The organism is Nocardia transvalensis NBRC 15921 (assembly GCF_000308875.1).
GTDB classification, from domain to species: Bacteria; Actinomycetota; Actinomycetes; order Mycobacteriales; family Mycobacteriaceae; genus Nocardia; species Nocardia transvalensis.
This window is the reverse complement of sequence record NZ_BAGL01000007.1, coordinates 1-55,831: the sequence shown is the minus strand read 5'-3', so window position 1 is coordinate 55,831 and position 55,831 is coordinate 1. Positions and strand designations below refer to the sequence as shown.

At 68.0% G+C, this 55,831-nt stretch carries 57 protein-coding genes and 1 tRNA gene (1 of these 58 cut by a window edge); 20 read left to right on the top strand and 38 right to left on the bottom strand.

Translation table 11 applies throughout. The features are described 5' to 3' along the window. On the top strand, positions 1-137 hold the 3' portion of the coding sequence (locus ON41_RS41330) for a hypothetical protein (RefSeq protein ID WP_157185348.1). The gene continues 34 nt to the left of window position 1, outside the view; the window shows 137 of its 171 coding nt (coding positions 35-171); its start codon lies beyond the left edge, outside the window; its stop codon occupies positions 135-137. Between the two features lie 36 nt (positions 138-173). Here ON41_RS41330 and ON41_RS04245 read toward each other — a convergent pair whose 3' ends face one another. Next, positions 174-653, bottom strand: coding sequence for a hypothetical protein (locus tag ON41_RS04245; RefSeq protein ID WP_218003349.1), 480 nt, complete (start codon positions 651-653; stop codon positions 174-176). A gap of 45 nt (positions 654-698) precedes the next feature. Next, the gene (locus ON41_RS04240; protein WP_040745290.1) at positions 699-2,036 is read right to left on the bottom strand and encodes an NsdA family TPR-like regulatory protein; all 1,338 of its coding nucleotides are present in this window, start codon (positions 2,034-2,036) and stop codon (positions 699-701) included. A gap of 168 nt (positions 2,037-2,204) precedes the next feature. On the opposite strand from ON41_RS04240, the gene ON41_RS04235 reads away from it, so the two are divergent. The 3 genes from ON41_RS04235 (at position 2,205) to ON41_RS04225 (ending at position 3,875) form a co-directional block, all read left to right on the top strand. Beyond that, positions 2,205-2,516, top strand: coding sequence for a hypothetical protein (locus tag ON41_RS04235; RefSeq protein WP_040745289.1), 312 nt, complete (start codon positions 2,205-2,207; stop codon positions 2,514-2,516). After that, the gene (locus tag ON41_RS04230) at positions 2,513-2,812 is read left to right on the top strand and encodes a hypothetical protein (protein WP_040745287.1); all 300 of its coding nucleotides are present in this window, start codon (positions 2,513-2,515) and stop codon (positions 2,810-2,812) included. The genes ON41_RS04235 and ON41_RS04230 overlap by 4 nt, the downstream gene beginning before the upstream one ends. Before the next feature lie 136 nt (positions 2,813-2,948). Then, the gene (locus tag ON41_RS04225) at positions 2,949-3,875 is read left to right on the top strand and encodes an alpha/beta fold hydrolase (RefSeq protein ID WP_051160953.1); all 927 of its coding nucleotides are present in this window, start codon (positions 2,949-2,951) and stop codon (positions 3,873-3,875) included. A gap of 11 nt (positions 3,876-3,886) precedes the next feature. Here the strand turns inward: ON41_RS04225 and ON41_RS04220 are convergent, their stop codons facing one another. Then, complete coding sequence (locus tag ON41_RS04220) at positions 3,887-4,603, bottom strand: hypothetical protein (protein ID WP_040745285.1); 717 nt, start codon at positions 4,601-4,603, stop codon at positions 3,887-3,889. Positions 4,604-4,695: 92 nt separating this feature from the next. Next, a complete protein-coding gene (locus ON41_RS04215; RefSeq protein WP_040745283.1) occupies positions 4,696-5,592 on the bottom strand; it encodes a LysR family transcriptional regulator ArgP in 897 nt (298 codons plus the stop codon). 73 nt (positions 5,593-5,665) lie between these two features. Here ON41_RS04215 and ON41_RS04210 point away from each other — a divergent pair, with 73 nt between their 5' ends. Then, positions 5,666-6,457 carry a LysE/ArgO family amino acid transporter gene (locus ON41_RS04210; RefSeq protein ID WP_051160952.1) on the top strand — a complete coding sequence of 264 codons (792 nt, stop codon included), beginning with the start codon at positions 5,666-5,668 and terminating at the stop codon, positions 6,455-6,457. 60 nt (positions 6,458-6,517) lie between these two features. Here the strand turns inward: ON41_RS04210 and ON41_RS04205 are convergent, their stop codons facing one another. From ON41_RS04205 to ON41_RS04195, 3 genes are all read right to left on the bottom strand, one after another. Further along, positions 6,518-7,219 carry a DUF2334 domain-containing protein gene (locus ON41_RS04205; RefSeq protein WP_040745280.1) on the bottom strand — a complete coding sequence of 234 codons (702 nt, stop codon included), beginning with the start codon at positions 7,217-7,219 and terminating at the stop codon, positions 6,518-6,520. 107 nt (positions 7,220-7,326) lie between these two features. After that, on the bottom strand, positions 7,327-9,465 hold the full coding sequence (locus tag ON41_RS04200) for a S9 family peptidase (RefSeq protein WP_040745279.1): 2,139 nt from the start codon (positions 9,463-9,465) through the stop codon (positions 7,327-7,329). 56 nt (positions 9,466-9,521) lie between these two features. After that, positions 9,522-9,734, bottom strand: coding sequence for a hypothetical protein (locus tag ON41_RS04195; RefSeq protein WP_157185347.1), 213 nt, complete (start codon positions 9,732-9,734; stop codon positions 9,522-9,524). A 462-nt stretch (positions 9,735-10,196) separates the two neighbouring features. Here ON41_RS04195 and ON41_RS04190 point away from each other — a divergent pair, with 462 nt between their 5' ends. Further along, positions 10,197-10,418, top strand: coding sequence for a DUF397 domain-containing protein (locus ON41_RS04190; protein ID WP_051160951.1), 222 nt, complete (start codon positions 10,197-10,199; stop codon positions 10,416-10,418). 9 nt (positions 10,419-10,427) lie between these two features. Here ON41_RS04190 and ON41_RS04185 read toward each other — a convergent pair whose 3' ends face one another. From ON41_RS04185 to ON41_RS04165, 5 genes are all read right to left on the bottom strand, one after another. Continuing rightward, positions 10,428-11,351: an alpha/beta hydrolase gene (locus tag ON41_RS04185; RefSeq protein ID WP_246460929.1), complete on the bottom strand. Its 924-nt coding sequence runs from the start codon at positions 11,349-11,351 to the stop codon at positions 10,428-10,430. A gap of 172 nt (positions 11,352-11,523) precedes the next feature. After that, on the bottom strand, positions 11,524-11,958 hold the full coding sequence (locus ON41_RS04180) for an HIT family protein (RefSeq protein WP_040745274.1): 435 nt from the start codon (positions 11,956-11,958) through the stop codon (positions 11,524-11,526). Between the two features lie 56 nt (positions 11,959-12,014). After that, complete coding sequence (purB, locus tag ON41_RS04175; protein WP_040745273.1) at positions 12,015-13,436, bottom strand: adenylosuccinate lyase; 1,422 nt, start codon at positions 13,434-13,436, stop codon at positions 12,015-12,017. Positions 13,437-13,665: 229 nt separating this feature from the next. Then, the gene (locus tag ON41_RS04170; protein ID WP_051160950.1) at positions 13,666-14,337 is read right to left on the bottom strand and encodes a TetR/AcrR family transcriptional regulator; all 672 of its coding nucleotides are present in this window, start codon (positions 14,335-14,337) and stop codon (positions 13,666-13,668) included. 193 nt (positions 14,338-14,530) lie between these two features. After that, on the bottom strand, positions 14,531-15,691 hold the full coding sequence (locus ON41_RS04165) for a pyridoxal phosphate-dependent aminotransferase (protein ID WP_040745340.1): 1,161 nt from the start codon (positions 15,689-15,691) through the stop codon (positions 14,531-14,533). A 127-nt stretch (positions 15,692-15,818) separates the two neighbouring features. On the opposite strand from ON41_RS04165, the gene ON41_RS04160 reads away from it, so the two are divergent. After that, entirely contained in the window at positions 15,819-16,817 is a 999-nt protein-coding gene (locus ON41_RS04160) for a M23 family metallopeptidase (RefSeq protein ID WP_040745271.1), read from the top strand. An 81-nt stretch (positions 16,818-16,898) separates the two neighbouring features. On the opposite strand, the gene purD is transcribed toward ON41_RS04160, so the two are convergent. After that, complete coding sequence (gene purD, locus ON41_RS04155) at positions 16,899-18,176, bottom strand: phosphoribosylamine--glycine ligase (protein WP_040745268.1); 1,278 nt, start codon at positions 18,174-18,176, stop codon at positions 16,899-16,901. A 107-nt stretch (positions 18,177-18,283) separates the two neighbouring features. Here purD and ON41_RS04150 point away from each other — a divergent pair, with 107 nt between their 5' ends. Next, entirely contained in the window at positions 18,284-18,709 is a 426-nt protein-coding gene (locus ON41_RS04150; protein ID WP_040745267.1) for an HIT family protein, read from the top strand. Here the strand turns inward: ON41_RS04150 and ON41_RS04145 are convergent. From ON41_RS04145 to ON41_RS04125, 5 genes are all read right to left on the bottom strand, one after another. Continuing rightward, positions 18,685-20,160, bottom strand: a complete 1,476-nt coding sequence (locus ON41_RS04145; RefSeq protein WP_051160949.1) for a sensor histidine kinase — start codon at positions 20,158-20,160, stop codon at positions 18,685-18,687. The two genes, ON41_RS04150 and ON41_RS04145, sit on opposite strands and share 25 nt — an antisense overlap. Further along, positions 20,157-20,894 carry a response regulator transcription factor gene (locus tag ON41_RS04140; protein ID WP_083905116.1) on the bottom strand — a complete coding sequence of 246 codons (738 nt, stop codon included), beginning with the start codon at positions 20,892-20,894 and terminating at the stop codon, positions 20,157-20,159. Before ON41_RS04140 ends, ON41_RS04145 begins: the two co-directional genes overlap by 4 nt. A gap of 132 nt (positions 20,895-21,026) precedes the next feature. After that, positions 21,027-21,098 (bottom strand) — tRNA-Thr (locus ON41_RS04135). 160 nt (positions 21,099-21,258) lie between these two features. Continuing rightward, a complete protein-coding gene (locus tag ON41_RS04130) occupies positions 21,259-21,501 on the bottom strand; it encodes an MbtH family protein (RefSeq protein WP_019931522.1) in 243 nt (80 codons plus the stop codon). Between the two features lie 106 nt (positions 21,502-21,607). Continuing rightward, a complete protein-coding gene (locus ON41_RS04125) occupies positions 21,608-22,447 on the bottom strand; it encodes an alpha/beta fold hydrolase (protein WP_040745265.1) in 840 nt (279 codons plus the stop codon). Between the two features lie 165 nt (positions 22,448-22,612). Here ON41_RS04125 and ON41_RS42220 point away from each other — a divergent pair, with 165 nt between their 5' ends. After that, on the top strand, positions 22,613-22,780 hold the full coding sequence (locus ON41_RS42220) for a hypothetical protein (RefSeq protein ID WP_169336467.1): 168 nt from the start codon (positions 22,613-22,615) through the stop codon (positions 22,778-22,780). Positions 22,781-22,914: 134 nt separating this feature from the next. Further along, positions 22,915-24,387 carry an alpha,alpha-trehalose-phosphate synthase (UDP-forming) gene (locus tag ON41_RS04120; RefSeq protein ID WP_040745336.1) on the top strand — a complete coding sequence of 491 codons (1,473 nt, stop codon included), beginning with the start codon at positions 22,915-22,917 and terminating at the stop codon, positions 24,385-24,387. Positions 24,388-24,443: 56 nt separating this feature from the next. Here the strand turns inward: ON41_RS04120 and ON41_RS04115 are convergent, their stop codons facing one another. From ON41_RS04115 to ON41_RS04060, 12 genes are all read right to left on the bottom strand, one after another. Continuing rightward, positions 24,444-24,932: an Rv1363c family protein gene (locus tag ON41_RS04115; RefSeq protein WP_040745264.1), complete on the bottom strand. Its 489-nt coding sequence runs from the start codon at positions 24,930-24,932 to the stop codon at positions 24,444-24,446. Next, on the bottom strand, positions 24,929-25,987 hold the full coding sequence (locus tag ON41_RS39990; RefSeq protein ID WP_051160948.1) for an Rv1363c family protein: 1,059 nt from the start codon (positions 25,985-25,987) through the stop codon (positions 24,929-24,931). Before ON41_RS39990 ends, ON41_RS04115 begins: the two co-directional genes overlap by 4 nt. Then, positions 25,984-27,405, bottom strand: a complete 1,422-nt coding sequence (locus tag ON41_RS04105; RefSeq protein ID WP_040745263.1) for an MCE family protein — start codon at positions 27,403-27,405, stop codon at positions 25,984-25,986. Before ON41_RS04105 ends, ON41_RS39990 begins: the two co-directional genes overlap by 4 nt. Then, on the bottom strand, positions 27,402-28,589 hold the full coding sequence (locus ON41_RS04100) for an MCE family protein (protein WP_051160958.1): 1,188 nt from the start codon (positions 28,587-28,589) through the stop codon (positions 27,402-27,404). The genes ON41_RS04105 and ON41_RS04100 overlap by 4 nt, the downstream gene beginning before the upstream one ends. A gap of 182 nt (positions 28,590-28,771) precedes the next feature. Beyond that, positions 28,772-30,025, bottom strand: coding sequence for an MCE family protein (locus ON41_RS04095; protein WP_040745262.1), 1,254 nt, complete (start codon positions 30,023-30,025; stop codon positions 28,772-28,774). Beyond that, complete coding sequence (locus tag ON41_RS04090) at positions 30,022-31,077, bottom strand: MCE family protein (protein ID WP_040745261.1); 1,056 nt, start codon at positions 31,075-31,077, stop codon at positions 30,022-30,024. The genes ON41_RS04095 and ON41_RS04090 overlap by 4 nt, the downstream gene beginning before the upstream one ends. Beyond that, on the bottom strand, positions 31,074-32,051 hold the full coding sequence (locus tag ON41_RS04085; RefSeq protein ID WP_051160957.1) for an MCE family protein: 978 nt from the start codon (positions 32,049-32,051) through the stop codon (positions 31,074-31,076). The genes ON41_RS04090 and ON41_RS04085 overlap by 4 nt, the downstream gene beginning before the upstream one ends. Positions 32,052-32,101: 50 nt before the next feature. Continuing rightward, entirely contained in the window at positions 32,102-33,319 is a 1,218-nt protein-coding gene (locus ON41_RS04080; RefSeq protein ID WP_051160947.1) for an MCE family protein, read from the bottom strand. Positions 33,320-33,324: 5 nt separating this feature from the next. Beyond that, a complete protein-coding gene (locus tag ON41_RS04075; RefSeq protein ID WP_040745259.1) occupies positions 33,325-34,176 on the bottom strand; it encodes an MlaE family ABC transporter permease in 852 nt (283 codons plus the stop codon). 4 nt (positions 34,177-34,180) lie between these two features. After that, entirely contained in the window at positions 34,181-34,945 is a 765-nt protein-coding gene (locus tag ON41_RS04070; protein ID WP_040745257.1) for an MlaE family ABC transporter permease, read from the bottom strand. Positions 34,946-35,225: 280 nt separating this feature from the next. Then, positions 35,226-36,131, bottom strand: coding sequence for a 3-oxoacyl-ACP reductase (locus tag ON41_RS04065; protein ID WP_040745255.1), 906 nt, complete (start codon positions 36,129-36,131; stop codon positions 35,226-35,228). 44 nt (positions 36,132-36,175) lie between these two features. Next, entirely contained in the window at positions 36,176-36,364 is a 189-nt protein-coding gene (locus ON41_RS04060) for a ferredoxin (protein WP_040745253.1), read from the bottom strand. A 176-nt stretch (positions 36,365-36,540) separates the two neighbouring features. Here ON41_RS04060 and ON41_RS04055 point away from each other — a divergent pair, with 176 nt between their 5' ends. Further along, positions 36,541-37,734, top strand: a complete 1,194-nt coding sequence (locus tag ON41_RS04055) for an acyl-CoA dehydrogenase family protein (protein ID WP_040745252.1) — start codon at positions 36,541-36,543, stop codon at positions 37,732-37,734. Between the two features lie 22 nt (positions 37,735-37,756). Further along, positions 37,757-38,863, top strand: coding sequence for an acyl-CoA dehydrogenase family protein (locus ON41_RS04050; protein WP_040745250.1), 1,107 nt, complete (start codon positions 37,757-37,759; stop codon positions 38,861-38,863). Positions 38,864-39,183: 320 nt separating this feature from the next. Here the strand turns inward: ON41_RS04050 and ON41_RS04045 are convergent, their stop codons facing one another. Further along, complete coding sequence (locus ON41_RS04045; protein WP_051160946.1) at positions 39,184-39,735, bottom strand: AAA family ATPase; 552 nt, start codon at positions 39,733-39,735, stop codon at positions 39,184-39,186. 153 nt (positions 39,736-39,888) lie between these two features. Here ON41_RS04045 and ON41_RS04040 point away from each other — a divergent pair, with 153 nt between their 5' ends. Beyond that, entirely contained in the window at positions 39,889-40,302 is a 414-nt protein-coding gene (locus ON41_RS04040; RefSeq protein ID WP_040745248.1) for a VOC family protein, read from the top strand. Positions 40,303-40,355: 53 nt separating this feature from the next. On the opposite strand, the gene ON41_RS04035 is transcribed toward ON41_RS04040, so the two are convergent. The 4 genes from ON41_RS04035 to ON41_RS04020 all read right to left on the bottom strand — a co-directional run bounded on the left by ON41_RS04035 (position 40,356) and on the right by ON41_RS04020 (position 45,893). Then, positions 40,356-41,360 (bottom strand): sigma-70 family RNA polymerase sigma factor, encoded by a 1,005-nt coding sequence (locus ON41_RS04035; protein WP_051160945.1) that lies wholly within the window; start codon positions 41,358-41,360, stop codon positions 40,356-40,358. Between the two features lie 96 nt (positions 41,361-41,456). Further along, a complete protein-coding gene (locus tag ON41_RS04030) occupies positions 41,457-43,103 on the bottom strand; it encodes an acyl-CoA synthetase (protein ID WP_040745247.1) in 1,647 nt (548 codons plus the stop codon). Positions 43,104-43,283: 180 nt separating this feature from the next. Beyond that, positions 43,284-44,825 (bottom strand): acyl-CoA synthetase, encoded by a 1,542-nt coding sequence (locus ON41_RS04025; RefSeq protein WP_040745245.1) that lies wholly within the window; start codon positions 44,823-44,825, stop codon positions 43,284-43,286. A gap of 30 nt (positions 44,826-44,855) precedes the next feature. Then, positions 44,856-45,893, bottom strand: coding sequence for an LLM class F420-dependent oxidoreductase (locus ON41_RS04020; RefSeq protein ID WP_040745242.1), 1,038 nt, complete (start codon positions 45,891-45,893; stop codon positions 44,856-44,858). Between the two features lie 98 nt (positions 45,894-45,991). Here ON41_RS04020 and ON41_RS04015 point away from each other — a divergent pair, with 98 nt between their 5' ends. The 5 genes from ON41_RS04015 (at position 45,992) to ON41_RS03995 (ending at position 50,568) form a co-directional block, all read left to right on the top strand. After that, positions 45,992-46,987, top strand: coding sequence for a Zn-ribbon domain-containing OB-fold protein (locus ON41_RS04015; protein ID WP_051160944.1), 996 nt, complete (start codon positions 45,992-45,994; stop codon positions 46,985-46,987). Between the two features lie 89 nt (positions 46,988-47,076). Further along, entirely contained in the window at positions 47,077-48,108 is a 1,032-nt protein-coding gene (locus tag ON41_RS04010) for a thiolase family protein (RefSeq protein ID WP_040745240.1), read from the top strand. Beyond that, positions 48,105-49,271 carry a thiolase family protein gene (locus tag ON41_RS04005; RefSeq protein ID WP_040745238.1) on the top strand — a complete coding sequence of 389 codons (1,167 nt, stop codon included), beginning with the start codon at positions 48,105-48,107 and terminating at the stop codon, positions 49,269-49,271. Before ON41_RS04010 ends, ON41_RS04005 begins: the two co-directional genes overlap by 4 nt. Then, positions 49,268-50,152 carry a TIGR03619 family F420-dependent LLM class oxidoreductase gene (locus tag ON41_RS04000; protein ID WP_040745236.1) on the top strand — a complete coding sequence of 295 codons (885 nt, stop codon included), beginning with the start codon at positions 49,268-49,270 and terminating at the stop codon, positions 50,150-50,152. Before ON41_RS04005 ends, ON41_RS04000 begins: the two co-directional genes overlap by 4 nt. Continuing rightward, positions 50,149-50,568 carry a nuclear transport factor 2 family protein gene (locus ON41_RS03995; RefSeq protein WP_040745234.1) on the top strand — a complete coding sequence of 140 codons (420 nt, stop codon included), beginning with the start codon at positions 50,149-50,151 and terminating at the stop codon, positions 50,566-50,568. Before ON41_RS04000 ends, ON41_RS03995 begins: the two co-directional genes overlap by 4 nt. A gap of 106 nt (positions 50,569-50,674) precedes the next feature. Here ON41_RS03995 and ON41_RS03990 read toward each other — a convergent pair whose 3' ends face one another. Further along, entirely contained in the window at positions 50,675-51,976 is a 1,302-nt protein-coding gene (locus ON41_RS03990; RefSeq protein ID WP_083905115.1) for a cytochrome P450, read from the bottom strand. A 92-nt stretch (positions 51,977-52,068) separates the two neighbouring features. Between ON41_RS03990 and ON41_RS03985 the strand changes: the two genes are divergently transcribed. Continuing rightward, entirely contained in the window at positions 52,069-53,232 is a 1,164-nt protein-coding gene (locus ON41_RS03985) for a steroid 3-ketoacyl-CoA thiolase (protein WP_040745230.1), read from the top strand. 360 nt (positions 53,233-53,592) lie between these two features. After that, the gene (locus ON41_RS03980) at positions 53,593-54,009 is read left to right on the top strand and encodes a helix-turn-helix domain-containing protein (RefSeq protein ID WP_011207048.1); all 417 of its coding nucleotides are present in this window, start codon (positions 53,593-53,595) and stop codon (positions 54,007-54,009) included. A 245-nt stretch (positions 54,010-54,254) separates the two neighbouring features. On the opposite strand, the gene ON41_RS03975 is transcribed toward ON41_RS03980, so the two are convergent. Together ON41_RS03975 and ON41_RS03970 are read right to left on the bottom strand one after the other, a co-directional pair. Next, the gene (locus ON41_RS03975) at positions 54,255-55,280 is read right to left on the bottom strand and encodes a hypothetical protein (RefSeq protein ID WP_040745228.1); all 1,026 of its coding nucleotides are present in this window, start codon (positions 55,278-55,280) and stop codon (positions 54,255-54,257) included. 13 nt (positions 55,281-55,293) lie between these two features. Continuing rightward, on the bottom strand, positions 55,294-55,806 hold the full coding sequence (locus ON41_RS03970; RefSeq protein ID WP_040745226.1) for an ImmA/IrrE family metallo-endopeptidase: 513 nt from the start codon (positions 55,804-55,806) through the stop codon (positions 55,294-55,296). Positions 55,807-55,831: the final 25 nt, after the last annotated feature.

Below are 55,831 nucleotides of genomic sequence, written 5' to 3'. Positions count from 1 at the left end.
ATCCACGCGCCCAATGGCGCCACCTGCCCGCCGAACCCACCCACTACGTCGAGGAAACCCCCATCGAGGGCACCTCATCAACCCACACAGTGCCCGCCGTCGACCCAACCCAGGACTTCATCCGCCTCTACGGCTAGTGCGCGGGTGGACCGACCCTGTCGTCCCGTGGGAATTCACCCGCGGGCTGCGCCGTCCGGCCACACGATGTCGACCGGCAGCCCCTTCGAGTAAGCCAGGGCGACAACGCTTCCCGTACCGCCGCGCTCACCGCCCTGCCCGTCCCACACCGCGATCAGCCGATCGACCGAACCGACGACAGCCTCGTTCGCCGCCTCATAGGCCTCAGCACCGGCGTCGTCGAAGTCCATGACGCGGACAGTATCGGCACGCTTCACAAAGTCATCGAATAGATCGATATGGTCCGGCTTCACTTTGCGCTCACGATAGTTCCGCGACGGCAACACGACTTCGAGCCGTCCTCCGCCGTCGAGCACCGCTTGCGCGAAGACTGAATCAGCACCCCGGGCAATACAACTCACGCCCACTAGATCTGTGATCTCACCCGCCTCGGCAAGGTGGTGGGCAATCTCCTCGTAGACGAGCGGGACCGTGTCTGCGTTGATGTTCATATGACCGGTGATGCCGATCCGCACTATCCGAACTCCTCTACGCCGTTGCAATGGCGAATGGAACCGAGATCAGATCTGTTGAAGCTCTTGCATTCTCGCATCGAGAGTTCGCGCGACCTCGGAGCCCGGGGCTCGGACGTGGATAAGAGTTCGGGCATTCTGCAACTGGCCGGATACTCGCGCCGAGTTCGCCGCCTCAGCGCCGAGAAGGATCTCATCGAGGGCGGCGTCGAGGTTCCCCGCATCGACGTAGATCGTTCCGAGCAGGATATGGGAGGCCGCGCGATCCCGGACGGCTTGCAGCCTGAGCGATTCCTCGGCCGCCTCGATGGCCGCACCGAGATCACCGATCTGGTGTAGAGACTTGGCACGCATGCGGGCGATGTGCCCCGGCGTGCAGAAGTAGGCCAGCGACTGTTCCGGGGTCCGCGATTCGGTGATGTCGAAACTGTCGGCTCGTCCCAGCGCCGCGCGCGTGTCCATGGCGTGCCCCGCCTTGGCCTGCGCCAGCGCGCTGATGCCGGCGGTATGCGCGCGAAGCAGCGGATCTCCTGATCGGGTAGCCCGAATCTCGGCAGCGGCGGCTTGGTCGGCAGCCACCGAGGGTTTGCCGATCTCCTCCGTCATGGCGGACCACTCCGCCATTGCCATCGCACCGGCGGCGTCGTCTCCGATTTCGTCCGCGATATCGCGCGCCTTCTCGAAATGCTCAGCGGCGGTGTCAGTACGGCCGAGATCGAAGAGTTGCCACCCCGCAGACGTTGCGATCTTGCTACGCAACGACTTCAACCGATACCCCAGTGCGCCGGTCGAACCAGCGAGCAGTGCCTCCGCGACATTGGACTGCGTCAACGTCGTCCCGATCGCCGCCTGCGGGCCGAGCAGATCGTCTTGAATCCGAGCCTGGTTGAGCATTGCCTCGATGTTGTCGAGCACGCCGCCGTCGACCCGACGAGGAGCAGCGATCGCGCGGATGGTGCGCTCGACTTCGTCAGCACTCAGCACGGCCGTGATCGCCGGCACCGCGGCCGTAAGGACGGCGATTGCTCTCATCAGCTCCCGACGCTGCATCTCGTCAACCTCCTCGCCGCCCCAATTCCAGCGTAGGGCAGCATCAACACCTGTACCAGTTTGCGAGGGCTTCACTCGCGCCGCGCGAGGGTTGTACAGCCCGAGTTCCGCCGTGGTGGCCCCGAAGGTCTGTTCCAGAGCGCGCCGATACGCCTCTGTCGGCCACCTCGTGACACCGCTGACCAGCCGCCGGATGGACTCCTCGCTGTACGCGCCGGGTTTGCCGGTGATCTGCTCATAGGCGGCATTGACCCGATCGACGACTTCCCACCGTTTCCAGTGACGTTGTTCGATCAGGCGCGCGATCTGACGATTCTTCCGGTCTGGCGAATTCATCGAATGCCCTCCCCCCACATCTATCCAGACCGTAGCGCGATCTGGTACCCCGCAACTTCGTTCCGGGAAGTTGCGGGGCGAAATTGCCCTGCCCAGAACACCTTTCGCCGATCAGGCTCGACCGTGCGCCCGAGTTCCATCACCTACCGTCACAGGAGACGACAGGCCATGAGGACACATCCGACTGCGTTCGTGTGGGTCGACCCTGCTGTCAGTCGATGCCCGGAGCTGGAGAACGCCAGAGTGCGCAGGCTCGCGCACCGGCTCGGCTACCGCCTGTACTGGCCGAGGCCGTCAGTCATCCCGATAGTCGACCAGGTGCGCACGGCGGACGTCGACGTCGTGATCACTCCGTCAGTGAGCCATCTCGATATTCTTCAACTACACGCCTTGATATGCATCATCGATGTCGAAACCGCCTTCCCGAGAATGAGTTTCGCTCGTCATACGATCCACAGCCGCGAAGTCACGCAGACATGAGCGCCGGAAGCTGGGCGGTTCTCTTCGCGGTCGTCCTTACCTTCTGCGCCGTCGTCGGGATGCTGGTGCGCACCGAGTTGGACGATCGCAGCGACGACGACGGAGAACCCTGCGCCGGTGAGTTCGTGGCGTGGACACACGCCGCTCCACCTCGCCCGTTCACCGTGGCCGGTGCGCACAAAGTGATGCAGCAGCACAAGGATTGCCGACGCGAGGAGTGCCCGCGCAAGGCGGCAGCGTGGCGAACTCTGACCGATGCCAGAAGGATCAGGCCCGACTCCGGGCGCAGCTACTGAATCACGATGTCGAGGAACTTGACGGAGGGTCGGCTTCCTTGGCGCGGCGACTGCTGCGACGTAGTCTCGTATGTGGGCGTGCTGGGCGCCGCGTTCCATACTCCTGTGCGGCCTCGTCCACCGCGACGGAGGCACTATGTTCGACGGCTTCGACGAGTTCACGATTACCACCAGTGGTGGCACGGTTTTCGGGCGGCGGGGTGGTTCGGGCCCGGCGGTTCTGCTCCTGCACGGGATTCCGCAAACTCATCTGATGTGGCGACTGGTCGCACCGATTCTGGCGCGCGAGTTCACTGTCGTGGCTACGGATCTTCGGGGATACGGCGCATCCGGTGTGGGCGCCGGCGGTCCGGACCATGTCGAGTATGCGATGCGGGATCTGGCGCGCGATCAGGTCGAGGTGATGGACCGGCTCGGATATCAGCAGTTTTCCGTGGTCGGGCACGACCGTGGCGCACGGTGCGGCTACCGCGCCGCGCTGGACCACCCGGACCGAGTCGACAGGTTGGCGGTGCTGGATATCGTCCCGACCACCGACGCCTTCGCGCGCGCGAACCGGGACTTCGCTCTCGGGTACTGGGTGTGGTCGTTCCTCGCCGCGCCGGCACCGATCCCCGAGCGCCTCATCGCCGGCGCCCCGGACACCGTCGTGGACCATATGCTCGACGAGTGGGCCGATCGGCCGGAGGTCTTCACCGACGAGGTCAGAGCGGCGTATCGACAACAGTTCCACGACCCTGATCGGGTGCACGCCATCTGCGAGCAGTACCGGGCCGCCGCCACGCACGACATCACCCACGACGATGCGGACCGTGCGCGCGGCTTCGCCTGCCCCGTATTGGTTCTCTGGAGCGACAGCGGGGCGATCGCGCGCTGGTACGACCCTCTCGAGGTCTGGCGCGGCTGGGCATCGGAGGTGATCGGCGCCCCGGTTCGGAGCGGCCACTTTCTCGCGGAGGAAGCTCCCGAGGAGACCACCCGTCTCCTCGCCGATTTCCTCAGGTCGATTCCCCGTGATTCCAACGCCCCGAGCGCCGAAGCAGCACAAGGACTGCGGACGTGAGGACTGCCCCGTTACAGCCCGTGCCAGGTCGCGGTGCGGAAACACTCTGCCAGGCAGGCGATCTCACCGCGTAGGAAGGCGACGATCTGGGGCATCGACGCTCCGGAGGTGGAGTACTGCCAGGCGTTGGTCATGGCGAATGCCCCGCCGGAGCGCTGGTCCTGCTGACCGGTCCAGGTCTTCAGGATCTCGTCGATTCGGGTGACCACGGAGCGGTAGTGATCGAGTGGGTCGGTGGGCGCGATCGACTGCACGAGGCCGACCAGGGCGGTCAGGTAACCGCGGTAGAACTCCGACGGGCAGGTCGGGTCGTAGCGGTCGCGCATCAAGGCGCCGTCGAAATGTGCGTAATTCCGCATGGCAGCGATCTCGGCGTCGGTACACCAGTGATCGGCCGTCACCCCGAGAACGGGATCAACGACAGGTGGGGGTGGGGCTGTCCCACCGGCGTCCGGGACGGCCGGTTCCTGCACGTACGGCGTATGGGACCGCGAGCCGCGGTGGTCCTCGACGGTCCAGTCCGTGCCGGACTGACGACGGACCTCACGGGTGATCTCGGTATCGATGCCGGGAGCGTTCGCATGCCCCACGCCCAGATATCCGGACGCGGCATCGACGATGTCCTGTTCGGACATATACGAGCCGAGCGCCGAATCACGCGCCCGCCGCACCGCTGCCTGAATATCCTCCTGCACACGCGGATCGCGCGGGTCCGGATATGTTGACATGCCCACCCTCCTCGCTTGGACGGGCCATCGGATTCGCGTTCTCAGCGTATCGCCGAACGACAGCGCCCACCGCGTGTCGCGGTACGTGTACGTCAGCGGAGGGTGACGGTGGCGGCTTCGGATATCAGCGCGGCTACGGCACTCAGGGCCGGGGAGTCGAGGCGCCACTGCTGCCAGTAGAGGGGTACGTCTATGTGCAGGTTTCGGCCGAGTTCCGTTAGGGCACCGCTATTTTCGGCCGTCGCGGATTGGAGGTCGGGGAGCATGCCCCAGCCGAGGCCCAGGCGGACGGCTTCGGCGAAACCGGTGGAGGAGGGGATGTAGTGGCGGGGCGGGTCGAGGGGACGTCGGGCTCGGCGGCGGAGTAGGCGGTCCTGGAGGTCGTCCTTGCGGTCGAAGAGGACGACCGGGGCGGTGGCGAGGGCCTGGACGGTGGGGCCTTCGGGGAACCAGGTGCGGGCGAAATGGGGTGTGGCCATGGGGCGGTAGCGCATGGCGCCGAGGCGTTCGACCTTGCAGCCCTGGACGGGCTGGGCGGTGGCGGTGATGGCGGCCATGACGGTGCCGTCGCGGAGCAGGCGAGTGGTGTGTTCCTCGTCCTCGCGGTGGATCTCGAAGCAGACGCCGGCGGGGGCACGGACCAGCGCGGGTATCACCCAGGTCTCCAGCGAGTCGGCGTTGACCGCGACGGGGATCCGGACCTGGCCGGCGCTCGGATCGGATTCGCTTGCGGTAGTGCCCAATTCGCGCGCGGTATCAACGGAGAGCAGTTCGATCTGGCGGGCCAGCCGGAGGACCGCGAGCCCGGATTCGGTGGGGCGCACCGGTTTCGTGCGCTTCAGCAGGATGCGGCCGACGGTGCCCTCCAGGGCCTTGATGCGCTGGCTCACCGCCGAGGGCGTCACGCTCAGCCGGTGTGCGGCCGCCTCGAGGGTGCCCTCGGCGACTGCCGCGTCCAGGGCACGGAGCTGGTCCAACTGGAGGTCCATATCAAGAAATTCTAATGATGCCGCAGAATCTTTAGCTTGCCTGTTCACTGACGGATTCTTAACGTCGAATGACGTGAACGTCTCCTCGGCACTTCCCACCCTGCTCACCGGCCTGGGCTTCGGTCTGTCGCTGATCGTGGCGATCGGCGCGCAGAACGCGTTCGTCCTGCGACAGGGCATTCGCGGCGAGCACATCCTCGCGGTCGTCGCGGTGTGCACGGTGTCGGATGTGGTGCTGATCGCGGCGGGTGTCGGTGGTGTGGGGAGGTTCCTCGCCTCGACACCGGTGCTGATGGACGTGGTGCGCTATGCGGGCGCGGCGTTCCTGATCGGGTACGCGGTGCTGGCGGCGCGCCGCGCGCTCTCCCCCGGCGCGCTCACCGCGGCAGAGGATGGCGGGCCCGTCCCGCAGGCAATAAAGGACGCCGAGGGCACGGCGGCGACGGGTGGCCGGGCCGCAACAGATGACGGGGACGCCACAGGCCGTGCGCATATGACGGATGAGGCGAGCCCGGCGAATGGGGGCCGCAGCGCCCTCACTCTCGCGCCCGCCCGATCATCGACCTCCGGAACGTCGCTCGCGCTGAAGACCACGGTTCTGACCTGCGTCGCCCTGACCTGGCTCAACCCACACGTCTACCTGGACACCGTCGCCCTGATGGGCACCTTCGCCAACACCTTCGGCCCCGGCCGCTGGTACTTCGCGGCGGGCGCGATGATCGCGAGCCTGCTGTGGTTCGTCGCCCTCGGTTACGGCGGCCGCCTGCTCGCCCCAGTCTTCGCGCGACCCACGGCGTGGCGAATCTTGGACTCCGCCATCGCCGTGATCATGCTGGCCCTGGGCGTGAGTTTGGCGGTGGGGTAAGTTTCCGGCCAAAAGCGTGCCGGAAAACGGGGAGGGGTTGGCGGAGAGGGGGTTTCGGGCTCAGGCGGCGCGGGCGGGAGCGTAGGGCTCCCAGTGGTAGACCTCGGGGACGGCCTCGTGGAACAGGGCCAGATCGATGGCGTCGAGCATGGCCCGGCGGGGGGCGGAGCGGTTCAGCTGGGCGGCGGAAACGGCGAGGCGGAGGATGCCGCCGCGGCGGGCGGTGCGGGCGGCGCTCATCACCAGCGCGTGGCACCACCACGGTTCGGCGCGGAAGCCCTCGCCGATGCCGTGCACCCAAGCCCGGTGCGTCACATCGCGTTCCAGGTCGTGGATGCCGGTAAGGCTGAGCGCCAACCGGAATCCGACGGCGGGCAGCGCCGCCAGGGCGCCCTCCGAGGCGTTCCAGCGCGGCGCCGCGAATAGCCGGGTCCGCAGGCCGACGCCCTCCAGCACGCGGTCGGCGGCCATCAGCCGCAGGCGCGCCTCGTGCTGGGGCAGCGCGGCGAATTCGGCGCGCCGGCTCTTGGTCGCCGCCTGGTCGTACCCGTGCAGCACGATCGCGTCGCCGGATTCGCGGCGCGAGCGCAGCCACTCCTGCGTCGCGGGATCGTCCGCGAGCCGGTACTTCCCCTTCAACCGCGGCGCCACCAGCAGCGACAGCCGCACATCCCGCCGGTCCATCTCCTCGGCGAAGGCCATGGCGGTCTCGCGAGTGGTGTCACGAATACCCGACACCGAGACCATCAACTGTGCACGCATGATTGCGCGTACCCCCTTTCGGTGCTGCCCATCACACCCACTGTGAGTGCGGCAGATGTCTGCACCGTGCTGCGCGGGTGACGCGCCGACGAATTCGCGCTACCGAATCAGGCGTCGCCCAGGCCGACCGTGTCCAGCACCCAGGCGTACTCGAACGCCACTTCCTTCCACTTCTCGTAGCGACCGCTGACCCCGCCGTGCCCGGCGCTCATCTCGGTCTTGAGCAGCAGCGGCGCGTCGCCGGTCTTGGTGGCGCGCAGTTTGGCGACCCACTTGGCCGGTTCGACGTAGAGCACCCGGGTGTCGTTGAGACTGGTGATCGCCAGAATCGCCGGATAGTCCTTGGCCTCGACGTTCTCGTACGGCGAGTAGGACTTCATGTAGTCGTAGACTTCCTTGTCCGCCAGCGGATTTCCCCACTCGTCCCATTCGATGACGGTCAGCGGCAGCGACGGGTCGAGGATCGAGGTCAGCGGATCCACGAACGGCACGTTGGCGAGAATGCCGGTGAACAGCTCGGGGGCGAGGTTGGCGACCGCACCCACCAGCAGCCCGCCCGCACTACCCCCGTCGGCGATCATCCGGTCGGCCGCGGTGACCCCGGAATCCACGAGATGCCTTGCGCAGGAGACGAAGTCGGTGAAGGTGTTCTTCTTGGTGAGCGTCTTGCCGTGCTCGTACCAGAGCCGCCCCATCTCGCCGCCGCCGCGCACGTGCGCCACCGCGAACACCATGCCGCGGTCCAGCAGCGACAGTCGCGACAGGGAGAACCCCGGATCGATACTCGCCTCGTAGGAGCCGTACCCGTAGAGCAGCAACGGCTTCGGGCCCGCGGGTGCGTCCTTCCGCTGCACCAGCGAGATCGGGATCCGGGTGCCGTCCTCGGCGACCGCCCAATCCCGGTGCTGCTCATAGTCGTTCGCGTCGTAGCCGCCCAGAACGGTCTGCTCCTTGCGCAGCAGCAGCTCGCCGGTGGCCGGCACGTAGTCGAAGACCTGGACCGGGGTGATGAAGGAGGTCAGGCCGAGCCGCAGCGTCGGCTGATCCCATTCCGGATTGGATCCGACGCCCGCGGCGAACAGTTCCAGCCCGAAGTCCACTTCGCTCAGCTCGCCGAATCCGCCGGAGGTCAACGGCCACACCGCGACCCGGGGCAGCGCCTCGCGCCGGTAGGACAGCACCAGATGGTCGGCGAAGCAGTCGATATCCTCGAGCCGCACATCGTCGCGGTGCGGGAGCAGGATCGTCATATCGGCCGGATCGTCCGCCGGGGCGTCGGCGAGGACGAAGTTCTCCGCCTTGACCCCGTCCACAATATCGTTGTGCAGGATCAGGAACCGGTCCCGCCCGGCGACCACCGCGTGCTCGGCGGAGTACTCGACGCCCTCGCGCCGGGGCAGCAGGACGCGGAATTCGCCCTCGGGATCGTCGGATTCGAGAATCCAGCCCTCGCTGGTGATCTTCGACCCCACCCAGATCATCAGGAACTTCTCCGAGCGGGTGGCGCCGATACTCACCCAGTAGCGCTCGTCCGGTTCGTGAAAGACCTTGACGTCCTGGTCTTTCGGCGTGCCGAGGCGGTGCCGCCACACGGTGTCGGGCCGCCAGGACTCGTCGACGGTCTGATAGAAGACATGCGTCCCGTCCAGCGACCAGGTCGCGCCGGGCGCGGTGCCGGGAACCTCGTCACCGAGCAGATCGCCGGTGCGCAAGTCCTTGAACCGCAGCACGTACCGCTCGTCGCCGACGGTGTCCATCGAGTAGGCGAGCAGCGTGCCGTCGTGGCTGACCGAGAACGCGCCCAGCGCGAAGAAGTCGTGCCCCTCGGCAAGGGCATTGCTGTCCAGCAGGATCTGCTCGCCGGGGATGGCGGCGTCGACCTCGAGGCGCGGCGGCGTCCAGTCGTCGGGATCGGCGATCGGACAGCGGCAGTGGACGCCGTACTGCTTGCCCTCGAAGCTGCGTGAGTAGTACCAGTACTCGCCCATCCGGGCCGGGACCGACAGATCGGTCTCCTGGGTGCGCGCCTTGATCTCGTCGAAGATCTTGTCGCGCAGCGGCCGCAGCCCGGCGGTCTGCGCGTCGGTGTAGGCGTTCTCCGCCTCGAGGTGGGCGATGACCTCCGGATTGTCCTTGTCGCGCAACCACTCGTACTCGTCGACGAAGGTATCGCCGTGATGCACCCGCTCGGTCGGGACCCGCTTCGCGGACGGCGGGGTAATACCGGTGCCACTGTCGAGAGCCATGCGCTCCACCGTAGTGCGCGCCGCGCGTCACCGGCCGTCACCCCCGGTCCGGCGGGTTACCCCAGCCCTGGTGACCGCGGCGCCGGTCGGCGCAGGTCACCCCGGTTGTCGCGGGCGGTACGGCGAGAGTCCATCAGGAAGTACAGTGCGGCCTTGCGGCGCTGGCATTGATCGGTGGGGCAGCTGCGGTGGGTGTGCAAGATGCTGTGTGCCTGCTCGACGGTGAGGTGCCGGGGCACCACCGCGCAACTGTCGAAGACGGGTGCCATGCGGTGCTCCATCCTTGTCGTGCGTGGGGTGTGGCGCGGCGCTCACTCGACTTCACGGGGCCGATCGACGCCGTAAATCTGCCACAGTGAGCTGGGTTTCCGATTCCTTGCCGAGGTAAACCACGAGAATGCCGCCACCGGCCGACAAATGCCGCCCGTGCCCGGGTCCGGAAGATCCTTTGCCCGACGCTGATGACCGTTGTGTTTCCGGTTCACCGGCGGCCGCTCGGGCAGCCTCCCGACCGGCCGTGACCGTGACAACCGCCACGTCCGCCTCGGCTCCGGCATCAGTCGCCGCCGCCGTGGCAGATAGTCGATCGGTAAATCATTTTTCCGACCGAGCGGTGCGTCTTTCGGGGGCGGAGAACCGATCTAATTCCCGGAGACATCCGCGCTGACCGGAAAATTGACGAATCAGGATTCCCGCATCGGCGACTGCGGGGCCCGGCTACTGTCTACCCCGTGGAAGCGAAGAATCGCGAGATCGAGCCGGATGCCGTGTGGCACCGCAGCAGCGCGTCCGGCGGTGTCGAGGTGGCCTTCCTGGCCAGCGGCAACATCGGCTTGAGGGACGCGAAGAATCCGGACGGTCCCACGTTGATCTTCACGCCCGGCGAGTGGTCGGCGTTCGTCGCCGGAGCCAAGGACGGCGAGTTCAACCGCCCCGGGGCCACCGGGTCCTGAGCGCGGCCGTCACGCCCCGATAGCCGTGCCGACGGTCGGCCAGGACGCGTGCAGGGTGTCCTGCCAGTAGGACCACGAGTGCGTGCCGACGGGGCTGCGGTCGATGCGGGCCGGGATGTTCAGCGCCTGCAACCGCCGCTCGAAGGCCGTCACGCACACGTCGACCCCGGCCTCGATCGGGCCGCCGAAGAAGAGGTTCTCCGGCAGCTGCGGTTTGATCTCGGTCTCGTGCGGGCCGGGGATTCCGGTGCCGGTGGACAGGTAGATCGTGGCGCCGCGCAGGCGGTCCGCCAGCAGCGCCGGATCGTGCTCGGCCCAGGCGGGACTGCCGGGCGCGCCCCACATGTTCCCCGGATTGCCGCCGCGGTTGGCGATGGAGAACAGCATCGCGCCCTGGGCGAGCCCGAGGTCCGGGCACGCGCTGTAGCCCGCGATCGCGCGGTACATACCCGGATTGCGGACGGCCAGGACGAAGGCCGCGATACCGCCCATCGACAGCCCGCCGATCGCGTTCACGCCGTTGCCCGCGAAGGTGGCGTCGATGATCGGCGGGAGTTCCTGGGTCAGGAAGGTCTCCCACCGGTAGCGGCCGAAGCGCGGATCGTCGCTCTGCCAGTCGGTGTAGTAGCTGGCCTGGCCGCCCATCGGCAGCACGACGTTGACGTTCTTGCCCGCGAAAAAGGGTTCGGCGTCGGTGGCGTTGGTCCAGGTGCTCTGCAACGCGCCCGGATCCAGGCCGTCGAGCAGGTAGTAGGTGGGACGCTCGCCGCCGCCGGCGGGATGCAGTACCTGGACCTGGATGGTCCGGCCCATCGCGGCGGAATCGACGAAGACCGCGGACCTGGTCGGGCTCAGCTCGTCGATGCCGACGACCCGGGCCGCGGACGCGCGCGGAGGTGGTCCGGCCCAGGGCGCGAACGCACCCAGAACCATAGCGAGCACAACACCGGCAACGACTTTTCGCCGCATTCCCCTACCTCCATCAGCCCACCACAGGTGCCAATAAAAGTGACGCACGACCTAGATAAAGCCCGACGAATCGGATAGCCAGCATTACATCAGCTAACCAATGCTACGCGTATGTCGAAACGACTGCGCCACACCACTACTGCGGCACGGCACGCGCCAGCGCGCCGCGCACGGACGACGCCAGATAGTCCAGGTCGGCCCGCGGCGGGGTGGTCGGCCGCCCGCGTAGCCCGAATCCGTCGCCGGGGGTGCGCGGGATGACGTGCAGGTGCACGTGGAAGACCTCCTGGCCCGCCGTGACACCGTCGGCGAGGAAGAAGTTCACGCCGTCGCACTGCACCTCCGACGCGCGCAGTGCCGCCGCCAGCCGCTGCCCGACCCGGAACAGCTTGCCTCCGATCTCCGGGTCCAGTTCGGCCAGGCTCCGCGCCGGGATCTTCGGGATCACCAGCAGGTGCCCGGGCGTCATGGGCCGAATGTCCATGAACGCCAGCACATCCTCGTCCTCGTACACCGTGGACGCGGGAGCACGGCCGGCGACGATATCGGCGAAGATGGTGTACGGGTTCATGGTCGATCAGAGTACGTCGTCCCACGCGCCGACACGTCGGCTACGAGTACCGACGGTTACAGAATGGGCGACGGTGTGTAGGCGGCCGCGTCGGGATTCGCGTCGGCCAGCTTCTGGACCTGGGCGAGGACGTCGGTGACCTGGGCCTCGGCGGCGCCGACGAAGGCCGACCTGTCGGCCAGGGCGGCGTCGAGGGCGGCGCGGTCGAGCGGCATGCGGTCGTCGGCGGCCAGGCGGTCCAGCAGGTCGGGCTCGCGGCCCTGTTCCCGCATGGCCAGCGCGACCGCGACCGCGTGCTCCTTGATGACCTCGTGCGCGGTCTCTCGCCCGACGCCGGCGCGGACGGCTGCCATCAGGATGCGCGTGGTCGCCAGGAACGGCAGGTAGCGGTTGAGTTCGCGCTCGACCACCGCCGGGTAGGCGCCGAATTCTGCGAGGACGGTCAGGAAGGTCTCGATCATGCCGTCGACGGCGAAGAAGGCGTCCGGCAGCGCGACGCGGCGCACCACCGAGCAGAACACATCGCCCTCGTTCCATTGCGCCCCAGCGAGTTCCGCGGCCATCGACGCGTATCCGCGCAGCACGACCTGCAATCCGTTGACGCGCTCGCAGGAGCGGGTGTTCATCTTGTGCGGCATGGCCGAGGAGCCCACCTGGCCGGGCTGGAAGCCCTCGGTGACCAGCTCGTGCCCGGCCATCAGGCGCACGGTGTGCGCGAAAGACGAAGGGCCCGCGCCCAATTGGACCAGCGCGGAGAGTACGTCGTGATCCAGCGAGCGCGGGTACACCTGGCCGACGCTGGTGAGCACGGTGGCGAATCCCAAGTGCCGCGCCACCTTCTGCTCGAGCTGGGCCAGTTTGGCCGCATCGCCGCCGAGCAGGTCGAGCATGTCCTGCGCGGTGCCCATCGGACCCTTGATGCCGCGCAAGGGATATCGATCGATCAGCTCGCGCAGCCGGGTCAGGGCGATCAGGACTTCGTCCGCGGCACTGGCGAATCGCTTGCCGAGCGTGGTCGCCTGCGCGGCCACGTTGTGCGAGCGGCCCGCCATCACCAGCGACCGGTACTCGGCGGCGCGCTCGGCCAGCCGGGCCGCGACCGCCACCCCGTGCGCGTACACGTGCTCGAGGGACAGCCGCACCTGCAGCTGCTCCACGTTCTCGGTGAGGTCGCGGCTGGTCATCCCCTTGTGGATGTGCTCGTGGCCCGCGAGCGCGTTGAACTCCTCGATGCGCGCCTTCACGTCGTGCCGGGTGACCCGCTCCCGTTCGGCGATGGAGGCGAGGTCGACGTGGTCGATCACCCGCTCGTAGTCCTCGACGACCCCGGCGGGCACATCGATACCCAGTTCCGCCTGGGCCCGCAGCACCTCCAGCCACAGCCGCCGCTCGAGCACGATCTTGTTCTCGGGCGACCACAACTGAACCAGTTGCGGGCTGGCGTACCGGGTGGCGAGGACGTTCGGGACAAGACTCACGGCGCCAGTCTAATGTTCGGTCGCCCCCGGGTTGCTGCCGCTGGGTCCCGGCCAAGAGCATGCCGGGACAACAAGAGCAAGAGCATGCCGGGACGACAAGGGAGAGCATGCCGGGACGACGGGGAGGCCACGCCGCGACGACAGGCAGAGCACGCCGCGACGGCGGGGAGGGCACTTCACCCTCCGGCGCGGTGTGCCATTCCGTTTTCCGGCATGCTTTTGGCCGGAATCAGGCCGTCGTGGTGTGGTGCGGGAGGGGGTGTTGCGTGGGTGGGTGGGCCGGGTGGGGGTGTTGTGGGGTCGGCGGGGCGATCACGTCGATCAGCTCGAGGAGAGCGCCGCGGGCCACGCGGCGGGGTTGGGGGTCCTGTTCGGCCAGCGCCGCGACCACCGCACCGTCGACCACCGCGACCAGCCGCCGCAGCTGTTCGAGCCGCACCACCCGGTCGGACCGGCGCAGCACGTCGGCCAATAGCTCCTCCAGTTGGTTCCGTAGGCGCAGCTGGACGTCGCGCAGTTCCGGGTGCCGCGCGGAGGCCACCGACCGCTCGTAGCGCGCGATCAGTTGGCCGCGCTCGAACTCGTCGTGACCGTCCACGCCGACCAGGAGGTCGAGTATCAGGTCGACGGTCGCGTCGGCGCCGCGGCGGCGGTGGGTCACCTCGCCGACGCGGCGGCGCATCGCCTCGAGTTCCGCGTTGCCGCTGAACTCGACCGCGCGCGCGATCAGGTCCTCGAGCGACTCGAAGTAGTAGGTCGTCGACGCCAGCGGGAGGTCCGCGCGCGTGGCCACCGAACGGTGGCGCACGGCATCGAATCCACCCTCGAGCAGCAACTCGGCGGCAGCCGCGACCAACGCTTGGCGACGCCGTTCGCCTTTCGGTGTCGTCGCGGTGATCACCGTGTCATCGTGCCAGTCATCATCAGCTCATCCGTGCCAAATCGGTGCGATCTATGACAATTCAGGTTCGCGTGGGCAAACCACCACGCGGTGTTGAAAAAACAACCACCGCTTTTCTACCCCATTCGAGCGCACCAGGGGGCCGGGACCGAAAAGTCTTAGCACATCGATGCTGCTCAGACGGCGTAGCTGTTCACTTGTCCAGGTACTTCGCCAGCCGGACCAGCGCCTCTTCGATGTCGGCGGTGGCCCCGGCGAATGAGAAACGGACCGTGCGGTTTCCGTTGACGGTGTCGAAATCGATGCCCGGGGCGATCGCCACGCCCGTGTGCGCCAGCAAGTCCGCGCACCACCGATTCGCGTCGTCGGTGAGATGGCCGATATCCGCGTAGGCGTAGAAGGCCCCGTCGGCCGGAGCCAATTTCGTGATCCCCAGCGCGGGCAGGCCCTCCAGCAGTAGCCGGCGGTTGTCCGCGTACCGGCGGACGTGACCGTCCAGTTCGGCCTTGGCCTCGGGCCCGAACGCGTGCACCGCCGCGTACTGGGACACGGCCGGCGGGCAGACCGTCATATTCGAGGCCAGCCGCTGCAGCGCCGGGCGCAGGCCCGCCGGCGCAAGCATCCAGCCCAGCCGCCAGCCCGTCATCGAGAAGTACTTCGACACCGAGCCGATGACGACGGACTCGCGCGAGGTCTCCCAGGCCGAGGCGGTCGGTTCGGTATCGGCGTAGACGATGCCGTGGTAGATCTCGTCGGAGATCAGCAGGGTCCCGTGGTCGTCGCACCAGCGCGCCAGCGCGGCGAGTTCGTCGGGGGCGATCATGGTGCCGGTCGGGTTGGCCGGGCTGGCCACGATCAGGCCGGCGGGCGGCTTCGGCAGCGCCTCGAGCATGTCGACCGTCGGCTGGAAGCGGGTCTGCGGGCCGCAGTCCAGCTCGATCACCTCGCAGCCCAGGGCGGCCAGCGTGTTCCGGTAGGCCGGATAGCCGGGGCGGGCGACCACGACGGTGTCGCCGATATCGAAGGCGGCCAGGAAGATCAGCGTGAACGCGCCCGACGAGCCGGTCGTGACGACCACGTCGTCGGGATCGACGTCGACGCCGTAGGTGCGGGCGTGGTGGCCGGCGATCGCCTCGCGCAGCGGGAGGACGCCGAATGTCTCGGTGTAGCCGAGCAGTTCGTGGTCCAGCGCCGCCTTCGTGGCCCGCAGCACCGGCGCGGGCGCGGGCGTCGACGGCTGCCCGGCGGCGAGCACCAGCACGTCGCCGTGGGTGCGGGCGCGCTCGGCGGCCGCCTTCCACACGTCCATGACGAAGAAGGTCGGGACATTCGACCGGCGGGATTCACTGCGCACCCGACGACCGTAGAACACCGCGCGCACCCGCAACGCGGGTATGCCCACCGGATTCGTACCTGAGACCTGGCTGTGCACAGCGCCGCCCGGCTGCCACGGGCCCGATCGTCCTGTTATCGTCGGCAGAATGCCTGACCAGGCCCGCCGCGCGAAGGTTTTGCCAGGGAGTGGGACGGTGCTCCACCCCGGCTGGCGTTCGGCGCTGCGACGGGAACGGCCCTCCCGGGCGAGTCAGGTCCGGGATCTGATCGCCCGCGGCCGGGATCTGATGGCGTGGGCGCGGGATCTGGTCGCGCGGATGTGGGCGTATGTGCGCTGGGCCGTCCGGACGATCCGGGATACCGATTGGCGGGCGGAGTTCCGGCAGCGGTGGCCCCGCCTGCGCGGCTGGCTGATCACGCATCGCGTGCTCGTGGCCGGGGTGGTCGTGGTGGCGCTGTTCGCGGCCGCCGACGCCACCGCGCCGCGTCCCACCGATGTGGCTCTGGCACAGGGCAGTACGCAGCGCGTTCCGGTCGCGTACCCGCTCCAGGTGCAGTCGGCGCCGGAGTCGAGCAAGCGCTATCTGAACGCCATCAACAACGGCGAGCACATCCGCGAATCGCAGGTGGTGGCCGCGGCGGCGCGCGCGACCCTGGAACGGGCCAAGGCCGAGGCGGCGGCCGCCGTCTCCGGGCAGCCCGCGCCCTGGCTGGGCGGGACGGTCACCTCGCTGCCGGGCGGCATCCTGCCGGGCCTCGGTGGTTTCGTCCTCCCCGCGCGCGGGATGTTCACCTCCGGATTCGGCCAGCGCTGGGGCACTTTCCACGCCGGGATCGATATCGCCGCGCCGATCGGCTCACCGATCTACGCGGTCACCGACGGCACCGTCATCGACGCCGGGCCGGCCCAGGGCTTCGGGTTGTGGGTGCGCATCCGCCACGACGACGGCACGATCTCCGTCTACGGCCACATGTACGACTTCTTCGTCTCGGTGGGCGAACGCGTACGCACCGGCCAGCAGATCGCCCGGGTCGGTAACCGCGGCGACTCCACCGGCCCCCACCTGCACTTCGAGATCCTGATCAACGGCCAGCACGTCGACCCCCAGCCCTGGTTGGCGTTCCACGGGATTCAGCTGGGGTAGTGGATTCCGGCCGAAAGCGTGCCGGAAAAATGTTGGGCGGCGCGCGTGGAAGTCTTGGGCTGGCCCGGGCGGATGGTGGGCCTACACGCGGGTGGGCAGGGAGATTCGGTCCTCCACCGCTGCCAGGGCTATGTCGGTGCGGTAGTGGCTGCCGGGGAGTTTGATGCCGGTGATGCGGTGGTAGGCGCGTTCGCGGGCCTCGGTGAGGTCGGCGCCGGTGGCTACGACATTGAGGACTCGGCCGCCCGCGGAGAGCAGGGCGCCGTCGTCGCGCTGGGACGTACCGGCATGCAGCACTTCGGTATTCGGCTCGGAGGCGTCGGTGCCGGTGATGACGTCGCCGGTGCGCGGGCGGCCGGGATAGTTCTCCGCCGCCAGCACCACGGTCACCGCGGAGCCGTCGATCCAGCGCGGCGCCTCGGATTGCGCGAGGGCGCCGGTGGCCGTGGCGTACAGCAGCGCGCCCAGCGGGCTGTCCAGCAGCGCCAGCACCGCCTGCGTCTCGGGATCGCCGAAGCGGCAGTTGAATTCGACGACAGCGGGCCCGGCCTGGCCGATCGCCAGCCCGGCGTAGAGCAGGCCGGAGAACGGCACGCCGCGCCGGACCATCTCCGCCGCAACGGGTTTCACGACATCGTCGACGATCTCGGTGACCCGCTCGGCGGGCAGCCACGGCAGCGGGGTGTACGCGCCCATGCCGCCGGTGTTGGGGCCGGTGTCGCCGTTGCCGACCCGCTTGTGATCCTGCGCGGGTAGTAGCGGCACCACGGTCTCGCCGTCGACGAGACAGAACAGCGAGACCTCGGGCCCGTCGAGGAACGATTCCAGCAGCACCGGATGACCCTGCTCCAGCAGTTCGGCGCCGTGGTCGCGGGCGGCCAGCCGGTCGGAGGTGACTACCACGCCCTTGCCGGCGGCGAGGCCGTCGTCCTTCACCACCCAGGTGGGACCGAACCGGTCGAGCGCGGCGTCCAGTTCGCCCGGATGGTCGACCACCTCGCTGTGGGCGGTGAGCACCCCGGCCGCCGACATCACATCCTTGGCGAACGCCTTCGAGCCCTCGATCCGGGCCGCGGCGGCCGACGGCCCGAAGCAGGCGATCCCCGCCGCGCGCACCGCGTCGGCGATGCCCAGGACCAGCGGCACCTCGGGCCCGATGACCACGAGATCCGCCTCGAGGTCGCGAGCCAGCGCGACCACCGCCTCCGCACTGCACGGGTCGACGGCGCGAATCTCCGCGTGCGGCGCCATGCCCGGGTTGCCCGGCGCGGCCGCGACGGCACTCACCCCCGGGTCCCGCCGCAGGGCCAGCACGAGGGCGTGTTCACGGGCTCCGGAACCGATGACGAGTACTCGCACCCGACACAGCTTAGGTGACGTCCTTCCACCGTCCTGCGGGTATCGACCGGACAACCCCCTGCCCGCCCCGTCCGGGGATCCGGGAAATTCCTCAATAGACTCGATTCATGGCTTCTGTATTCAGCGCGATCATCGACGGCCGGATCCCCGGACGGTTCGTGTGGGAGGACGACGAGTTCGTCGGGTTCCTCACCATCGCACCGGTCACCCAGGGGCATACGCTCGTCGTGCCTCGCAAGGAGATCGACCAGTGGCAGGACGTCGATCCGGACACCTTCGCGCGGCTCAACGGCGTGGCGCAGAAGATCGGGCGGGCCGTGCGCGCCGCGTGGGAGGCGCCGCGCGCGGGCCTGCTCATCGCCGGGCTGGAGGTGCCGCACCTGCACGTGCACGTGTTCCCCGCCTTCGAACTCGGCGATTTCAACATCTCCCAGGCCGATCCGGAACCGACCCCGGAGTCCCTGGACGAGGCCCAGGCCAAGATCAAACAGGCCCTGCGCGATCTCGGCTACGGCGCCAACGTCCCGGACTGAGCGCGCGGCAGCCGGACGGTGAAGGTGGTGCCCTCCCCCATGGCGGTGCGCACCTCGACGGTGCCGCCGTGGGCGGCCACCAGCGCCTGGACGATGGACAGCCCCAGCCCGGTGCCGCCGCTGTCACGGCTGCGCGAGGCGTCCGTGCGATAGAAGCGCTCGAAGATCCGACCGGCCTGATCGTCGGGCAGGCCGGGCCCGGTGTCGGCGACCTCGAGCATCACCTCGTCGGCGGCGGGGGTCAGTCGCACCGCCACCGCAGCCTCCGGCGGGGTGTGCACGAGCGCGTTGTTCACCAGATTGGACAGCACCTGCCGCAGTCTCGCCTCGTCCCCGGAGATCTCCAATGTGCCTGCACCGGAACGTATTTCGAGATCGATGACGCGGCTCGGCCCCTCCGGGCGTTGCGCGGCGTCGACCGCGCGGGCGCTGTGCACGGCATCGCTGGCCAGGGCGAGCAGATCGACGGGACGGCGGTCCAGCGGGCGCTGCGCGTCCAGCCGGGCCAGCATCAGCAGATCCTCCACCAGCAGGCTCATCCGATTCGATTCGCGTTCGATCCGATCCATGAACAGCGCCGGATCCGCAAGCGCCCCTTGCCGATACAGCTCGGCGAAGCCCTTGATCGTGGTGAGCGGCGTGCGCAGCTCGTGGCTGGCGTCGGCGACGAACCGCCGCATGTTGGCCTCCGACCGCCGGGCCGACTCCTCCGAGGCCTCGGTGGCGGCGAAGGCGTGCTGGATCTGCGAGAGCATGCCGTTCAGCGACTGCGACAGCCGATCGACCTCGGTATCGGTGCCGCGCACGGGAACTCGCCGATGCAGATCGCCGCCCGCGATGGCGGCGGCGGTCGTCTCCACCGCCCGCAGCGGGCGCAGGCTGCGCCGGATCACGAAGTACGCCACCACCGCCAGCACCGCCAGCACGATCGCCCCGACCACCACCTGCAACCCGATCAGCCGGTCGATGATGTTCTCGGTCTGATCCAGCCGCAGCGCGACCACGCTGGTGCCGTCGAGCGACACCACCCGCACGGCGCGCCAGCGGTCCTCCGGATCGTCCACGGATCCGACGGTCCGCGGTCGCCCCGTGAGATCGGCGGGCAGGTCGGGCACCGAGGATCCGGAGTTCAGCGCCAGCCGCTGATTCCCGTCCGAACCCTGGATCCGCACATAGAACAGGGCCGGCGGCCGCTCGCGCCCCGGCCGCATCGGCAGCCGTTCCGGCGGCGGCGCGTCCGGCGCGGCCCAGGTGCGGGAGGCCTCGACCAGTTGCCGATCCACCTTGTCCATCAGGACATTACGCATCGCCGAGGTGACCGCGACGCCCGAGACCAGCAGCCCCAGTCCGGCCAGCAGCACCAGCGCCACGACCAGCGTGACCCGCAGCGGGACCGCCGCCAGTCGATGCGAAAGGGCTCGGCGCACGGTGGCGCCCGGCCCCTGGCTCATTTCACCGACGACTTGCTGCGACTGGGCGCGCGCATGACGTAGCCGACTCCGCGCAGCGTGTGGATCAGCCGGTCCGGCCCGGTGTCGACCTTCTTGCGCAGGTAGGAGACGTAGGTTTCGACCACGCCGACCTCGCCGCCGAAGTCGTAGCGCCACACGTGATCCAGGATCCGCGGCTTGCTGAGCACCGTGCCCGCGTTCACCATGAAGTACCGCAGCAGGGTGAACTCGGTCGGCGACAGGGCGACCGGTTCGCCCGCCTTCCACACCTCGTGGGTGTCGTCGTCGAGTTCGATGTCCTCGAACCGCAGGCGCGAGGACTTCCGTTCCTCCACCGTGTGACCGGAGCGGCGCAGGATCACCCGCAACCGCGCCACCACCTCCTCGAGGCTGAAGGGCTTGGTGACGTAGTCGTCGGCGCCCAGCGTGAGGCCGGTGATCTTGTCCTCCACCTCGTCGCGGGCGGTGAGGAACAGGACGGGAGCATCGATACCGTCGGCGCGCAGCCGCCGCAGCAGGCCGAATCCGTCCATACCCGGCATCATGACGTCGACGATCAACGCGTCCGGGCGGAAGGCGCGGGCCCGGTCCAGCCCCTCGGCCCCGTTCGCCGCGGACGCGACCTCGAATCCCTGATACCGCAGGCTCACGGTGAGCAGCTCGACGATCATCGGTTCGTCGTCGACCACCAGCACCCGGGCCTCCGGCGTCCGTTCGGCAGGCTGACCATTCATAACGCCCATAGTGCTCCCCCGGCCGCCGAGCACGCTGTGCCTCCGCTGGGAGTTTCCTGGGAACGCCCCGCGCACTGCCCGAGAACATGCGAACGGCCCCGGAGCAGATCCGGGGCCGTTCGTGTGGGGCCGAGCCCCCTGTCGGGATTGAACCGACGACCTTCGCTTTACAAGAGCGGTGCTCTACCACTGAGCTAAGGAGGCGGAAAACGGTGTCATCATAGCCGGGATCGGCGGTCGCACCGAAAAGTTGGGATCATCCGCGCACGGGCTCGGCCACGGCGACTGCGGAATCCCGGAAACGGGGATCACGCAGCCGCCGCGTCGTAGCCGTCCGTGCGCAGTATCTCTCGGGTACCGCGGATCAGGACTGGGCGGCCTGCCGGGCCGCGTCGTCGGCGGCCATCGCGTCACGCAGGCTCTTGGGCCGCATATCGGTCCAGTTCTTCTCGACGTATTCGACGCAGGCAGCGCGGCTGTCCTCGCCGAAAACCACTCGCCATCCGGCCGGAACCTCGGCGAAGGCCGGCCACAGGGAATGCTGCTCCTCGTCGTTGACCAGAACGAAGAACCGGCCGTCCTCGTCGTCGAACGGGTTGGTGCTCATTTCACCTCACTGGATACGTGCGCTGTGTACGGGGGAACGCGCGGGGATTCGAAAACCCCCCGAGCGATGTGTCGACCCTAGCAAGGCCGACGTTACGGTTGGTCGGTTACCTCGCACCACCGAAGAAGTCGAGCAGAACCTTGTTGACCGCCTCGGGCCGCTCCAGGTAGCCGTAGTGCCCGGCATCGGGAATCTCCTGGTAGCGAGCGCCGGGGATGACGTCGGCGACCTCGCGGGTGAGGTATGCCGGAATCATCCGATCGTCGGCGAATCCGACGGCCAGGCAGGGCACCTTGATTCCGCGGTACGCCTGCAGGCGGTCGAAGTCGTGATCCATGCGACGCTGCGCGCGAATCCCGGGCGATACGGGACCGCCGGTGAATTCGAACAGATCCAGCCAGTCGCGGGCGGAGTTCGGATCGGCCATGGTGGCCGGGGACAGGTTCATCACGGCGGTGAGCGCGGCGTCGTACTTGGCCGGCAGCTTCGTGCCGCTCGCGTCGAGTTCGTGCTCGCCCAGCGACAGCGTCTTCTGGAACTGGTCGAGGCGTCCGTGCCCGGCCATGAAGACGGCCTTGCGCACCAGGTCCGGGCGGGCCAGCGCCAGCTCCTGCGCCACCCGCGCGCCCATCGAGGTACCCGCGACCAGGGCCGGGCCCTCGTCGAGCAGTTCGATCAGACCGGCGGTGTCCTTGACCATGTCGTCGATGACGATGCCGTGCGCGGATTCACTCGACGGCGCGATGCCCCGATTGTCGAACGTGCACACCCGGTAGCCGGCCGCGAGCAATGCGGGCACCTGATGCAGCTCCCACACCCGGCCCGGACTCCCGGTGCCCATGATCAGCACGATCAGCGGTGCGGCGCCCTTGATGTCGGTGCCCTTGGCCCTGTCCCCCTTCACCTGGTAGTTCAGCGAGATTCCGTTCACCGTGGCCAACGGCATGATGCTGGGACCCTTCTTTCCGTGTTTCGTACTCCACTCCCCACGGTATAGGTATCCGCGCGTCGAGCGTTTCGCCACCGGCCCACGTGGAATGCGCGGATACGTAGGCCCGATACCATTGACATCTCACGACCTGACACGACCCCGAGCCGAGAGGACACGATGATGGCCGCGAAGGGCGCCAACGACATCGCGGACGACGATCTGGAGCCGCTCGCCGACGAGACCGCACGGCAGGCCCAGCGCGTCGTGGCCGCATACGCCACCGACGCCGACGAATGCCGGATGCTGCTGTCGATGCTCGGAATCGCACCCAGCACCCGGAGCGAATAGCCGCCGGAACTTCCACGACACAACTTCACGGGCTCGAGCAACCGGAGGATCCAGTAGTGGACCACAAGAGCGAATCCCAGACCGATGTGCGCCAGCACGCTCTACCGGATGCCGAGTTCACGCCATCGAGCTATCTGGGCGGCGGCGCCGGTTCCGGATTCGTCGTCGTCGCCAACCGGCTGCCGGTGGACCTGGAGCGACTACCCGACGGCTCCACGCGCTGGAAACGCAGCCCGGGCGGGCTGGTGACCGCGCTGGAGCCGGTGCTCCGCAGCAACAACGGCGCCTGGGTGGGCTGGGCAGGGGTGCCGGACGTCGATGTCGAGCCGATCGTCGAGGACGGCCTGGAGCTGCATCCGGTGCCGCTGACGGCCGATGAGGTCGCCGACTACTACGAGGGCTTCTCCAACGGCACGCTCTGGCCGCTCTACCACGACGTGATCGTGCGCCCCGAGTACCACCGCCGCTGGTGGTCGGCCTACGTCAACGTCAACCGGCGTTTCGCCGAATACACCGCCAAGGTGGCCGCCGAGGGCGCCACCGTCTGGGTGCAGGACTACCAGCTGCAGCTGGTCCCGAAGATGCTGCGAATGCTGCGGCCGGACCTCACCATCGGCTTCTTCCTGCACATCCCCTTCCCGCCGGTCGAGCTGTTCATGCAGCTGCCCTGGCGCACCGAGATCGTGGAGGGCCTGCTCGGCGCCGACCTGATCGGATTCCACCTCCCCGGCGGCGCGCAGAACTTCCTGTATCTGGCGAGAAGGCTTGCCGGACAACCGACTTCGCGCGGCACCATCGGCGTGCGCTCGAAAATGGGTGTGGTGCAGGTGGGTTTCCGTACGGTGCGGGTGGGCGCGTTCCCGATCTCGATCGCCTCGGCCGAACTCGACGAGCTGTCGCGCAAGCGGTCGGTGCGCGACCGCGCCGCCCAGATCCGTTCGGAACTCGGCAATGCCAAGCACATCCTGCTCGGCGTCGACCGGCTCGACTACACCAAGGGCATCGATATCCGCCTGGAGGCGCTGGAGGAGTTACTCCGCGAGGGCCGCATCGACCCGCGGGAGACGGTGATGGTGCAGCTGGCCACGCCGAGCCGCGAGCGCGTCGAGAGCTACATCCAGATGCGCGGCGATATCGAACGCCAGGTGGGCCGGATCAACGGCGAGTTCTCGCGGGTCGGTTTCCCGGTGGTGCACTACCTGCACCGGCCGATCCCCCGCGAGGAACTGGCCGCGTTCTTCGTCGCCGCCGACGCCATGCTGGTGACGCCGCTGCGCGACGGGATGAATCTGGTGGCCAAGGAGTACGTGGCCTGCCACAGCGGCCTCAACGGCGCGCTGGTGCTCAGCGAATTCACCGGCGCCGCAGCGGAATTGCGCCAGGCCTATCTGTGCAATCCGCACGACCTCGACAGCGTCAAGGACGCGATCACCGCGGCCCTCGACGACGAGCCCGACACCCGGCGCCGCCGCATGCGGGCCCTGCGCCGGCAGGTGCTCACCCACGATGTGGACCGGTGGGCTCGGGCTTTCCTGGAGGCCCTCGCTCAGGACCGCGTGGCCGGCAGCGCCCTGCTCGGCGAACACGACGTGGATCCCTCGCGCTGAGCTATTCCGTCAGCCCGCTCGCACAGCCAACCGTCGGCGCCCGCTCGTTCGGGTGCTCAGATCGGGTTGACCTGGCCGACGAGCCAGTGGCCGTCCTCCTTGTCCAAGCTCACCCGGACGCGGCTGGGGGTCACATTGCCCTGCGGGGCGTCCTTGCTGGTGGTGACCTGGTTCAGGTACAGCAGCACGACCGCGTGTTCGCGCTCGGCGGACACCACGCCGGAGGCCTGGGTATTGGCCTGGACGGTGAGTTCCTTCTCCTTGGCGCCCTTGGCGATCACCTCGTTGACCAGCTTCAGGAAGTCCTTGCGAAAGGCCGGGGTGAGGCTGTCGCCCACCTTGGGCAGTTCGGTGTCGACGGTGTGGAAGTCGTAGCTGAACATCGACTGCACCGTGCGCCGCGCCGCGGCGACCGAATCGGTGCGGGCCGATTCGGCCTGGCTGTCGGACCAGTACTTGAAGCCGGTGAGTCCGCCCGCGACGACGGCGGCCACGAGAAGGACTGCCGCACAAGCGAACAGGATGGGGCGCAGATTGGTTTTCATGCCACGAACTCCACTTGCGAGGCGGTCAGATGCCCGTCGTCACCACGGTCGACCGTGACCCGGAAGCGGTAGTACCGCTGCTGCGGATCGGGTGACGCGGCATTGGTGAGGGTCTGCTTGGCGGCGACGAGCACCCGCGCGGAGTGGTCGTCCTCGCTGTCGATGGCGGTCTCGATGATCTCGCCGCTGGCCTTGACCTGCGCCTGCTGCACGACCTGGGCGTAGGCGTCCTTGCGCTCGGTGTACTCGGCCTTCAGCTGCCCGGAGGCCACGGACAGGACGCGATCGATGTCCTGCGGGGCGGTGTCGCCCTTGATGTTGGTCAGGTTGAGCACGGCCTGCTTGGCGGTCTGCGTGTATTCGGTCCGGCGCGTATCCAGCGCGTTCGCCTGGTGCTGGTGATAGAAGAAGAACCCACCGGACCCGAGCAGAACCAGCGCCGACAGCACAGCTACCACCGCCGCGGCCCAGCCCAGCCACCCCAGCCGCCCGGCCCGCGTCCCGCCCGCCTCCTCGGAGGCATCGGTCGCGTCCGCGGGAGTCGCGTCGGCTACGCCGGTCTTCACCGTCGCCTCGTCAGCGGACGTCTCGGCCACGGAGGTCTTGACCGTCTTCTCGTCGTCCGCGGGCGTCGCGTCGACCACGGCGGTCTTCACCGTCGCCTCGTCAGCGGACGTCTCGGCCACGGAGGTCTTGACTGTCGTCTCGTCGTCCGCGGACGTCGCGTCGACTACGCCGGTCTTGACCGTCGCCTCGTCAGCGGAGGTCTCGGCTACGGAGGTCTTGACGGTCGCGTCGTCGTCCGCGGCGGCCTTGACGGTGGCCGCGGCGTGCTTCACGGTCGCCGCGTCATCCGCGACGGCCTCGGTGGTCGCCTCGTCCGCGGCGGCCGGCTTCACGGTCGCGGCGGAGTCGGTGGCAGCCTCGACGGTCGCCGCGTCGTCCGCGGCGGCCTCGGGGGCCGGGGCGTCCTTCGCGGGGGCGTCGGCGGGCGGACCGGCCGATCGCACGACGCGACGGCGGGCCCGACCGGCGTTGCCTGTGTTTTCGCTCATTGTTGCTGCTCCTCGAGCATCGACTGCCAGCTCGACGGTACCGTTCCCGAACCGTTGGCACCCACGTCGCCCTGTTTGTAGGTGCGTCCGTCGGGTCCGACGAAGGTTCCGCTTCCGGGGTCGTAGGACCTGGTGACGGAGGCAGGATGGGTATCGGAGGCCGGGGCCGGACCCGCGGCGGGCGGCTCCCCGGCGGCCGCGGGAGCGGGCTGCGCCGGGAACGGCGGATTGTTGCCCTCCGGCACGTAGCCCTCGGGATCGCGGCACAGCTCCGGCGTCGGCGCCCGCTTACCCGGCACCTCGGCGCACGGGTAGTTGCGGATGCCGCGCACGGCCTCCTTGGCGTCCTGCGCGACCTTGCAGTACAGCTCCGGGGTGTCCGGAACGGAGAAGTCGTTGGGCGAACGCCGCTGATCCGGCGGCAGGAAGCCGGTGAGGCAGCCCGGCGGATCGTTGAGCCCGAGCATGAAGTCGACCATCGCGCCGTACTTCATCGGACCTGTCTTCGCCGCGGTGAACAGCGCCGAGATCATCGGCGGCAGCACGACGAGGATCTGCTCCAGCCCGGCGTGGTAGGTGACCCCGACCTGCCCGACGCTGACCAGATTCGACAGCAGCAGCGGCAGCGTCGGCTTCAGGTCCTGGAAGGTCGAACTCACCTTCTGCGCCGCCGACGGGGTCTTCTCGATCAGCCCGCGCAGCGCCGGATCGTGTTCGCGCAGTTGGTCGGTCACGGTGGCCAGGTTCTGGGTCCACGCCCGGACGGAGGCGTCGGACTCGTTCTGGGTGTCCAGCAGCGGTCCGAGCTTCGCCAGCAGATCCTTCGTCTCGCCGGTGTTCGCCTTTGCCTCCTGCACCAGCAGCGAGGCCGAGTCGATGAACTTCTGCAGATCCGGACCCGCGCCGTTGAACGCGGTGAAGGCGTCGTCGATGACCTCCCGCAGCTTGGTGTCGGAGATGCTGTTCAGCAGCCGGTCGGCCTGATCGAGCATGGCACCGACATCCTGCGGAAGTTTGGTGCGCTGCACCGGAATCACCGATCCGTCACCGAGATTGCCGCCGCGCGGGGACTGCGCGGGCACCAGGTCGACGTACTGCTCGCCGATCGCGGAGACGCTCCGGATCCAGGCGTCCACATCGGAGGGCACCTTGTAGTCGCTGTCGACCGACAGCACCGCGTCCACGCCGTCGGGCGTGAGCCGGACCTCGTTCACCTTGCCGACATTGGTGCCCCGGTAGGCGACGTTGGCGGTCGGGTAGAGCCCGCCGGTGGCCGCCAGTTTCACGGTCACCTCGTAGCGCCCGATCCCGAACATCGCGGGCAGGTGCACGTAGCTTCCGGCCATCACGAGCAGGCCGACGACCGTCAGCACCCCGAAGATGACCAGCTGCGTCCGAACGAACTTGGTGAGCTTCACTGCCCCGGACCTCCTTGCGGCGCACCGGGAACCGTCAGCCCGGGTATGGCGGGCAGGCCCGGGATCGCCGGCAGCCCCGGAATGGCCGGCTGGGCCGGGGGCGGCTGCAGCGGGCCCTGCACGGGATCGCCCTTCTCTCCGGCGGTTCCGGCGATGGTGCCGAGTGCGGCCTCCACGCCGTAGACCGCCTGCACGCCACCGAACCGGCCGCCGAGCGGTGTTCCGGTGAGGAAGTTCGAATCCAGCCGCTTGCCGGTGAGGTCGTAGGTGACGAACAGGTTCATGTAGTCGCCCTTGACGGCCTTGTTGATGCCCTTGATCGGGAACGGGAACGTCAGCAGCAACTGCAGCGAATCCGCGAGCCGGTCGCCGGTGCTGGCCAGCGATTCCAGGGTCGGCCAGAGATCGGCCAGTTCGGCCTTCAGGTTGTCGCCGCCCTGGGCGATGATCCGCTGCACGACCTCGCTCAGATCACCCAGGGAGGTAATGGCTTTGGTGATGTTCTCGCGCCGGTCGGCGAGCACCGTCAGCGCCGGATGGATCTGCTCGATGGCGTTGCCCAGCCGGTCCTTCTGCTGCGCGAGCTGCCCGCCGAACCGGTCGAGTCCCTCCATCGCGCCGATGATGTCGCCGGTTTGCTGGTCGAGGGTGGTGGTCAGCTGGTTCAGCTGCGGCAGCAGGTCGCGGATGGCGTCCTGGCGGCCGCTGAACGTCGCGTTCAGTTCGTGAGTGATGGTCTCCAGCTGCGAGATTCCGCCACCGTTGAGCACCACCGACAGCGACGACAGCGTCTGCTCGGTCGTCGGATAGGCCCCCGCGCGGTCGAGCGGGATGAGATCCCCGTCGTGCAATTGTCCCTGTGCCGCAACGCCTTCCGGCGCCGCCAGCTCGACGTGATTACTGCCCAGCAGGCTGGTCTGCCCGATCCGCGCGATCGCGTTCGCGGGCAGCCGCACCTCTTTGTTCAGGCTGACCGTGACCAGCGCGTGCCAGCCCTCGACATCGATACCGGTCACCGTCCCGACCGTCACGTCATCGACCTTGACCGGCGAATTGCGGGTCAGCGTAGTGACATTCGGCATCTGAATCCGAACCTTCCACGCCCCCTCCCCGGTCCCGGCCGCGCCGGGCATGGGCAACGTGTTGAGCCCGTCCCATTGGCAGCCGGTCAAACCCAGAGCCATCGCGAGCCCGAGCACCAACGCTGCCACCCGCGTCCGCCGCAGGTTCGTGGCCGCCCCGGGCCTGGACTGACGGAGCGGAGGCCGCCCAGCGGCTGGAGCGGAGGAGGGAAGGCCCGGGGCCAAGAGGCCACGAACACGCGACGCCGGAGGCGGCGCCATCCAACACAGCATCCGGCGCATTCTCATCGCCCACCTCCGGGAACGGCCAGGCCCGCAATGCCGCTCGGGACGGTGACGGGCGGGGCGACGGGCGCGCGCTCGGCGAGTTCCGGCGTGCTGTAGATCAGCTGCTGCGGGAAGACGGTCTGCAGCGAGGCCGGATTCGCTATCAGCGGTGGATAATTCGTGATCAGGGTGTTCAGGACCGGGGCCAGATACTGGCGGCACAGGTTCCCGGACTTGTCGGAGTCGTTGGCCCCGATGCCTTCGACCGCGCCGCACAGGAACTCGACCGGGTTGGCGAAGTTGGTGCCGGTCACGTTGCCCGCCAGCGAACCCTGGGCGGGCTTGTAGATCTGGTAGAAGTTCACCAGGCCGGTCGGGCCCGCGTGCAGGACCCGCTCGAGCTGGGGGCGCTTGTCGGCCAGCAGCTGGGTGACGTCCTGCAGGCGCTGCACGCTCTCGGTGAGCGCGCCGCCGCGCTCGTCCAGGAACCGTTTGACGTCCGCGATCGCCGAATCCAGATTGTCCAGTCCCGCACCGAGATCCGAGGAGACCCCGGCCAGCACCGACGACACCGACGCCAGCCGCCCGCCGAACTGCACGATCTGGTCGTTGCTGCGGGACAGCACGTCGACGAACTGCTGCAGGTTGCGAATGGTGCCGAACAGATCGGTCCGGCCGTCCGAGAGGGTGCTCAGCGTGCTGGACAGATCCCGCAGGGTGTCGCGCAGCGCCTGGGCGTTGCCGTTGCCGAGGTTGTTCGCGAAGGTGTCCACGGCCCGCCCGAAGGAGCCCTGCTTGTCCTCGCCCACCGGGCCCAGCGCCTGCGACAGCTTGGTCAGCTCGGTCTTGATGTCGTCCCACTCCACCGGGACCGCGGTGTGCTCGATCGGAATCTCGCTGTCGTCGTGCATCTTCGGGCCGCCGGTGTAGACGGGGGCCAGCTGCACGAACCGCGCCGACACCAGCGAGGGTGAGACCGCGATGGCCTTGGCGTCCGCCGGGATGTCCACGCCGCGGTCGACGGTCATGGTGACCTTCACCCGGTCCCGGCCGGGCTCGATCGAATTGATCTTGCCGACCTTGACGCCCAGCACGCGGACGTCGTCATTGGCGTACAGGCCGTTCGTCGACGGGAAGTACGCGGTGATGTGGGTCTTGCCGATATTGGTGACCGCGCCGTAGACGACCCAGCCGGCCAGCACCACGACCAGTGCCGCGGCGACGTACCGCGCCCAGCGTGGCACCTTGGAGATCTTGCGCAGTGGTGTCATCTCGGTGGGTCCTGTTCAGCGGGGCTGGTGGACGGCGGAGCGTTGAGATACTCCTGGAACGACTGCGGGAGGCGTTGCGGCCACACCAGCGCGTCGATCAGCGGTCGCATCGTCGGGCTGGTGAGGTTGGCCAGGTACGACTGGAAGTACGGGCCGCTGCCGACCTGCTCGCCGAGCGCCGCCGCGTACGGGCCGAGCTGATCGAGCGCCTGGCCCAGGTTGTCCTTGTTGCGCTGCAACAGCCCCAGCACCGAATTCAGTTTGTCCAGAGCGGGTTTCAGCTGCGCCTCGTTGTCGCCGACGAATCCGGTGAGCTGCTGGGCCAGGCCGTTGACGTACACGATCAGCTGGCTGAGCGCCGAGCGGCGGGCGTCCAACTCGCCGAGCAGGTCGTTGCCGTCGAGCAGCAGCGCGTTGATCTGGTCGGCGCGGTCGGCCAGGACCTTGGTGACGTTCTGGGCGTGCGCGAGCAGATCGGTGAGCGCCTGGTCGCGGGCGTTCAGGCTGCGCGACAGGGCGCTGACGCCGTCCAGGGCCGCCCGCAGCGGCGCGGGGGTGTCGGCGAAGGTCTGCGACAGCGTGTCCAGGGTGGTGTTGACCTGATCGAGGTCCAGGCCCTGCACGGTCTTGGTGAGATCGCCCAGCGCGTCGTTGAGCGAATACGGAGATCGGGTGCGCTCCAACGGAATCGGATCGTCGCCGCGAATCGCCCCGTCGCCCTGCGGGTCGACCTCGAGCGATTTGCGGCCCAGCACGGTATTGGTCTTGATGGCCGCGGTCGTCTTGCGCCCCAGCACGATCGACTCGTCGAGGCTGAACCGCACCCGCACCTTCGCGCCGTCCAGCTCGACCTTCTCGACCTTCCCGGACCGCACCCCGGCCACCTGGACCTGATCACCGGGTAGCAGGCCGCCGGCGTCGGCGAAGAAGGCGCTGAAGTCGGCGCCGCTGCGAATGAAGGGTAGTCGGTCGAATTGCAACGCGGACAACGAGATCGTGGCGGCCAGGACGACGCCGACGATGCCGATCGACAGTAACCGGTTTCCGTTCACTCGTTCGCACACCTTCCGGTCGACTGATTGCCCGGCAGGTGCACTTCCATCGGCTTACCGTCGGGACCGTCGGCGAGCATCGTCACGCCGCAGACGTACATGTTCAGGAACGAACCGTAGGACCCGACCCGGACGAGCTTCTTGTAGGTATCCGGCAGCTGATCGAAGATCGACTGCAGGTCGCCGGACTTGTCGTCGAGGTTCTGCGACAGCTGGCCGAGTTGCCCGAAGGTCTGCTTCAGATCGGGGCGGGCCTCCTGCAGCAGGTTGGTGAGGTCACCCGTCGCGCCCGCCAGCCGCGGCAGCGCCGCGCCGATCGGGTCCTTGTCCGCGGCGAGCCCGCTGACCAGCCGCTGCAACTCGGTGAGCGTGGTGTCGAATTCCTTGCCGCGATCGTCGATGGTGGCCAGGACCGTCTTCAGGTTCTCGATCACGCTGCCGATCAGGGCATCCCGGTCCGCCAGGGTCTTGGCGAAGGAGCCGGAGCTGTTCAGCAGCGAGACCAGCGCGCCGCCCTGCCCCTGGAACACCTGCAGCAGCGCCGCGGTCAGGTCGTTCACCTGGCCCGGGTCCAGGCCGCGCAGCAGCGGTTTGAAACCGCCGAGCAGCAGGTCCAGGTCGAGAGCGGGCTTGGTCTTGTCGGCGCCGATGGTGTCGTTCTTCGACAGCGCCTCGGTGGTGCCCGGCCCTTCCAGCAGCTCCAGGTAGCGGTCGCCGACGAGATTCTCGTAGCGGACCGCCGCCTGGGTGCTGGTGTAGAGCCGGTACTTGCTGTCGACATCGAAATCGACGTGCGCGAGGTGGTCCTTGCCGACGTACACCCGCTTCACCGAACCCACGGGCACACCGGCGATGCGCACCTTCGATCCCGGCAGCATTCCCGACGAGGTGGTGAATATCGCGTGATAACCCGTCTCGCGGGAGAAGCGCATCTGGCTGAAGATCACCCCGAGCAGGGCCAGTACGAGCACCATCACCAGCGTGAAGATGCTCAGCTTCACGGTCGCGGCATGTGGTTTGAACCTCACGGGTTGGGCACCCCCGGCATTCCGGCGAACATCAGCTGAAAGACCCTCGGGCCGTTGATGTGTGAATTCAGCTCGGGGGTCCAGACCTCACCCTCCGAGGTATCGGTGACCAGATAGTCGGAATGGCTTCCGGGCTTGCGGTCCTTGATGTTCTCGCAGTGCGGGCCACCGGTGGCGTTCACCTTGGGCAGATCCTTCGGGTACTGGTACGGCTCGCCGCCGGGCATGAATCCCGCGTTCAGCAGCACGCCCGCGCCGCTCCCGCCGAAGATGTGGTTCATGAGGGGGACGTCGCCGCCGATTCCCTCCACCACGCAATTCAGCCCCGAGCGGTATTCGTAGAGCAGATCGGTGGTGGGCCGCAACAGATCCAGCGCCGTGACCAGCGACTGCTCGTTGTCGGTCAGGATGGGCCGGGTGGTATCGGCCAGGCCGATGAGATTCACGAGCATCGAATCGAAATTGTGCTCCTCGTCGACGATCGTCCCGCCGGTGACCGTCGCATTGTCGGTGGTGCGCAACAGATCCGGCACGGTGTCGGCGTACAGATTGGTCACGCCGGTGCTGGATTGCAGATCGCGCTGCAGGTCCGGGAGGCTCGGATTGATATCGCGCAGGAACGTATCGCTGTCGGCCAGCAATTGCCCCAGTTTGTCGCCGCGACCCTCCAGCGCGGTACCCAGCGCCGTGAGGGTGGCGTTCAGCTTCTCCGGCTGGACCTTGGCCAGCACGTCGGTGAGATGCTGGAACAGCGTGTTGAACTCGACCGTCACCGCCTGTGCGGCCAGGGTCGCGCCCGGCCGCAGGTGGTCCTTCGCGGGCTGATCGGGCACCTCGAAATTCACGTACTTCGCGCCGAATACCGTGGTGGACCGGATATCCGCGCCCACATTGGCGGGTACCAGCTTCAGCTGTTCCGGATCGACATCCAGCTTCATCCGGGCGCTGCTGCCGGTATAGGTGATCGTCGAGACCCGCCCGATTTCCACGCCCCGGATCTTGACCTTCGCGTCGGGATCGAGAACGAGCCCCGCGCGGGGTGCGTCGACGTAGATCGCCTCGGTGTCGTCGAAACCGCCGGCGAACATCGTCAGCGCCACCGCGACGACGGCCACGATGCTCAGCACGAAGGCCAGCCCGGCTAGTTTCACACCCCACCCGGCGCCGAATATCTTTCCGGCGCCGTCTTTTTCGACGAGTTTGTTTGCCGCCATACCGCCTACCCGGAGAGATGGAAATTGCCGGTGGTGCCGTAGATGGCCAGCGAGACCAGCAGGGTCACCGTCACAACCGCGACCAGTGAGGCGCGCACCGCGTTACCGACCGCGATTCCGACGCCGACCGGACCGCCCGAAGCGTGATAGCCGTAATAGGTGTGGATCAGCATGACCGCGAGGGCCATGAAGATCGCCTGCACGAACGACCAGAGAATGTCACTGGGAATCAGGAACGTCGAGAAGTAATGGTCGTACACGCCCGCCGACTGCCCGTAGATGACCACGGTCGCGAACCGGCTCGCCACGAACGAGGCGATGACCGCCAGCGCGTACAGCGGCACGATCGCGATCATTCCCGCCAGCACCCGGGTGCCGACCAGGAAAGGCACCGGCCGGATGGCCATGGATTCCAGGGCGTCGATCTCCTCGGCGACGCGCATCGCGCCCAGCTGCGCGGTCGCGCCGGCGCCGATGGTGGCCGCCAGACCGATACCCGAGATCACCGGCGCCGCAATGCGAACGTTGATGAATGCCGCGAAGAATCCGGTCAGCGCCTCGACGCCGATATTGCCCAGCGAACTGTAGCCCTGGACCGCGATGGTGCCGCCGGCGAACAGCGTCAGGAATCCGACGATCACCACCGTGCCGCCGATCACCGCCAGCGCACCGGTGCCCATGCTGATCTCGGCGATGAGCCGGATCGTCTCCGTGCGGTAGTGCGTCAGTGCCCGGGGCACCGCTGCCATCGACTGCGCGTAGAAGAGTGCATGCCGCCCGATGTTGTCGAGCGAGTCGGACAACCTCCGCACCCGTCGAACAGTACGCGGGAAGCGAGATTGGATCACAAAGGCCATGCCGTCACCGCACCGTGAACTTGATGCCGACGGCGGTGACGACGACATTCACCACGAACAGGGCCATGAAGGAGAACACCACCGTCTGGTTGACCGCGTCACCGACGCTCTTGGGACCGCCCCGGACGTTCAGCCCGAGGTAGCAGGCCACCAGTCCGGCGATCAGGCCGAACATGGTCGCCTTCACCTCGGAGATGACCAGTTCGGGCAGGTGCGTCAGCAGCGTGATCCCGTTGACGAAGGCGCCGGGGTTCACCCCTTGCAGGAACACCGAGAACAGGAAGCCGCCGACGATGCCGATCGTGCACACCAGGCCGTTGAGCAGCGCGGCGACGAACATCGAGGCCAGCACGCGCGGCACCACCAACCGATGGACGGGATCGATGCCGAGCACCCGCATGGCGTCGATCTCCTCCCGGATGGTGCGCGCGCCCAGGTCCGCGCAGATCGCCGTGGCGCCCGCACCGGCCACGATCAGCACGGTGACGATCGGCCCGACCTGGGTGACCGCGCCGAACGCGGCGCCCGCGCCGGACAGGTCGGCCGCGCCGATCTCGCGCAGCAGAATGTTGAGCGTGAAGCTCACCAGCACCGTGAACGGGATGGCGACCAGCAGGGTCGGGACGATCGAGACGCGGGCGACGAACCAGGACTGGTCGACGAACTCCCGACGCTGAAAGGGGGGCTTGACCAGGGCTCGTGCGACGGCGGCGACGAGTTCGAAGAACCCGCCGACCGCTTGCATCGGCACGGCAAGAACCTGGTTCATTCCGCGATTCCTCCTTGCCGTGCCTTGCGCAAACTGCCGATGACGGAGCCGGCACGCAGCCCAACCGTCCCGAAGATTAGAACATGTTCACTTGAATTCAGGGCAGCATTTTCAGATTTGAACTGCCCTTTTCTCTCGAACCGTCATCAAGAGTTAGAACTTGTTCATACGGCGTACAAGCATCCTTTGTGAGGCGCGGCACACCATCCGAGGTCCATGTCTACCAACTGCCGGACCACTGATCAACCACCAACGATGGCAGCTGCCACCAGTTGGCGGCTCAGCCGAGATCGTGCAGCGCTGATGCCGAAAACGTACGCCCGGAAGATCGTTCGGAGAAGTAGTTTCCGAGTGTGTCGGCCAGCGCGTCCGAAGTCCATTCCGCACCGTCGGCGTCGAAACGCTGCTCCACCTCGGGAGCGGCCATCAGGGCCACCATCGGTCCGTAGACCACGAAGACCTGTCCGCTGATCGCCTCGGCGGCCGGAGCGGCCAGGTAGGCGACCAGCCGGGCCACATGATCGGGCGACAGCGGGTCCACCTCACCCTCGGGGGCGTCGGAGAACACCTTCTCGGTCATCGCCGTGCGCGCCCGGGGGCAGATCGCGTTGGCCCGCACGCCGTAGCGCGCGAGGCCGCGGCTCGCCGACAGGGTCAGCGCGGTGATGCCGGCCTTGGCGGCGGCGTAGTTGGCCTGACCCTCCGGGCCGAGCAGACCGGCCTCGGAGGAAGTATTGATCAGGCGGCCGTACACCGGCTCGCCCGCTTCCTTGGACTTGCCGCGCCAGTACGCGCCGGCGTTGCGCGACAGCAGGAAGTGTCCGCGCAGATGCACCGCGAGCACCGCGTCCCAGTCCTCGTCGGACATGTTGAACAGCATGCGATCGCGGGTGATGCCGGCGTTGTTGACCACGATGTCCACGCTGCCGAACGCCTCGTCCGCGGTGCGGATCAGCGCGTCCGCGGTCGCCCGCTCGGCAATGCTGCCCGCCACGAATTCGGCCTTGGCGCCGAGCGCCCGGATATCGGCGAGGGTCGCCGCCACCGCGTCGCTCTCCGCCAGGTCGTTGACCACCACCGCGGCACCGGCACTCGCCAAGGCGAGCGCCTCGGCCCGTCCCAGTCCGGCACCGGCTCCGGTCACAATCGCCACTCGGCCGGACAGACTCAGTTCACTTACACCCACGCCGCGAACTCTAGAACGTGTTCCAGTTCACGGCAAGCATCAGTTCACTGAAGTTTCAGCGCCGCCTTCGGGCACTGCGCGACGGCGGTCTCGACATCGGCCAGCCGATCGGCGGGAATGTCGGTCACCGCCAGGTGCAGATTGTCCTCGTCGTCGAGATCGAACACGTCGGGCGCGATTCCGACGCAGATGCCGTTCGCCTCGCACTGGTCGAAGTCCACACTCAGCTTCATTGCCAACTCCTTTGCCGCGAATTTCGCCGAGCCTACAACCCGTCCCCGGACGCCGCGGCGGAAGCGACCGGATCTAGGCTCCATACTGGAACATGTTTCAGTCGATATGCAATGATCGGAAGAACCGCCCGGCGCCATACCGACCGGCTATCGAACAAGTTATGAGGTGCCCCTCCATGCGGATTGCGTATACCCCGCAGCAGGAAGAGCTACGCGCCGAGTTGCGCGAGTACTTCGCCAAGCTGATCACCCCGGAACGGCGGGCCGCCCTGTCCGCGACGACGGGCGAATACGGCCACGGCAACGTCTACCGCGAGGTCGTGCAGGAGATGGGCCGCGACGGCTGGCTCGCGCTGGGCTGGCCGAAGGAGTTCGGCGGGCAGGACCGCTCCACGATGGATCAGCTGATCTTCACCGACGAGGCCGCCGTCGCGGGCGCCCCGGTGCCGTTCCTGACCATCAACTCGGTGGCGCCGACGATCATGCACTACGGCACCGAGGAGCAGAAGAAGTTCTTCCTGCCCAAGATCGCCGCCGGTGAGCTGCACTTCTCCATCGGCTACTCGGAACCGGGCGCCGGGACCGACCTGGCCTCGCTGCGCACCAGCGCGGTGCGCGACGGCGACGACTGGGTCATCAACGGCCAGAAGATGTGGACCAGCCTCATCCAGTACGCCGACTACGTGTGGCTGGCCGCGCGCACCGATCCGAGCGCCAAGAAGCACAAGGGCATCTCGATGTTCATCCTGCCGACCACGGCCGAGGGCTTCTCCTGGACGCCGGTGCACACAATGGCCGGACCGGACACCAGCGCCACCTACTACCAGGATGTGCGGGTGCCGCATTCGGCCATGGTCGGCCCCGAGAACGGCGGCTGGTCGCTGGTCACCAACCAGCTCAACCACGAGCGGGTGGCGCTCACCTCGGCCGCGCCGCTGCAACTGGCGCTGAACCAGACCGCCGAGTGGGCCCGCGACACCAAGGATTCCAACGGCGCGCGGGTCGCCGACAGCGAATGGGTGCAGTTGAACCTCGCGCGCGTGCACGCGAAGGTCGAATTCCTCAAGTTGCTGAACTGGGAGATCGCCTCGGGCGCGGATGCGGGCGGCGACGCCGCGCCGCGGCCGTGGGACGCCTCCACCTGCAAGGTGCTCGGCACCGAACTGGCCACCGAGGCCTACCGGCTGCTCATGGAGGTGCTCGGACCGCAGGGCTACCTGCGCCAGGACTCCCCCGGCTCCGTACTGCGCGGGCGGCTCGAGCGCATGCACCGCGCCTGCCTGATCCTGACCTTCGGCGGCGGCACCAACGAGGTGCAGCGCGACATCATCGCCATGACCGCCCTGAAGCAGCCGGCCGCGGCGCGCTGAGAACGAAAGCTAGGTACACACAATGGATTTCACGCCTACCGAAGGCCAGCAGGATCTCGGCCGGTTGACCGGCGAGGTGTGCGGCAAGCTCGTCACCGCCGACCGGCTGCGCGAACTCGACACCGCGGACGTGCGTTTCGACGACGCGCTGTGGCGTTCGCTGGGTGAGACCGGAGTGCTGGCGGCGACGCTGCCGGAGACCGTGGGCGGCAGCGGGCTGACCGTGCTGGAGCAGACCGCGGTGCTGCGGGAGCTGGGCAAGTACGTCGCGGCCGTGCCGTATCTGTGGTCGGTCGTCCTGGGCGCGGGCGCGCTGGCGGAGTTCGGCTCCGAGGCGCAGCGCGAGCTGGCCGCGAAAGCCGGTGCGGGCGAGACGATCCTGACCGCGGCGCTGGCCGAGGAACGCAACTGGGAGCCCGCGCGGCCGACCACGACCGCCGCCGCGGACGGCGCCGGCTGGCGGCTGACCGGGGCCAAGATCGTCGTGCCCTTCGCCGAGCAGGCGTCCCGAATCCTGGTGTCGGCCACCGTCTCCGGCGCGCCGGCCGTCTTCCTGGTGGATCCCTCGGACGCGAGCGTGCGGGTGACCGGGCAGCAGGTCGTGGACCGCAGCCCCGAGGCCGAACTCGAATTCGACAGCACCCCGGCCGAACTGGTCGGCACGGTCGAATCCGGTGGCGAGATCCTGGACTGGCTGCTGTCGCGCGGCTGGCTGGGCCTGGCCGCCCAGCAGTTGGGCACGCTGGAGCGCGCGCTGGAGCTGGTGGCCGAATACGGCCGCGAGCGTGAGCAGTTCGGCCGCAAGATCGGCAGCTTCCAGGCCGTGGCGCAGCGGATGGCCGACAGTTACGTCGATCTCCAGGGTCTGCGCTTGGCGGTCACCCAGGCGGCCTGGATGCTCGCGGAGGGCCTCCCGGCCACCCCCGAGATCCACACCGCCAAGTTCTGGGCCGCCGACGCCGGCCACCGCATCGCCCACACGGTCGTCCACGTCCACGGCGGCGTAGGCATCGACCGAGACCACGTCGTACACAACTACTTCACCGCCGCCAAGCACAACGAATTCGCCCTCGGCGGATCGACGGACCACCTCCGGGCCTTGGGTGCGCACCTCGCCGAACCCCGCTGACGCGGGGTAGTACGAGACCGCCGGGCCGCCACCTCTTGGTCGGCCCGGCGCAGCCACCTCATTACCGGCCCGGCGCAGCCACCTCATTACCGGCCCGGCGCAGCCACCTCATTACCGGCCCGGCGCAGCCACCTCATTACCGGACCGGCGCAGCCACCTCATTACCGGCCCGGCGCAGCCACCTCATTGCCGGACCGGCGCGGCTACCTCATTGCCGACCCGGCGCAGCTACCTCATTTTCCGGCATGCTTTTGGCCGGAATCCCAGGTGACGTTGCGGGGTCCCGGCCAAAAGCATGCCGGGACAACGGGAGCCGAGGGCTAGGGCAGGGACTCCGCGCGGGCGAGAATCTCGTCCACGGTCTCCTCGACCGTGAGATCCGAGGAGTCGAGCCACAATCCGATGTCGGGTGTCTCCGCACGCAGCGCACCGTCGAGATCGGCGACGGTGAAGGTCCCGTAGGCGGTCTTGTCGCGCCCGGCCTCTCGACGTTCGATGGCATCGGGCCGCGGGGCGAGGACCACCGCGTACAGCGGGCGGGTGCGGATCTGCTCGATCGTGTACGGCAGGAACTCGCCGAGGACCACGTCTTGGAGGACCGCGGTGAATCCGGCGGCCGCGTATCCGTCGGCGGCCTGCGCGGCGAGCCGGTGGCGTAGCCGCAGTTGCGCCAGCGCTTCGGGCGGCGGCTCGGGTGACATCGGCTCCGCGCCGCCGACCACGAAACGCCGGAAGGCATCCCCGCGCACGTGCGCCGAGCGCGGGAATCGCTCGGCCAGCGCTTGGGCCACCGTGGATTTCCCGGCCGCCTGGATGCCGGTGATCAGGTATACCGCCGCACCGCGCGTCCCGGTGCCGTCCGAATCGGCCATAGCCGGACGGTAGCGCCGACCCGGCCGTCCACGCATCCCGATATTCGCGCACCGGATACTTCGTTACGGTCTGCAACCTTCCGATGAGTTTCGCCGGCCCGGGTCGTCCGAATCGGTGTACACGTGCCGACTGCGCAGTCGAAAGGGACCGACATGGCCAGCAAGATGATCTTCATCAACCTCCCCGTCACCGATCTGGACCGGTCCAAGACCTTCTACGAGGCCCTGGGCTGGAAGGTGAATCAGGATTTCACCGACGACAACGCCGCCTGCGTCGTCGTCGACGACAACATCTGCTTGATGCTGCTGGTGAAGCCGTTCTTCACGACCTTCACCGCACGCCCCCTCGCCGACACCACCACGACCACCGGCTCGGTCTACGCCCTGTCGCTGAGCAGCGCGCAGGAGGTCGACGACCTCACCAAGGCCGCCCTCGCCGCGGGCGGCACCGAGGAGATCAACACCGACAAGCGCGCCGAGGAGGCCCAAGTCGGCATGCACGGCCGCGCCTTCCTCGACCCGGACGGGCACCACTGGGAGCCCTTCCATATGGCCTATCCGGGGTGAGGACCACCGCCCCAATCTTGTTTCCGACGCGTGCCGAGGGTGTCGGCGCGAGGTTATGCCCGAAGCTCTGGCGGGAGGCCGAAGAGCGGGAACATGCGCTCGGTATCCAGGAAGAAGTGGAGGCCGCTGATCTCGTCGCCGTCGAGTTCCAGGACAGTGATCGACCACGGGCGGTAGACGCCGGGCTCCTCGGTCGGCTTGTAGTGGCCGAAGGCGGGCAGGCCGTTGGCGCCCTCCAGGCGGACCATCTTGGAGCCCTCGCACTCGTGGCCGGTGGTGAGCATGAACTGGGCGACGTTCTCGGGACCGGAGATCCACAGCTCGAACGGCGGCATGGACAGCGCCACATCCTGTTTGAGCAGGGACGTGAGGGTGTCCATGTCATACGCCTCGAAGGCTTGGACGAAGCCGTCGACGAGTTTGCGCTGAGTCTCGTCGGATTCGTCGTAGGTGCCGGATTCCTTCGGCTGGACCTTCGACATGGTGGCGCGCGCCCGCTGTAGCGCGCTGTTGACCGAGGCCGGCGACATCATCAGCATGTCGGCGGTCTCGTTGGCGGAGAAGCGCAGCACCTCGCGCATGATCAGGATCGCGCGCTGGGTGGCCGGTAAGTGCTGCACCGCGGCCACGAACGCCAGCCGCAGCGAATCCTTCGCCGTGGCGTGCTCGGCCGGGTCGGCGCCGAAAGCCATACCGTTGGGGATCGGCTCCACCCAGACGTAGTCGGGCTGGGGCGGCGGCAGCGGGCTGTCCGGACTCGACGGACCCGACAGGTCCATCGGCCGGGCCCGCCGCTGCGGCCCGTCCAGCATGTCCAGGCAGACGTTGGTCGTGATCTTGTACAACCACGACCGCAGGCTGGACCGGCCCTCGAACGAGTCGTAGGCCTTCCACGCCCGGGTGAACGCGTCCTGGACGGCGTCTTCGGCCTCGAACGAGGACCCCAGCATCCGGTAGGCGTAAGCGCACAGCTCCCGCCGGTACCCCTCGAATTGCTCCAGCACCTCGCGCGTGATCTCCGATCCCGCGGTGCCGACGGAACTGCCCGACTTGCTCATGCCAGACACTCTGGCACAGGGCACCGACAAGAAACAGCCCGAAGCCCTGGGCATTCACGTCTCAAACGTGACATATGCCACAGGAGTACACCCTGATCACTTGGTGGTCGGCGCGTGCGCTTCCTCGTCGGCGTCGCAGGACTCCGCATGCGCGTGCGCCCACTTGTAATCGGGCTTGCCCGCCGGGGAGCGCTTGATCTCCTCGACGAACCAGATGCTGCGCGGCTGCTTGTAGGAGGAGATCTCCTTGGTCAGCACCGGCCGCAGCTCGTCGAGGCTCGGTCGCTTACCCGAGCGGCACTGCACGACCGCGGCCACCCGCTGCCCCCAGCGCTCGTCCGGAACGCCGATGACCAGCGCGTCGAGGATCTCCGGGTGACACTTCAACGCGCCCTCGACCTCTTCGGGGTAGATCTTCTCGCCGCCGCTGTTGATGCTCACCGACCCGCGGCCGAGCATGGTGACGGTGCCGTCCTCCTCCACCCGGGCGTAGTCGCCGGGGATGGAGTAGCGGATCCCGTTGAACTCCTTGAACGTCGCCGCGGTCTTGACCGGGTCGTTGTAGTAGCCGACCGGGATATGCCCCTTGCGGGCGAGCAAGCCGACCTGCCCGGAGCCGGGCACCACCGGATTGCCGTCCTCGTCGAGCACCTCGGTCGAGGCGTCGATCTTCACCCGCGGCCCGCCGGTGTGGGTGGCGCCCTTGGACACCACGGACAGGCCACCGAAGCCGGTCTCCGAGGAGCCGATCGAATCGGTGATCATGGTGTTCGGCAGCAGCTCGATGAACTCGTCCTTGAGCGCGGGCGAGAACAGCGCCGCACTGCTGGCCATCGCCCACAGATTCGAATGCTTGTACGGCTCACCGGTTTCCGGGTTGCCGGCCTTGAGCGCGTCGAGCATCGGCCGCGCCATCGCGTCGCCGGTGATGAAGATCAGGTTGATGGTGTGGCGATCGATCGCCTGCCACACCCCGTGCCCGCTGAACTCCGGCAGCATGATGGTCTTACCGCCGTCGAACAGGCCGTGGAAGGTCGCGGTCTGCGAACCGCCGTGGATCATCGGCGGGATCGGGTAGCGCACCATCTGCGCGTTGCCGGCGCCGGTCTTGGCCTGGTGCCACTCGTCCTGGATGGCCTCGCCGGTGACGAAGTTGATGCCACCCCCGAGCACGCGCCACCAGTCCTCGTGCCGCCACATGACGCCCTTGGGCATGCCCGTGGTGCCACCGGTGTAGAGCATGAAGATGTCGTCGCCGGACCGGTCACCGAAGTCCCGCTCGCCCCGCGACGCCGCCAGCGCCGCCTCGTAGTCGACCGAGTCGGCAGGGGTGGGCGCGTCGGTGCCGTCGTTCACGACCAGGACGGTCTTCAGCTTCGGCGTGGTGGGCCGGACGCCGGCCACCCGGTCGGTGTAGCGGCGCTCGTGAATCAGCGCGACCATGTCCGAATTGTCGAATATGTATTGCAACTCGTTCTCGACGTATCGGAAGTTGATGTTGATCATCACCGCCCGCGCCTTGAACACCGCGACCATGGCCTCCACGGCCTCGATCGTGTTGCGCGAGTAGATGCCGACCTTGTCCCCCGGCCCGACACCCTGTTCCTGCAGGTAGTGCGCGAGTCGGTTGGTCCGGTCCTCCAGCTGGGCGTACGTCACCGAACGGGTGTCGTCAGCCAGAGCGACGCGGTCCGGCACGAGGTCGACGGTGTGTTCGACAAGGTCCGCTATGTTGTAGCTCACAGGACAAAAATAGAACGTGTTCTTGGTCCTGACAAGACCCAATTAACACCGTTTACGAATTCGCCCGTGACGATAGCCGCCGACCCGCCGCCGTGTCCGGGGAACGGCGAAAGACGCTGCGGTACAACGCCGAACGCCCGCCTGGCGAGTACCAGGCGGGCAGGGGCGTGACCGGGGGCGCTACGCCGTCACATACCGATCCCGGATCTTGCGCTTGTAGAGCTTGCCGTTGGGGTCCCGGGGAAGTTCGTCCAGGTAGTCGATGCTGCGGGGCAGTTTGTACTTGGCCAGGCGCGCGGCGGCGAACGCCATCAGCTCGGCGGTGAGATCGTCGCCGGGAGTGACGCCCTCGGCCGGCTGGACGACGGCCTTGACCTCCTGCCCCCAGTCCGCGTGCGGGATCCCGAAGACCGCGACGTCGGCGACCTTCGGATGGGTGATCAGCTCGCCCTCGATCTCGGCGGGGTAGATGTTCACGCCCCCGGACAGGATCAGGTCGGAGCGGCGGTCGTGCAGGAAGAGGTAGCCGTCCTCGTCCAGGTGCCCGATATCGCCGACGGTGAAGAGATCGCCGACGCGAGCGTCCTCGGTCTTGGCCCGGTCCTTGTGGTACTCGAAGTTGGAGCCGCCCATCCGCATGTAGACCGTGCCGGTCTCGCCGGGCGGGACCTCGTTCCCGTCGTCGTCGAGCACCTTCACCACGGCGTACGGCCAGGCCTTGCCGACCGATCCGGGCTTGCGCAGCCACTCCTCGCCCGAAATGGACGTGCCGCCGCCCTCGGTCGCGGCGTAGTACTCGGTGACGACCGGGCCCCACCACTCGAGCATCCGGCGCTTGGTCTCCTGCGGGCACGGCGCCGCGCCGTGGATCATGCACCGCAGCGAGGACACGTCGTACTTCGCGCGCACCTCCTCCGGCAGCGCCAGCAGGCGGTGGAACTGGGTGGGCACCATGTGGCTGTGGGTGACGCGGTGCTTGTCGATCAGCCGCAGCATCTCCTCCGGATCCCACTTGTCCATCAGAACGACCTTGTGCCCCAGCTGGATCGAGATGGAGGCGAAGTTCAGCACGGCGGTGTGATAGAGCGGCGACCCGCAGATGTGCACGTGGTCGTCGAACGGCTGGAGTCCGAACAGTCCGAAGAATCCGGTCGCCTGCGGCCCGACCACATCCGGGTCGGCGCCGGTGAGCGGGCGCCGAACTCCCTTGGGGCGCCCGGTGGTTCCCGACGTGTAGAGCATCGGGGCGCCGGTCGTGCGGTCGTCGGGACGACCGGACTCGTTCGCGCCCAGCTCCTCCAGCGGCTGGAAGCCCTCGACCTTCCCCACCGAAAAGCGTGCCTCCGCCGGAACTTTCGCCTCTTCCGCGGCGACGCGCGCGGCCTCGGCGAAGCGCTCGTCGGCGATGAACACCTTGGCCTCGCTGTCACCGAGGATGTAGGCGACCTCGGGACCGGTGAGATGCCAGTTCACCGCGACGATGTACAGCCCGGACTGATACGCGGCGAAGTACACCGCGAGCGCCTCGGCGCTGTTGTGCACCATCGACACCAGCACATCGCCGGCGCGCAGCCCCTTCGCCCGCAGGCCGCGCGCGAACCGGTCGGCCTGCGCGGCGAGTTCTCCGTAGCTGACCTCCCGGCCCGACGGATCGACGACAGCGATCCGTTCGGGCGCCGTGGCAGCGATATTCCACAATCCCAGCGTCTGCGCCGGCTCCATCGAAGTCACCCCTCGAATCTAGAACGTGTTCTACTGACGAACAAGGGGGGCAAGCTGCTCGAACTGCGCGGCGTCGCGAACACCGATCAGCAGCATGGTGACGCCCGCCCGCTCCCACACCGTCAGCTGCTCCCGCACATGCGCCTCGTCGCCGATGATCGTGGTGTCGAGGATCAGCTCGTCCGGAACGGCGGCCGCCGCCTCGTCCTTGCGCCCGGACCGGAAGAGCCGGGTGATCTCGTCGACCACGTCCCCGTACCCCATCCGCCGGTACACCTGGGCGTGGAAGTTCAGTTCCTCCGCGCCCATGCCGCCGATGTAGAGCGCCATCACCGGACGCAGCCGGTCGAGTTCGGCCTGGGGGTCGTCGGTGAGGATGACCTGCGCGGTCGCGGCGATCTCGAAGTCCTCGCGCGAACGGCGGGCACCCGCGCGGGCGAAGCCCTCGTCGAGCCACTCGTCGTACATCCCGGCCAGCCGCGGCGTGTAGTAGATCGCCAGCCAGCCGTCGGCGATCTCGGCGGTCAGCGCCACATTCTTCGGGCCCTCGGCGCCCAGCCAGATCGGCAGATCCGCCCGTAGCGGGTGGGTGATCGGCTTGAGCGGCTTGCCCAGACCGGTCGCCCCGGGCCCGCTGTAGGGCATCGGGAAGTGCGGTCCCTCGCTCACCACCTTTCCCTCCCGGGCGAGCACCTGCCGGATGATCCCGACGTACTCCCGGGTCCGCTGCAACGGCTTGGCAAACGGCTGGCCGTACCAGCCCTCGACCACCTGCGGCCCCGAGACGCCGAGGCCGAGAATGTGCCGCCCACCGCTGAGATGGTCCATCGTCAGCGCCGCCATGGCGGTGGCCGCGGGGGTGCGCGCCGACAGCTGCACCACCGAGGTGCCCAGCCGCACCCTGCTCGTCCGCGACCCCCACCAGGCCAGCGGCGTGAACGCGTCCGAACCCCAGGACTCCGCCGTGAACACCGCGTCGAAACCGGCCGCTTCCGCGGCGGTCACCAGTTCCCCGGCGTTGGACGGCGGCTGCGCGCCCCAATAGCCGAGCTGCAATCCGAAACGCATTACCGATCCTTCCTCGGAGGGCAAACCCTCCGGGTGGGCTACTCTTGCCACCAGAATAAGAACCTGTTCTACTCGATATCGTGACTCAGGGGAACACCATGACCGGCACAATCGCCGAAGGAAGTGGGCCGGAAACGGGAACCGCACCCGACGTGCTCGCCGCAGAACTCCGCATGAAATTCGACTACACCCGCTCGGTCGGGCCGACCATCGGCCGGTTCCTGACCGGATTGCGCGACGGCCGCGTCGTCGGCGTGCGCGGGTCCGACGGCCGGGTGCTGGTACCACCGGCAGAATACGATCCGGTCACCGCCGAACCGCTGACCGACTTCGTCGACGTGGCCGACGTGGGCACCGTCCAGAGCTGGTCCTGGGTCGCCGACCCGCTGCCGGGCCAGCCCTTCGACCGCCCGTTCGCCTACGCGCTGATCAAGCTCGACGGCGCGGATACGGCACTGCTGCACGCGGTCGACGTCGCCACGACCGCCGACATCAGCACCGGCATGCGGGTGCGGGCCCGCTGGGCCGCCGAGCGCACCGGCAACATCCACGACATCGCCGCCTTCGAGCCCGGTGAAACCTCTACCGCACCAACGGAATCCGTGGGCGGCGAGCCGGTCACCGGCATCGTGACCCCGATCGACCTGCGCTACAAGCACACCGCGTCGCCGCAGGAGACGGTATTCCTGCGGGCCATCGGCGAGGGCCGCCTGCTGGGCGCCCGCGCCGGGGACGGCAAGGTGTACTTCCCGCCGCGCGGCGCCGACCCGCGCAACGGCGAGCCGACCGAGGACTACGTGGAACTCGCCGACACCGGCGTCGTCACCACCTTCTGCGTCGTGAACGTCCCCTTCCAGGGGCAGCGCATCAAGCCGCCCTACGTGGCCGCCTACGTGCTGCTCGACGGCACCGACATCCCGTTCCTGCACCTGGTGCTCGGCATCGAGGCCAGTGAGGTGCGAATGGGCCTGCGGGTCAAGGCGTCCTGGAAACCCCGCGAGGAGTGGACCCACGAGGGTCTGGACAACATCTCGCACTTCGAGCCCACCGGCGAACCCGACGCCGACTACGAGACCTTCTCGCAGCACCTTTGAGGAGGCACAGGGCATGACAATGCGAAGCCCATGCGCTGGGCCGACCGGGTGCGGGTGTCCCGCATGACACTGAGAGGCGCTGAAAAACCTTGAGTAACAACACGACCGACATCGCGGTGGTCGGCTTCGCCCACGCACCGCACGTCTCCGAGACCTACGGCACCACCAACGGTGTCGAGATGCTGGCGCCCTGCTTCCGGCAGCTGTACGCGAAGCTCGGCATCACCGTGGCCGACATCGACTTCTGGTGCTCGGGATCCTCCGATTACCTTGCCGGACGGGCCTTCTCGTTCATCTCGGCGATCGACTCGATCGGCGCGGTGCCGCCGATCAACGAATCGCACGTGGAGATGGACGCCGCCTGGGCCCTGTACGAGGCGTGGGTGAAACTGCGTTCCGGGCAGGCGACCACGGCGCTCGTCTACGGCTTCGGCAAGCCCTCGGCCGGGACACTGCGCCAGGTCCTCACGATGCAGACCGACCCGTACCTGGTCGCGCCGCTGTGGCCGGACGCCGTCTCGATGGCGGGACTGCAGGCGCGGGCCGGACTGGACACGGGCCGCTGGTCCGAGCGGGATATGGCCGCGGTGTCGGCCGCCGACGACGCGGAGATCGAAAAGCGGCTCGCGGCACCGTATGTCGCCGATCCGCTGCGCGAGCACGATATCGCCCCGATCACCGACGGCGCCGCCGCCATCGTGCTGGCCTCGGGTGACCGGGCGCGCGAACTGTGCGAGCGGCCGGCCTGGCTGACCGATATCGTCCACCGCGTGGACACCCCGATCCTGGGCGCCCGCGACCTGACCACCTCCCCGTCGGCCGCCGCGGCGGCCAAGGCCGTAACCAACGGGGACACAGGCGGATTCGACCTGGCCGAACTGCACGCGCAGTTCAGCCACGAGCAGCTGATCCTGAAGCAGGCGCTGGGCCTCGGCGACAGCACTCGCATCAACCCCTCGGGCGGCGCCCTCGCGGGCAACCCGATGTTCGCGGCCGGCCTGGAGCGCATCGGCTTCGCCGCGACCGAAATCATGAACGGCAACGCCGGACGCGCCCTCGCCCACGCCGCGAGCGGCCCTGCGCTGCAACAGAACTTGGTTGCCAAGCTGGAGGCACGATGACCAACCTCGCCGCGGTGCTCGGCACCGGACAAACCCATCACGTGACGAAACGGTCGGACGTCTCCATGGCCGGTCTGTGCCGGGAGGCGATCGATCGCGCCCTCGCCGACGCCGACCTCACCATGGCCGACATCGACGCCGTCGTCGTCGGCAAGGCGCCGGACCTGTTCGAGGGTTCGATGATGCCCGAGCTGTTCATGGCGGATGCCCTGGGCGCCACCGGGAAACCGCTGCTCCGCGTGCATACCGCCGGTTCGGTCGGCGGTTCCACCGGCGTCGTGGCGGCCAATCACGTCCAGGCCGGCGTGCACGGCAAGGTGCTGGCCGTGGCGTGGGAGAAGCAATCGGAGTCGAACGCCATGTGGGCGCTGTCGAATCCGGTTCCGTTCACCAAGCCGGTGGGCGCGGGCGCGGGCGGCTACTTCGCCCCGCACGTGCGCGCTTACATCCGCCGCGCCAATGCCCCGCTGCACATCGGCGCCATGGTCGCGGTGAAGGATCGCCGCAACGGCGCGAAGAATCCGCTGGCCCACCTGCAGCAGGGCGATATCACCATGGAATCGGTGCTGGCCTCGCAGATGCTGTGGGATCCGATCCGGTTCGACGAGACCTGCCCGTCCTCCGACGGGGCCTGCGCGGTCGTGCTCGGCGACGAGTCGTCGGCCCGCAAGGTCGAGGAGTCGGGCAAGAAGGTCGCGTGGGTGCACGGCACGGCCATGCGCACCGAACCGCTCGCCTACACCGGCCGCGATCAGGTCAGCCCGCAGGCCGGGCGCGACGCCGCCGCCGCGCTGTGGCGGCAGGCCGGTATCACCAATCCGCTGGAGGAGATCGACGCGGCCGAGATCTACGTGCCGTTCTCCTGGTTCGAGCCGATGTGGCTGGAGAACCTCGGCTTCGTGCCCGAGGGTGAGGGCTGGAAGCTCACCGACGCCCGGGAGACCGAGATCGGCGGAAAACTGCCGGTCAACCCGTCGGGCGGGGTGCTCAGCTCCAACCCGATCGGCGCCTCGGGCCTGATCCGCTTCGCGGAGGCCGCCAAGCAGGTCATGGGCCGCGCCGGGGACTACCAGGTCGAGAACGCGCGCAAGGCGTTCGGGCACGCGTACGGCGGCGGCTCGCAGTACTTCTCGATGTGGGTGGTCGGGAGCGAGCGTCCATGAAATTCTCACTCGGGGTCGCGATGAGCCCGCTCGAGCAATTGCCCGAGCTGGCGAAAACCGCCGAAGAATGCGGATTCGCGTCGATCGCGCTGCCGGATTCGCTGTTCTATATGCAGGATCAGGCGGCGAAATACCCCTACACACCGGACGGCAATCGCTTCTGGACCCCGGACACCCCGTGGGTCGACCCGCTCGTCGCCGCCGCCGCGATGGGGGCCGTGACCAGCGACATTCGCTTCTACACCAACGTGCTGAAGCTCGGTTCCCGCCAGCCGCTGCTGCTCGCGCGACAGGTCGGATCGGTCGCGGCGCTCACCGGAGATCGATTCGGATTCGGTGTCGGTATCGGCTGGGCCCCGGAAGAATTCGAATGGTGCGGCGTTCCGTATGCGCGTCGCGGCGCCCGGGTGGACGAGATGATCGAGATCATCAAACGTGTACTCGAGGGCGGGATGGTCGAATTTCACGGTGAATTCTTCGATTTCGAGCCGTTACAGATGAGTCCGGCACCGGCGCGCCCGGTACCGTTCTACATCGGCGGCCATACGGAGCCCGCGTTGCGTCGAGCCGCGCGAGTCGGCGACGGCTGGACTTCGGCGATGATGAAATACGAAGACATCTGCAAAACCATCGGCAAACTCACCGAGCTGCGCGCCGAATACGACCGGAGCGACGTGCCATTCGAAATCCAGGTCGTATGTATCGACCGTTTCGGGCGCTCCGGCTACTCCGAGTTGGCGGCGGCGGGAGTCACCGACAGCATCGTGGTGCCGTGGGTTTTCGACGGCCTCGGCTTCGATGCCGACCTCGCCGCCAAGCAGGAGTCGCTGCGCCGCTTCGCCGACCAGTACATCGCCGATCCGATCGGGGTACCCGCATGAGCACCACGACGACCGATCACCCCGCCCGCGCGGCCGGTAAGGCCTCGCAGGCGGCGGTGCGGGCCCGCGACAAGGCGGCCTGGCTGGAGCTGTTCGCCGCCGACGGGATCGTCGAGGATCCGATCGGGCCCTCGGTCTTCGATCCCGAGGGGGTCGGGCACCGCGGCCGCGAGGCCATCGGGGCCTTCTGGGACAAGGCGATCGCTTCCACCGAATCGATCGAGTTCGTCTTCGACGACTCCTTCGCCTGCGGTAACGAGGTCGCCTTCACCGGCCTGATCCGCACCCACATCGGCGGTCAGATCATCGACGCGGAGGGCGTGTTCACCTACCGGGTCGACAGCGCCGGGAAGATCCTGGCCCTGCGAGCCTTCTGGGAGACCGACCGTGCCATGAAGACCATGCGCCCGGCCTGACCGGCCACGCGAAAGCCGAAGGGCGGGTACCGATGCGGTACCCGCCCTTTCACGTCCTCCCCTCCCTCGTTGTTTCCGGCACGCTTTTGGCCGGAAACAACGAGGGTCAGTGCACCACCGGGCACCCACCCTTGTAGTCCACCGGGAACTCCTTGATGCCGTTCAGCCAGCCCGACCGCAGCCGGCGCGGGTCACCCAGCTTGGAGATGTCGGGCAGGTGGTCGGCGATGGCGTTGAAGATCAGGTCGATCTCCAGCCGGGCCAGGTTGGCGCCGATGCAGAAGTGCGCGCCGGTGCCGCCGAAGGCCAGGTGCGGGTTGGGATCCCGCAGGATGTTGAAGGTGTACGGGTCCTCGAAGACCTCTTCGTCGAAGTTGGCCGAGCGGTACACCATCACCACGCGCTCACCCTGCTTGATCTGCACGCCGGCCAGTTCGGTGTCCTCGAGCGCGGTGCGCTGGAACGAGGTCACGGGGGTGGCCCAGCGGATGATCTCCTCCGCCGCCGTCTTGGGCCGCTCGGCCTTGAACAGCTCCCACTGGTCGGGGTTCTCGAGGAAGGCGACCATGCCGTGGCTGATGGCGTTGCGGGTGGTCTCGTTACCGGCGACCGCCAGCAGGATGACGAAGAACCCGAACTCCTCCGAGGTCAGCGCCTCGCCGTCGATATCGGCGTTGACCAGCTCGGTGACGATATCGCTTGCCGGACAACCCTTGCGGGCCTCGGCCATCTGCCAGGCGTAGCCGAGGATCTCGGTCGACGCGGCGAGCGGATCGGCGGTCGACTCGGGATCGTCGTAGCCGGTCATGTCGTTGGACCACTGGAACAGCTTCATGCGGTCCTCCTGCGGCACGCCGATCAGCTCGGCGATCGCCTGCAGGGGCAGTTCGCAGGCCACCTGGGTGACGAAGTCGCCCGATCCGGACGCCGCCGCGGCCTCGACGATGCCGCGGGCACGCGAGGACAGCTCCTCGCGCAGGCCGTTGACCGCGCGCGGGGTGAAGCCCTTGGAGATCAGCTTGCGCATCCGGGTGTGCTGCGGCGCGTCCTGGTTCAGCAGGACGAAACGCTGCAGGTCGATCTGCTCGCGCTTGATGTCGTCGTTGAACCGCGGGATGGCGGTGTTCTCGAAGTTGGAGAACACGTCGCTGCGGCGCGACACCTCTTTGACGTCGGCATGCTTGGAGACGACCCAGAAGCCCTCGTCCTGGAAGCCGCCGACCTCGGGCGACTTCGGATTCCACCAGATCGGGGCACTCCGGCGCAGTTCCGCCAGCTCTTCGACCGGCACCCGCTCTTCCCATATCGCCGGGTCGGTGACATCGAATCCGTCGGGCAGGTTGGGAGCGGGGCGCGTGTCTACCACCAGCTGTCTCCTTCGACTAACTGAAACAGGTTCTACCGACATTGAAGCATAGGCGGTACAACTAGTGAAGGAGCGGATAATCAGTCTCAGAATGTTCGCAGAACCTGTTTCAGTTTCTGCGCGAAAGGAATGACATGGGCACACCCGTCATCGTCGAGGCCGCACGCACCCCGATCGGCAAACGAGGCGGCTGGCTGGCCGGCCTGCACGCCGCCGAGGTGCTCGGCGCCGCCCAGCGCGGCGTGCTCGAGCGGGCGCATCTCGACCCCGCGCTGGTGGAGCAGGTCATCGGCGGCGCCGTCATGCAGGTCGGCGAGCAGGGCAACAACGTCACCCGCACCGCCTGGCTGCACGCGGGCCTGCCGTGGCAGACCGGTGCCACCACCATCGACGCCCAGTGCGGATCCGCCCAGCAGGCCAACCACCTGATCGCGGGCCTGATCGCCGCCGGCGCCATCGACGCGGGCGTGGCCTGCGGCGTGGAGTCGATGAGCCACGTCCCGCTGGGCGCCAATGTGGGCGAGAACGCCGGGCCGCGCCGGCCCGCGAGCTGGGACATCGATATGCCCAACCAGTTCGAGGCGGCCGAGCGAATCGCCAAGCGGCGCGGCATCACCCGCGACGACATCGACGAATTCGGCGTCCGCTCACAGCGTCTGGCGGCCCAGGCGTGGGCCGAGGGCCGCTTCGAGCGCGAGGTGCTGACGGTCACCGCGCCGCAGGTCGACAAGGAGGGCGCCCTCACCGGCGAGAAGCTCGACGTCAACCGGGACCAGGGCCTGCGCGAGACCACCCGCGAGGGGCTGGCCAAGCTGAAGCCGGTGCTGGAGGGCGGTATTCACACGGCCGGCACCTCCTCGCAGGTCTCCGACGGCGCGGCCGCGGTGCTGCTGATGGACGAACAGGCCGCCGCGCGTGCGGGTTTGGTCCCGCGGGCCCGGATCATCACCCAGGCGCTGGTCGGCGCGGAGCCGGAGTTCCACCTGGACGGGCCCGTGCAGGCGTGCACGCGACTGCTGGAGCGGTCCGGAATGAGCATGTCCGACATCGACATCTTCGAGATCAACGAGGCCTTCGCCTCGGTACCATTGTCCTGGGCCTCGGTGCACCGGCCCGACCTGGACCGGGTCAACGTCAACGGCGGCGCCATCGCGCTCGGGCATCCGGTCGGCAGCACGGGGTCCCGGCTCATCACCACGGCCCTGCACGAACTCGAACGTTCCGACAAGTCGGTCGCGATGGTCCTCATGTGCGCCGGTGGCGCACTTGCGACGGGGACGATCATCGAGAGGGTGTAGCATCCCGGCCATTTGGGCACCTCGGTTGAATCTTCATCCCCTATAGCGTCAAACGTGGCGTACGCCACACAAAAGACGGTACAGACGGAACGATGAGATGTCAGCTATCTTGAAGCTACCGAAGGGCCGGTACGCAAGACCCTTGCGACGGGCCAGAACCGGCCTCCACCAGCGGTTACCAACAACCGTTGCGGTGGCCCGCAAACGCACCGGCCGCACCCGGTTCCCGAACCGGGTGCCTGGAAGCTTCAAGGAAATCGCGAATCAGGCGTAGGTTTTCAGTTACTCAGCCGCTAATATCAATGATACGTATCCGAGATAACGACTGTTAGTACAGCGAAGGGAATTGGGCGGCTCACAATGGCTGATTTCGCGGCGCGGCTGAACAAGCTGTTCGAAACCGTGCATCCCCCGGGGCGTAAGCCGCACACCAACGCCGAGGTGGCGGCTGCGCTGACGGCCTCTGGCCATCCGATCTCGAAACCGTATCTCTCGCAGTTGCGGTCGGGACAGCGGACCAACCCGTCCGATGAGACGGTGGCCGCATTGGCGAAGTTCTTCAAGGTCAAACCCGACTACTTCTTCAACGACATCTACGCGGCCAAGATCGATCATGATCTCGAGCTGCTGTCCCAGCTGCAGGGCTATGGACTGCGTCGTTTGTCGAGTAGGGCGTTCGATCTCTCCGAAGAGTCGCAGAACCTCCTGACCTCGATGGCCGAGAAACTGCGGGCGAGTGAAGGGTTGCCCGAGATCCCACCGGACGGGACGGAATAGCAAGTCTCACAAGACAACACAGTGCGGCGACTCGGAACCGCACTGTGTTTGTTTTGCGACTGTGACCGAAGCGCTCGACGCTTCGGTCACAGTCGTGCCCGCACGTCGCTTCGTGCTGCCGCCGCGCGACGAGTCGTGCGCGGCACATCACCCGTCGTGTGATCCACACCGCCAGACCGGTCGGTTGGGCGAACACCGGGCGTCTGTGATTCGGCTCGCCCGATCACGGACGAGCCCAGCGTGATTCAGCCCCGTCGAGCCGGGGCGTTCTTCGGTTCCGACGGGATCGTGTCGAAGGCCTTGGCGATCGCCTGCACCCAGCCGCGCGGACTCATACCGGCGGGCGGGATGATCCAGCGCGCATCGATCACCACATCCCCGAGGGGATGATGCGCCCACCGCGCCACGCGGTCGGCCCGTTCGGTGATCGACTCCGCCGGTCGGCCCGCGGCCACGAGTTCCACTCCCCCGCCCGACTGCAGATACAGCGCGTCCATGATCTGGGCGACCTGGTCGGAGGCCTTCAGCTGCGTGGTGGATCCGGACTGATCCTTGGCCACGACCTCCGGGAACCGGCCGACCATGGTGCGGTGCAGCGGCCGAATCTGCCGCAGCAGCAGGCGGGCTCGCCACCACAGCTCGATCACGATCCAGACCGCGCCGAACGCGATCAGCAGGCTCGCGACCTGCCACGCGGGCCAGAACCAGCCGGGCTCGCCGGGCCGGGCGGGCGGGTAGTCGACGGCGAGGCGCCGGATCGACAGCACCGCCAGGACTCCCACCACGATGGTGCCGGAGGTGTAGAGCGCGATCCCGCGGCCCAGCGACGTCCAGTCCAGGTTGCGCAGCCCGGTGAGCGCGATGAAGGCGCAGCCCACGAGCGTGACCACCCAGCCGAACATGGTCGACCAGGCCAGGGTGATCGCGATCGCGATCAGTCCGCCGGCGTAGATGAAGGCCGCGATCTGGCGCAGGTTGCGCCGCGACACGATCGGCCAGGCGGCCGAGGCCACCACCGAGGTCGCCACGGCGAACAGCAGCCAGGCCGCCACCTGGATCCGGTCGGCCAGCATGTCGCCCCGAATACCGTTGGGCGCCAGGTGGTCCAGGGCCACGCTGACCTCGGGGATCATCACCGTGCCGGCCGCGGCCACCGAGGCCACGGCGACCACGATCGCGACGCGCGCCGTCGTGGCGGGCTTCACCAGGACGCGCCCGACGCGTGCGCCGGCGGCCATCCAGACCAGCAGGGCGGTCAGCCAGAACGTCATGCCACGACCTCCGTCATCCCAACGCCTCGTCGAATCGAAGGACCGAGACACCCGTGCCCCGGTTGTGGAATACGCGCAGACGGGTCATGAGCATGCTGGCGAAGGTCTCTGCCTCCCACTCGCATTGCTCGTCCTCGCCGTCGTCGACGATCTGCTGATGCGCGCGCTGGCTGAGCATGTACGCGATCAGGTCGTCGCTGGCCTCGAGCGTGACCTCGGGCGCGGGCTCGCCGGGGTGGTCGAAGACGATGTGCCCCAGTTCGTGCGCGAGGGTGTGCTCGCGACTGGGTAGCGCCTCGGCGAGCACGATCACGTCCTTGTCCGGATAGCTGCGGCGCTGGCCGCAGACACCGGGACCCAGTTGGGCACTGGCGATCTCGATCGGTCGGCGACGCTCGGCCGAGATGGCCAGGACGACCTCGTCGAGGGTGGTGGCGTCGAAATCGGCGGCCACCGCGCAGACCGCGTCCACGGCCGCCGCGACCCGGCGATAGGAGCGGGCGCTCTGTGCGCGACTCTCAGTCATCGGTCGCCCCCTTATGCCCGCGGTC

Bases quoted from the DNA above. Each gene is read 5' to 3' on its own strand.
- ON41_RS04015 (WP_051160944.1), top strand. From the start codon at position 45,992: ATGACCGGCACAATCGCCGAAGGAAGTGGGCCGGAAACGGGAACCGCA.
- ON41_RS04050 (WP_040745250.1), top strand. From the start codon at position 37,757: ATGGATTTCACGCCTACCGAAGGCCAGCAGGATCTCGGCCGGTTGACC.
- ON41_RS04000 (WP_040745236.1), top strand. From the start codon at position 49,268: ATGAAATTCTCACTCGGGGTCGCGATGAGCCCGCTCGAGCAATTGCCC.
- ON41_RS04220 (WP_040745285.1), bottom strand. From the start codon at position 4,603: ATGTCAACATATCCGGACCCGCGCGATCCGCGTGTGCAGGAGGATATT.
- ON41_RS04020 (WP_040745242.1), bottom strand. From the start codon at position 45,893: ATGCGTTTCGGATTGCAGCTCGGCTATTGGGGCGCGCAGCCGCCGTCC.
- ON41_RS04080 (WP_051160947.1), bottom strand. From the start codon at position 33,319: ATGGCGGCAAACAAACTCGTCGAAAAAGACGGCGCCGGAAAGATATTC.
- ON41_RS04160 (WP_040745271.1), top strand. From the start codon at position 15,819: ATGCCTGACCAGGCCCGCCGCGCGAAGGTTTTGCCAGGGAGTGGGACG.
- ON41_RS04185 (WP_246460929.1), bottom strand. From the start codon at position 11,351: ATGGTTCTGGGTGCGTTCGCGCCCTGGGCCGGACCACCTCCGCGCGCG.
- ON41_RS04075 (WP_040745259.1), bottom strand. From the start codon at position 34,176: ATGGCCTTTGTGATCCAATCTCGCTTCCCGCGTACTGTTCGACGGGTG.
- ON41_RS03980 (WP_011207048.1), top strand. From the start codon at position 53,593: ATGGCTGATTTCGCGGCGCGGCTGAACAAGCTGTTCGAAACCGTGCAT.
- ON41_RS03995 (WP_040745234.1), top strand. From the start codon at position 50,149: ATGAGCACCACGACGACCGATCACCCCGCCCGCGCGGCCGGTAAGGCC.
- ON41_RS03970 (WP_040745226.1), bottom strand. From the start codon at position 55,806: ATGACTGAGAGTCGCGCACAGAGCGCCCGCTCCTATCGCCGGGTCGCG.
- ON41_RS04045 (WP_051160946.1), bottom strand. From the start codon at position 39,735: ATGGCCGATTCGGACGGCACCGGGACGCGCGGTGCGGCGGTATACCTG.
- ON41_RS04240 (WP_040745290.1), bottom strand. From the start codon at position 2,036: ATGAATTCGCCAGACCGGAAGAATCGTCAGATCGCGCGCCTGATCGAA.
- ON41_RS04085 (WP_051160957.1), bottom strand. From the start codon at position 32,051: ATGGTGCTCGTACTGGCCCTGCTCGGGGTGATCTTCAGCCAGATGCGC.
- ON41_RS04070 (WP_040745257.1), bottom strand. From the start codon at position 34,945: ATGAACCAGGTTCTTGCCGTGCCGATGCAAGCGGTCGGCGGGTTCTTC.
- ON41_RS04150 (WP_040745267.1), top strand. From the start codon at position 18,284: ATGGCTTCTGTATTCAGCGCGATCATCGACGGCCGGATCCCCGGACGG.
- ON41_RS04215 (WP_040745283.1), bottom strand. From the start codon at position 5,592: ATGGACCTCCAGTTGGACCAGCTCCGTGCCCTGGACGCGGCAGTCGCC.
- ON41_RS04005 (WP_040745238.1), top strand. From the start codon at position 48,105: ATGACCAACCTCGCCGCGGTGCTCGGCACCGGACAAACCCATCACGTG.
- ON41_RS39990 (WP_051160948.1), bottom strand. From the start codon at position 25,987: ATGAGCGAAAACACAGGCAACGCCGGTCGGGCCCGCCGTCGCGTCGTG.
- ON41_RS04145 (WP_051160949.1), bottom strand. From the start codon at position 20,160: ATGAGCCAGGGGCCGGGCGCCACCGTGCGCCGAGCCCTTTCGCATCGA.
- ON41_RS04060 (WP_040745253.1), bottom strand. From the start codon at position 36,364: ATGAAGCTGAGTGTGGACTTCGACCAGTGCGAGGCGAACGGCATCTGC.
- ON41_RS04235 (WP_040745289.1), top strand. From the start codon at position 2,205: ATGAGGACACATCCGACTGCGTTCGTGTGGGTCGACCCTGCTGTCAGT.
- ON41_RS03975 (WP_040745228.1), bottom strand. From the start codon at position 55,280: ATGACGTTCTGGCTGACCGCCCTGCTGGTCTGGATGGCCGCCGGCGCA.
- ON41_RS04130 (WP_019931522.1), bottom strand. From the start codon at position 21,501: ATGAGCACCAACCCGTTCGACGACGAGGACGGCCGGTTCTTCGTTCTG.
- ON41_RS04195 (WP_157185347.1), bottom strand. From the start codon at position 9,734: ATGGCACCCGTCTTCGACAGTTGCGCGGTGGTGCCCCGGCACCTCACC.
- ON41_RS04035 (WP_051160945.1), bottom strand. From the start codon at position 41,360: ATGAGCAAGTCGGGCAGTTCCGTCGGCACCGCGGGATCGGAGATCACG.
- ON41_RS04115 (WP_040745264.1), bottom strand. From the start codon at position 24,932: ATGAAAACCAATCTGCGCCCCATCCTGTTCGCTTGTGCGGCAGTCCTT.
- ON41_RS04205 (WP_040745280.1), bottom strand. From the start codon at position 7,219: ATGCGTGCACAGTTGATGGTCTCGGTGTCGGGTATTCGTGACACCACT.
- ON41_RS04095 (WP_040745262.1), bottom strand. From the start codon at position 30,025: ATGACACCACTGCGCAAGATCTCCAAGGTGCCACGCTGGGCGCGGTAC.
- ON41_RS04200 (WP_040745279.1), bottom strand. From the start codon at position 9,465: ATGGCTCTCGACAGTGGCACCGGTATTACCCCGCCGTCCGCGAAGCGG.
- ON41_RS04225 (WP_051160953.1), top strand. From the start codon at position 2,949: ATGTTCGACGGCTTCGACGAGTTCACGATTACCACCAGTGGTGGCACG.
- ON41_RS04180 (WP_040745274.1), bottom strand. From the start codon at position 11,958: ATGAACCCGTACACCATCTTCGCCGATATCGTCGCCGGCCGTGCTCCC.
- ON41_RS04055 (WP_040745252.1), top strand. From the start codon at position 36,541: ATGCGGATTGCGTATACCCCGCAGCAGGAAGAGCTACGCGCCGAGTTG.
- ON41_RS04025 (WP_040745245.1), bottom strand. From the start codon at position 44,825: ATGGAGCCGGCGCAGACGCTGGGATTGTGGAATATCGCTGCCACGGCG.
- ON41_RS03990 (WP_083905115.1), bottom strand. From the start codon at position 51,976: ATGTCGGTAGAACCTGTTTCAGTTAGTCGAAGGAGACAGCTGGTGGTA.
- ON41_RS04100 (WP_051160958.1), bottom strand. From the start codon at position 28,589: ATGGCTCTGGGTTTGACCGGCTGCCAATGGGACGGGCTCAACACGTTG.
- ON41_RS04125 (WP_040745265.1), bottom strand. From the start codon at position 22,447: ATGCCGTTGGCCACGGTGAACGGAATCTCGCTGAACTACCAGGTGAAG.
- ON41_RS04230 (WP_040745287.1), top strand. From the start codon at position 2,513: ATGAGCGCCGGAAGCTGGGCGGTTCTCTTCGCGGTCGTCCTTACCTTC.
- ON41_RS04140 (WP_083905116.1), bottom strand. From the start codon at position 20,894: ATGAATGGTCAGCCTGCCGAACGGACGCCGGAGGCCCGGGTGCTGGTG.
- ON41_RS03985 (WP_040745230.1), top strand. From the start codon at position 52,069: ATGGGCACACCCGTCATCGTCGAGGCCGCACGCACCCCGATCGGCAAA.
- ON41_RS42220 (WP_169336467.1), top strand. From the start codon at position 22,613: ATGGCCGCGAAGGGCGCCAACGACATCGCGGACGACGATCTGGAGCCG.
- ON41_RS04040 (WP_040745248.1), top strand. From the start codon at position 39,889: ATGGCCAGCAAGATGATCTTCATCAACCTCCCCGTCACCGATCTGGAC.